The sequence below is a fragment of the Pseudomonas sp. FSL L8-0168 genome, from assembly GCF_037976155.1.
GTDB classification, from domain to species: Bacteria; Pseudomonadota; Gammaproteobacteria; order Pseudomonadales; family Pseudomonadaceae; genus Aquipseudomonas; species Aquipseudomonas paracarnis.
The window spans coordinates 2,144,844-2,202,514 of sequence record NZ_CP150262.1; the positions used below are offsets into that span (position 1 = coordinate 2,144,844).

Annotated in this window: 51 protein-coding genes and 1 pseudogene (2 of these 52 cut by a window edge); 18 read left to right on the plus strand and 34 right to left on the minus strand. The window is 60.3% G+C overall.

The window, feature by feature from the left end:
• A protein-coding gene (gene nhaA, locus MHH62_RS09340; RefSeq protein ID WP_339232851.1) for a Na+/H+ antiporter NhaA crosses the window boundary here: on the plus strand, window positions 1–775 show its 3' portion. It extends 410 nt beyond the left edge of the window; 775 of the gene's 1,185 nt are visible here — the last part of the coding sequence; its start codon lies beyond the left edge, outside the window; its stop codon occupies window positions 773–775.
• A 101-nt stretch (window positions 776–876) separates the two neighbouring features.
• On the opposite strand, the gene MHH62_RS09345 is transcribed toward nhaA, so the two are convergent.
• From MHH62_RS09345 to dinG, 6 genes are all read right to left on the minus strand, one after another.
• On the minus strand, window positions 877–1,341 hold the full coding sequence (locus MHH62_RS09345) for a glycine zipper 2TM domain-containing protein (RefSeq protein ID WP_003189251.1): 465 nt from the start codon (window positions 1,339–1,341) through the stop codon (window positions 877–879).
• Window positions 1,342–1,606: 265 nt separating this feature from the next.
• Complete coding sequence (gene pdxH, locus MHH62_RS09350) at window positions 1,607–2,254, minus strand: pyridoxamine 5'-phosphate oxidase (RefSeq protein WP_019817843.1); 648 nt, start codon at window positions 2,252–2,254, stop codon at window positions 1,607–1,609.
• Window positions 2,255–2,281: 27 nt separating this feature from the next.
• Window positions 2,282–3,433, minus strand: a complete 1,152-nt coding sequence (locus MHH62_RS09355; RefSeq protein WP_336826880.1) for an OmpA family protein — start codon at window positions 3,431–3,433, stop codon at window positions 2,282–2,284.
• Between the two features lie 144 nt (window positions 3,434–3,577).
• The gene (locus tag MHH62_RS09360) at window positions 3,578–4,723 is read right to left on the minus strand and encodes an EstA family serine hydrolase (RefSeq protein ID WP_014717265.1); all 1,146 of its coding nucleotides are present in this window, start codon (window positions 4,721–4,723) and stop codon (window positions 3,578–3,580) included.
• 82 nt (window positions 4,724–4,805) lie between these two features.
• Window positions 4,806–7,103, minus strand: a complete 2,298-nt coding sequence (locus MHH62_RS09365) for a beta-galactosidase (protein WP_339232852.1) — start codon at window positions 7,101–7,103, stop codon at window positions 4,806–4,808.
• A gap of 88 nt (window positions 7,104–7,191) precedes the next feature.
• Complete coding sequence (dinG, locus tag MHH62_RS09370) at window positions 7,192–9,336, minus strand: ATP-dependent DNA helicase DinG (protein WP_014717263.1); 2,145 nt, start codon at window positions 9,334–9,336, stop codon at window positions 7,192–7,194.
• A gap of 99 nt (window positions 9,337–9,435) precedes the next feature.
• On the opposite strand from dinG, the gene MHH62_RS09375 reads away from it, so the two are divergent.
• The gene (locus tag MHH62_RS09375) at window positions 9,436–9,900 is read left to right on the plus strand and encodes a CopD family protein (protein WP_014717262.1); all 465 of its coding nucleotides are present in this window, start codon (window positions 9,436–9,438) and stop codon (window positions 9,898–9,900) included.
• A 103-nt stretch (window positions 9,901–10,003) separates the two neighbouring features.
• Here MHH62_RS09375 and MHH62_RS09380 read toward each other — a convergent pair whose 3' ends face one another.
• Entirely contained in the window at window positions 10,004–10,762 is a 759-nt protein-coding gene (locus tag MHH62_RS09380; protein ID WP_019817848.1) for a collagen-like protein, read from the minus strand.
• 179 nt (window positions 10,763–10,941) lie between these two features.
• Here MHH62_RS09380 and MHH62_RS09385 point away from each other — a divergent pair, with 179 nt between their 5' ends.
• The 5 genes from MHH62_RS09385 to MHH62_RS09405 all read left to right on the plus strand — a co-directional run bounded on the left by MHH62_RS09385 (window position 10,942) and on the right by MHH62_RS09405 (window position 15,338).
• On the plus strand, window positions 10,942–11,439 hold the full coding sequence (locus tag MHH62_RS09385; protein ID WP_014717260.1) for a DUF6231 family protein: 498 nt from the start codon (window positions 10,942–10,944) through the stop codon (window positions 11,437–11,439).
• A 4-nt stretch (window positions 11,440–11,443) separates the two neighbouring features.
• Complete coding sequence (locus MHH62_RS09390; RefSeq protein ID WP_003189238.1) at window positions 11,444–11,914, plus strand: YchJ family protein; 471 nt, start codon at window positions 11,444–11,446, stop codon at window positions 11,912–11,914.
• A gap of 21 nt (window positions 11,915–11,935) precedes the next feature.
• Window positions 11,936–12,418 (plus strand): LEA type 2 family protein, encoded by a 483-nt coding sequence (locus tag MHH62_RS09395; protein WP_032873061.1) that lies wholly within the window; start codon window positions 11,936–11,938, stop codon window positions 12,416–12,418.
• Window positions 12,415–12,621, plus strand: a complete 207-nt coding sequence (locus MHH62_RS09400) for an SEC-C metal-binding domain-containing protein (RefSeq protein ID WP_057975615.1) — start codon at window positions 12,415–12,417, stop codon at window positions 12,619–12,621. The genes MHH62_RS09395 and MHH62_RS09400 overlap by 4 nt, the downstream gene beginning before the upstream one ends.
• Before the next feature lie 275 nt (window positions 12,622–12,896).
• Window positions 12,897–15,338 carry a penicillin acylase family protein gene (locus MHH62_RS09405; RefSeq protein ID WP_339232854.1) on the plus strand — a complete coding sequence of 814 codons (2,442 nt, stop codon included), beginning with the start codon at window positions 12,897–12,899 and terminating at the stop codon, window positions 15,336–15,338.
• A 347-nt stretch (window positions 15,339–15,685) separates the two neighbouring features.
• On the opposite strand, the pseudogene MHH62_RS09410 reads toward MHH62_RS09405, so the two are convergent.
• Window positions 15,686–16,988: pseudogene (locus tag MHH62_RS09410) on the minus strand (IS4 family transposase).
• Between the two features lie 360 nt (window positions 16,989–17,348).
• Here MHH62_RS09410 and MHH62_RS09415 point away from each other — a divergent pair.
• The 9 genes from MHH62_RS09415 (at window position 17,349) to pdeM (ending at window position 27,734) form a co-directional block, all read left to right on the plus strand.
• Window positions 17,349–18,353: a ligase-associated DNA damage response exonuclease gene (locus MHH62_RS09415; RefSeq protein WP_014717257.1), complete on the plus strand. Its 1,005-nt coding sequence runs from the start codon at window positions 17,349–17,351 to the stop codon at window positions 18,351–18,353.
• Window positions 18,350–19,984, plus strand: coding sequence for an ATP-dependent DNA ligase (locus tag MHH62_RS09420; protein ID WP_339232855.1), 1,635 nt, complete (start codon window positions 18,350–18,352; stop codon window positions 19,982–19,984). The genes MHH62_RS09415 and MHH62_RS09420 overlap by 4 nt, the downstream gene beginning before the upstream one ends.
• A 224-nt stretch (window positions 19,985–20,208) precedes the next feature.
• Window positions 20,209–20,988, plus strand: coding sequence for a transporter substrate-binding domain-containing protein (locus tag MHH62_RS09425; RefSeq protein ID WP_014717255.1), 780 nt, complete (start codon window positions 20,209–20,211; stop codon window positions 20,986–20,988).
• 57 nt (window positions 20,989–21,045) lie between these two features.
• On the plus strand, window positions 21,046–21,774 hold the full coding sequence (locus tag MHH62_RS09430; RefSeq protein WP_014717254.1) for an ABC transporter permease: 729 nt from the start codon (window positions 21,046–21,048) through the stop codon (window positions 21,772–21,774).
• Window positions 21,771–22,481, plus strand: coding sequence for an ABC transporter permease (locus MHH62_RS09435; protein WP_003189226.1), 711 nt, complete (start codon window positions 21,771–21,773; stop codon window positions 22,479–22,481). The genes MHH62_RS09430 and MHH62_RS09435 overlap by 4 nt, the downstream gene beginning before the upstream one ends.
• Window positions 22,482–22,490: 9 nt before the next feature.
• The gene (locus tag MHH62_RS09440) at window positions 22,491–23,609 is read left to right on the plus strand and encodes a succinylglutamate desuccinylase/aspartoacylase family protein (protein WP_014717252.1); all 1,119 of its coding nucleotides are present in this window, start codon (window positions 22,491–22,493) and stop codon (window positions 23,607–23,609) included.
• A gap of 13 nt (window positions 23,610–23,622) precedes the next feature.
• Window positions 23,623–24,387 (plus strand): ATP-binding cassette domain-containing protein, encoded by a 765-nt coding sequence (locus MHH62_RS09445; protein ID WP_014717251.1) that lies wholly within the window; start codon window positions 23,623–23,625, stop codon window positions 24,385–24,387.
• Window positions 24,388–24,603: 216 nt separating this feature from the next.
• A complete protein-coding gene (locus tag MHH62_RS09450; protein WP_339232856.1) occupies window positions 24,604–27,084 on the plus strand; it encodes a ligase-associated DNA damage response DEXH box helicase in 2,481 nt (826 codons plus the stop codon).
• The gene (pdeM, locus tag MHH62_RS09455) at window positions 27,084–27,734 is read left to right on the plus strand and encodes a ligase-associated DNA damage response endonuclease PdeM (RefSeq protein ID WP_020300973.1); all 651 of its coding nucleotides are present in this window, start codon (window positions 27,084–27,086) and stop codon (window positions 27,732–27,734) included. Before MHH62_RS09450 ends, pdeM begins: the two co-directional genes overlap by 1 nt.
• Before the next feature lie 21 nt (window positions 27,735–27,755).
• Here the strand turns inward: pdeM and MHH62_RS09460 are convergent, their stop codons facing one another.
• Together MHH62_RS09460 and dcd are read right to left on the minus strand one after the other, a co-directional pair.
• The gene (locus MHH62_RS09460; RefSeq protein ID WP_005785769.1) at window positions 27,756–27,953 is read right to left on the minus strand and encodes a hypothetical protein; all 198 of its coding nucleotides are present in this window, start codon (window positions 27,951–27,953) and stop codon (window positions 27,756–27,758) included.
• A gap of 108 nt (window positions 27,954–28,061) precedes the next feature.
• Window positions 28,062–28,628 carry a dCTP deaminase gene (dcd, locus tag MHH62_RS09465; protein WP_003189215.1) on the minus strand — a complete coding sequence of 189 codons (567 nt, stop codon included), beginning with the start codon at window positions 28,626–28,628 and terminating at the stop codon, window positions 28,062–28,064.
• 388 nt (window positions 28,629–29,016) lie between these two features.
• Between dcd and MHH62_RS09470 the strand changes: the two genes are divergently transcribed.
• Complete coding sequence (locus tag MHH62_RS09470) at window positions 29,017–29,226, plus strand: cold-shock protein (protein WP_002554837.1); 210 nt, start codon at window positions 29,017–29,019, stop codon at window positions 29,224–29,226.
• 156 nt (window positions 29,227–29,382) lie between these two features.
• On the opposite strand, the gene rpoS is transcribed toward MHH62_RS09470, so the two are convergent.
• From rpoS to MHH62_RS09510, 8 genes are all read right to left on the minus strand, one after another.
• Entirely contained in the window at window positions 29,383–30,390 is a 1,008-nt protein-coding gene (gene rpoS / locus MHH62_RS09475) for an RNA polymerase sigma factor RpoS (RefSeq protein ID WP_003189214.1), read from the minus strand.
• Window positions 30,391–30,496: 106 nt separating this feature from the next.
• Entirely contained in the window at window positions 30,497–31,333 is an 837-nt protein-coding gene (locus MHH62_RS09480; protein WP_032893170.1) for a peptidoglycan DD-metalloendopeptidase family protein, read from the minus strand.
• Between the two features lie 209 nt (window positions 31,334–31,542).
• Entirely contained in the window at window positions 31,543–32,178 is a 636-nt protein-coding gene (locus MHH62_RS09485) for a protein-L-isoaspartate(D-aspartate) O-methyltransferase (RefSeq protein WP_169850588.1), read from the minus strand.
• 41 nt (window positions 32,179–32,219) lie between these two features.
• Window positions 32,220–32,969 carry a 5'/3'-nucleotidase SurE gene (gene surE, locus MHH62_RS09490; protein WP_014717247.1) on the minus strand — a complete coding sequence of 250 codons (750 nt, stop codon included), beginning with the start codon at window positions 32,967–32,969 and terminating at the stop codon, window positions 32,220–32,222.
• Window positions 32,957–34,015, minus strand: coding sequence for a tRNA pseudouridine(13) synthase TruD (truD, locus tag MHH62_RS09495; protein WP_032903247.1), 1,059 nt, complete (start codon window positions 34,013–34,015; stop codon window positions 32,957–32,959). The genes surE and truD overlap by 13 nt, the downstream gene beginning before the upstream one ends.
• On the minus strand, window positions 34,012–34,485 hold the full coding sequence (gene ispF / locus MHH62_RS09500) for a 2-C-methyl-D-erythritol 2,4-cyclodiphosphate synthase (RefSeq protein ID WP_003189207.1): 474 nt from the start codon (window positions 34,483–34,485) through the stop codon (window positions 34,012–34,014). The genes truD and ispF overlap by 4 nt, the downstream gene beginning before the upstream one ends.
• A 54-nt stretch (window positions 34,486–34,539) precedes the next feature.
• Window positions 34,540–35,385: an S-formylglutathione hydrolase gene (gene fghA / locus MHH62_RS09505; protein ID WP_014717244.1), complete on the minus strand. Its 846-nt coding sequence runs from the start codon at window positions 35,383–35,385 to the stop codon at window positions 34,540–34,542.
• 8 nt (window positions 35,386–35,393) lie between these two features.
• Window positions 35,394–36,506, minus strand: coding sequence for an S-(hydroxymethyl)glutathione dehydrogenase/class III alcohol dehydrogenase (locus MHH62_RS09510; protein WP_014717243.1), 1,113 nt, complete (start codon window positions 36,504–36,506; stop codon window positions 35,394–35,396).
• 109 nt (window positions 36,507–36,615) lie between these two features.
• Between MHH62_RS09510 and MHH62_RS09515 the strand changes: the two genes are divergently transcribed.
• Window positions 36,616–37,512, plus strand: coding sequence for a LysR substrate-binding domain-containing protein (locus tag MHH62_RS09515; protein WP_019817856.1), 897 nt, complete (start codon window positions 36,616–36,618; stop codon window positions 37,510–37,512).
• A gap of 129 nt (window positions 37,513–37,641) precedes the next feature.
• Here MHH62_RS09515 and ispD read toward each other — a convergent pair whose 3' ends face one another.
• From ispD to rseP, 16 genes are all read right to left on the minus strand, one after another.
• On the minus strand, window positions 37,642–38,349 hold the full coding sequence (gene ispD, locus MHH62_RS09520; protein WP_339232858.1) for a 2-C-methyl-D-erythritol 4-phosphate cytidylyltransferase: 708 nt from the start codon (window positions 38,347–38,349) through the stop codon (window positions 37,642–37,644).
• Complete coding sequence (gene ftsB, locus MHH62_RS09525; protein ID WP_003189195.1) at window positions 38,346–38,624, minus strand: cell division protein FtsB; 279 nt, start codon at window positions 38,622–38,624, stop codon at window positions 38,346–38,348. Before ftsB ends, ispD begins: the two co-directional genes overlap by 4 nt.
• 171 nt (window positions 38,625–38,795) lie before the next feature.
• Window positions 38,796–40,085 carry a phosphopyruvate hydratase gene (gene eno, locus MHH62_RS09530; protein ID WP_003189193.1) on the minus strand — a complete coding sequence of 430 codons (1,290 nt, stop codon included), beginning with the start codon at window positions 40,083–40,085 and terminating at the stop codon, window positions 38,796–38,798.
• 157 nt (window positions 40,086–40,242) lie between these two features.
• The gene (gene kdsA / locus MHH62_RS09535; RefSeq protein ID WP_003189190.1) at window positions 40,243–41,088 is read right to left on the minus strand and encodes a 3-deoxy-8-phosphooctulonate synthase; all 846 of its coding nucleotides are present in this window, start codon (window positions 41,086–41,088) and stop codon (window positions 40,243–40,245) included.
• A gap of 5 nt (window positions 41,089–41,093) precedes the next feature.
• The gene (locus tag MHH62_RS09540; protein WP_003189189.1) at window positions 41,094–42,725 is read right to left on the minus strand and encodes a CTP synthase; all 1,632 of its coding nucleotides are present in this window, start codon (window positions 42,723–42,725) and stop codon (window positions 41,094–41,096) included.
• A gap of 273 nt (window positions 42,726–42,998) precedes the next feature.
• On the minus strand, window positions 42,999–44,318 hold the full coding sequence (gene tilS, locus MHH62_RS09545; protein ID WP_339232859.1) for a tRNA lysidine(34) synthetase TilS: 1,320 nt from the start codon (window positions 44,316–44,318) through the stop codon (window positions 42,999–43,001).
• A 174-nt stretch (window positions 44,319–44,492) separates the two neighbouring features.
• Entirely contained in the window at window positions 44,493–45,440 is a 948-nt protein-coding gene (locus tag MHH62_RS09550; RefSeq protein WP_003189182.1) for an acetyl-CoA carboxylase carboxyltransferase subunit alpha, read from the minus strand.
• Window positions 45,441–45,569: 129 nt separating this feature from the next.
• Window positions 45,570–49,091, minus strand: coding sequence for a DNA polymerase III subunit alpha (gene dnaE / locus MHH62_RS09555; protein WP_236465949.1), 3,522 nt, complete (start codon window positions 49,089–49,091; stop codon window positions 45,570–45,572).
• Between the two features lie 76 nt (window positions 49,092–49,167).
• Window positions 49,168–49,794, minus strand: a complete 627-nt coding sequence (rnhB, locus tag MHH62_RS09560) for a ribonuclease HII (protein ID WP_161793220.1) — start codon at window positions 49,792–49,794, stop codon at window positions 49,168–49,170.
• A gap of 2 nt (window positions 49,795–49,796) precedes the next feature.
• Complete coding sequence (lpxB, locus tag MHH62_RS09565) at window positions 49,797–50,936, minus strand: lipid-A-disaccharide synthase (RefSeq protein ID WP_019817858.1); 1,140 nt, start codon at window positions 50,934–50,936, stop codon at window positions 49,797–49,799.
• A 2-nt stretch (window positions 50,937–50,938) separates the two neighbouring features.
• Window positions 50,939–51,715: an acyl-ACP--UDP-N-acetylglucosamine O-acyltransferase gene (gene lpxA, locus MHH62_RS09570; RefSeq protein ID WP_014717236.1), complete on the minus strand. Its 777-nt coding sequence runs from the start codon at window positions 51,713–51,715 to the stop codon at window positions 50,939–50,941.
• A complete protein-coding gene (gene fabZ, locus MHH62_RS09575) occupies window positions 51,712–52,152 on the minus strand; it encodes a 3-hydroxyacyl-ACP dehydratase FabZ (RefSeq protein ID WP_003172281.1) in 441 nt (146 codons plus the stop codon). Before fabZ ends, lpxA begins: the two co-directional genes overlap by 4 nt.
• A gap of 111 nt (window positions 52,153–52,263) precedes the next feature.
• On the minus strand, window positions 52,264–53,319 hold the full coding sequence (gene lpxD / locus MHH62_RS09580) for a UDP-3-O-(3-hydroxymyristoyl)glucosamine N-acyltransferase (protein ID WP_020300967.1): 1,056 nt from the start codon (window positions 53,317–53,319) through the stop codon (window positions 52,264–52,266).
• A 3-nt stretch (window positions 53,320–53,322) separates the two neighbouring features.
• Complete coding sequence (locus MHH62_RS09585; RefSeq protein WP_003189173.1) at window positions 53,323–53,826, minus strand: OmpH family outer membrane protein; 504 nt, start codon at window positions 53,824–53,826, stop codon at window positions 53,323–53,325.
• 45 nt (window positions 53,827–53,871) lie between these two features.
• On the minus strand, window positions 53,872–56,259 hold the full coding sequence (bamA, locus tag MHH62_RS09590) for an outer membrane protein assembly factor BamA (protein WP_020300966.1): 2,388 nt from the start codon (window positions 56,257–56,259) through the stop codon (window positions 53,872–53,874).
• Window positions 56,260–56,333: 74 nt separating this feature from the next.
• On the minus strand, window positions 56,334–57,671 hold the 3' portion of the coding sequence (rseP, locus tag MHH62_RS09595; protein ID WP_014717233.1) for a sigma E protease regulator RseP. The gene runs 15 nt beyond the window's last position; only the last 1,338 of its 1,353 coding nucleotides appear in the window; its start codon lies off the right edge, out of view; it ends in the stop codon at window positions 56,334–56,336.

The following is a 57,671-nucleotide window of genomic DNA, read 5'->3' on the forward strand; positions in this document are numbered from 1 at the left end:
CTTCGCTCTGGGCGTGCTGGCCCTGCTGGGCAAGCGCGTACCGGTGTCACTGAAACTGTTCCTGATGACCCTGGCGATCATTGATGACCTTGGCGCCATCATCGTCATTGCCTTGTTCTATTCCGCTGACTTGTCCACGGCATCCCTAGCGGGCGCGGGGGCGTGCTTGATTGCGCTGATTGCGATGAACCGCCTGGGCGTGATCAAACTGGGGCCGTATATGATCATCGGCCTGATCCTGTGGGTGTGCGTGCTCAAGAGCGGTGTGCATGCGACCTTGGCGGGTGTAACCCTGGCGTTCTGCATTCCACTGCGCACCAAAAATGCCGAAACCTCACCGCTGCTGAGCCTGGAACACGCCCTGCACCCGTGGGTGGCCTACGCCATCCTGCCGCTGTTCGCGTTTGCCAATGCCGGGGTCTCTCTGACAGGTGTCAACCTGGAGAGCTTCACCCACTCCGTGCCCATGGGCATCGCCGCCGGTCTCTTGATCGGCAAGACCGTCGGTGTGTTCGGCCTCACCTGGCTGGCGATCAAAACCGGCATCGCCTCACTGCCCAGCGGCGCCAACTGGGGTCAGGTAATGGGCGTGGCGATTCTGTGCGGGATCGGCTTCACCATGAGCCTGTTTGTCGGCTCCCTGGCGTTTGTGCCAGGCGCCAGTGAGTTTGCCGGTGAAGATCGCATGGGGATTCTGACCGGGTCGATCCTGGCGGCCTTTATCGGGTATGCGGTGACGGCGATGGCAAGTCGCAAGAAAGCCGTCGTTGCATGATTGAAGTCAGTCAGTTGTAGGAGCGAGCTTGCTCGCTCCTACAAACAAAACCCCCAACCGGTCACCCGGTTGGGGGTTTTTCTTCGCCTGAAGCTTAAGGCTTAGCGAGTAACGCGGCTGGTACCGTCGACGGTCATGATGCGTACGCGGTCGCCAATGCGGAAGATTTCATTTTCCTGCACGGCTTGTACGTAAGCACGCATGCTGCCGTCGTCTTCGCGCACGGTGATTTCCACGCCCTGGGTACGGGTCAGGCCTTCTTCAGTGGCCGAGCCCAGCAGGCCGCCCGCAACTGCGCCGATCACAGCAGTAACGATGCTGCCTCGGCCGCCACCGATGGCGCTGCCGCCAACGCCGCCGATGACTGCGCCCGCGGCGCCGCCGATTGGGGTTTTGGTGCCTTCGATTTTCACCGGACGCAGGGATTCGATGGTGCCCATGCGAACGGTCTGTACACGACGCGCCTCATCACGAGAGTACGAGTCGCCGGTCAGACTCGAGGCGCAGCCACCCAGCAGCAACGACAGGGTGGTAAAGCAGGCAACTAGTAAAACGGACTTACGCATAGCATCAACTCCAAAGGACAGGTATTCATTAAACGCTGTGGCTTGGCGCGTGTCACGGCGCACCAGGCAGAAACTTGCTTTCATTCAGCCTGAGTACAGACTGCCAGCACCAGAGAACTCGACGAACGGTAACCAAGCCAGGGTACGGAACGATGCCATAACCGGCTCGATCAGTGTAGCCGCACAGCCGAAAGCGTCCGAAGTCTCTTGAACAGAGACTTCGACGCAACGGTGTTGATTCAGGTGGGATGACGAAAGGTGACGCTCAGGGCGCCAGGCGCTCGCGGCACCATTGGCCGTCTTGCAAACGGTAGTTGAGGCGATCATGCAGGCGGCTGGCCCGGCCTTGCCAGAACTCGATGCGCTCAGGCAGTAAACGGTACCCTCCCCAATGCTCGGGGCAATCGGGCTGGGTATCGCTGAAACGCTCTTCAGTGGCCTTGAGCAGCGCCTGCAGCTCTTCGCGATCACGAATGACTTTGCTCTGCGGAGAGGCCCAGGCGCCCAGGCGGCTGCCCAATGGGCGCACCTGATAATAAGCATCCGACTCTTCAGGCGTGACCTTGGCCACGCGCCCTTCAATGCGTACCTGGCGCTCCAGGGTTGGCCAGAAGAAGGTCATGGCCGCAAACGGCCGCGCCGCGAGTTGTTCACCCTTGGCGCTCTGATAGTTGGTGAAGAAGGTAAAGCCCTGTGCATCCAGGCCCTTGAGCAGCAGGATGCGGCAGTGCGGGCGACCGTCCTGATCCACCGTCGCCAGCGTCATGGCATTGGCCTCCACTGGCGGCTGTTCAGTTTTCACCGCATCAGCAAACCATTGGTGGAACAACGCAAACGGCTCGTCCGGGGCCTGGGCCTCGCTCAAACCGTCCCGTGTGTAGTCACGGCGCATATCGGCCAGTGCCTGGGTCATGCGGCTTTATCCTTGTGGTTCAACAGCTCAGTTTTTCGCCTGGTCGTTCGAAGCGGGTGCCGCCTTGGCTTTTGCAGTAGCCGGCTTCTTGGCAGCCGGCTTGGCCGCAGCCTTTTTAGCCGCTGGCTTGGCCGCCGCTTTCTTGGTCGTGGCCTTTTTGGCAGGCGCTTTTGCCGCCGGTGCTGGTGCAGGCACATTCTGCACCGCGACCATTTCGGCTACGGGCGGGGTCTTGCCGGAGTTGTACTTACTCAGCAGTGCCAACATCGTTGTACGCTGAGTGAACATGATTTCCATGCGACGGTTCAGCGCACGCCCCTGATTGCTGTCGTTGGCGGCACGCGGCATAAGGTCGCCCATGCCACGCAGCATCAAGCGATCCTGTTTCAGACCACTCAGGCTGAAAATCGAGGCGATGGACTGCGCACGCTCCTTGCTCAACGCCTGGCTGGCGGGAGCACTGCCAGTGGCATCAACGTGGCCCAGCACCAGTACGGCGGTCTTCGGGTCAGCTTCAACAGCCTTGGCCACCCGCGTGAACGGGCCCAGGGTCACCGGCAGTAACATGGCCGGGCGCTTCGGGTTGTAGGAACCGTCTACCGGAGCAATCACTACCAGGGTGTTGTCACGGCGCTCCAGTTGCAGGTTGCTGTCCTTGATGGCCGCACGCAGGCGTGGTTCGTATTCGTCCAGCCAGGCTTGGGTGACTTTCGGGTCAGGCATTTGTACGTTGGTCACATCGACCTTGGCCAAAGGCTTTGGCTTGCTTTCGAACGGCCACCACCAGCGCGGCTCGCTGTCGGTCTTGGCGACGACAGGCGCTGCGTCCGAGGCCGGCGTTGCCGCCTTAAGGTCGGCTTTCAGGTCAGCCTTGGCGTCGGCGGCTTTTTCTTCGGCGGTCTTGGTGGAAAACGGCCACCAGCTGTAACCGGTGTCGGCTTTGGCGGCCGGGGCAGCGGCAGCAGCGGTGACAGGTTCAACAGGCTTGGCACCGGCGGCCGGCTTGGCGTCGGGTTTGGCATCCGGCTTGGCGTCGGTCTGGGCCACTGGATCCTTGGTTGCAGCTTTGTCAGATCCAAATGACCACCAATGCCCACCTTCGGCATCATTTTGTGGAGTTTGTGCACAACCCGTAATAGTGAGGCACAGCGCCAGTGCCAAAGACTTGTTCGATAACATGAGATATCCACAAAATGAGAAAAAACCAGGGGGGTCGCGGGACCCGTTAAACAGACGCTAAAAGAACATTCAAGTTACAACATGTCGTTCAGCATCTTTTTTATACTTGCCTTTGTAACAAAAAATTGTGAAACAGCAAGGGGTTTATAGACAACCGGCCAATATTCCGACCAACTTCTGGGCCCGCGGGTCCATAAGTACGTAAGGCCCCAGGGTATTAGTCACGAAACCGAAGGCTACATCATGTTCAGGGTCGGCAAACCCGACTGATCCCCCTGCCCCGGGATGCCCGAATGCACGTGGCCCAAGGCCGAACGTGGCATTGGGCAACTGCGGTTGATCCAACATGCAGCCCAGGCCGAAACGGGTTTGGGTCAATAAGGTTTTATCCAGCCCGATACTGTGCTCGCGGGTCAATTGTTCGAGCATGTCGCTTTCCAGCAAACTACCGTCCAACAAACCACTATAAAACCCGGCCAGGCTGCGCGCATTACCGTGGCCATTCGCCGCAGGCTGCTGCATGCGTCGCCATTCGGGCTTATTAGTGCTGGTCAGAATAGACGGTGGGTTGGCAAATGCACGGGTAGTCATCGCCGCAGGCTCGCGCATCATTACTTGAAGTAACCGTTGCGCGGCTTCATCACCGATAGTGCCTTTGCTGCGTGCGATATGGGCGACGCGATAAAACTCTTCATCCGCCAGGCCCACATGGAAGTCCAGCCCCAAGGGGCGTGCCACCCGCGCCACGATCGACTCCCCCGGCCCGCGCCCATCGGCGCGGCGCAACAGTTCGCCAACCAGCCAGCCATAGGTGATCGCTTCATAGCCATGGCCTTGGCCCGGTGTCCACCACGGGGCCTCGGCCGCCAGGGTATCGACCATCAATTGCCAGTCGTACAGGGCCTCGGTGGGCAGCATTTCGCGGATGGCGGGCAGCCCGGCCTGGTGGCAGAGCAACTGGCGCAGCGTGATCGCGTCCTTGCCAGCAGCGGCAAACTCCGGCCAGTACTCGGCCACTGGCGCATCAAGCTTGAGCTTGCCTTCGGCCACCAGTTGCAGGGCAGTCACTGCCGTGAAGGTCTTGGTGCAGGAGAACAGGTTGACGATGGTATCGCTGTGCCAGGCCTCGGCACCGTCCTTGTCGGCAGTACCGGCCCACAGGTCGACGACGGTTTGCCCGCCAATCTGGATGCACAGCCCGGCACCACGCTCCTGAGGATCATCGAACAGGGCGGCGAAGGCTTCGCGCACCGCTTCGAACTGCAGCTCGTAATGACCCTGAATCTGCACCTAAGTCCCCTCGGAAAACACCATGAAAATTGGTCGCCATTCTTTCAGCCATTGTGGGTTTTGTGAACCCGTCAACGATGAATCAATGCCCATTCCCAGCATGCCCGCCAGGGTGCCCGGCGCCCTGCCCCGCGCCTTTGCCGTCACGCCCAGGTTTGGCGGCGTCACTCTCACGCGTCGCTTGGGTGGCCTTGGCTTTTTGCGCCTCACGGCCCAGTTGGTCGAGCGCGGCCAGGTTGCTCTTGCGTACCGTCTCGACAAAACCCTGGAAGGGTACATCGGTGATGCCGACCAGGCCGAAATGGCCGTTTTCACCATCCAGCAGACGCCCGGTGACCGGCTGGTCCAGGTACTGGAACCAGTGCACCCCGACAATCGACGGCTCGGCCACCGCCTGTTTGAGGAAGGTGGAGTACGCCGCGCCGCGGTCTTCTTCGCGGGCCAGTTGCGTCACGCCGCCCCAGAACGGGCCACGGTCGGCGGAGCCAAAGTTGAATTCGGTGATCAGTACCGGTTTGTCCAGCGCACGCAGGGCGGCGAAGTCATACCCGTCCTGGGGTTTCAAGGTGTACATGTTGAAGCTCAGCACATCGCAATACTGCGCGCACGAAGCGACCGCTTCCGGCGTGCTCACCGCAAAACGGCCGCCCAGCAACAGCTGGTTGGGCGCGTGCCACTTCAACGAGTCGGAAATGGTCTTGAAGTAAGCATCGGCGAAGGTCTTCTGGAAATACTTGAAGTCGGCTTCGATCTCCGGGTGTTCAGGGCTGGGCATCGGCGGCTCAAAGCCGGGATCTTCCATCAGCTCCCAACCGGCCAGTTGAATGCCCCAGGCTTTGGAAAGGCCCTCTTCATTGCGGTATTTATCGCGCAGTTGCTTGAGGAAGGCGCGCTTGGCCGGCACGTCGGTGGTCATGCGCAGGGTGCCGTAGGCCAGGGCGTAACGGGATTTTGCATCCTCGCCGGGGCCGGCCCAGGCCAATTCGTTGTCGGCAAAAAAACCGATCAACCACGGGTCGTCACGATGATCGCGGGCCGCGATGGCCACGGCGCGTTCGGTGGCCATGGCAAAACGCGGGTCGAACGGGTCGGGCATACCGCCCCACCAGTCGGTGCCGGTACTGATGCTGGCATAGTCACCGACAATCGACAGCGGCAAGGTGTACGGCACGCGGTCGGCAGTGGCCAGGTCCGGATCGCTCCAGTTGCCGACGGTGTTAAAGCCCCAGGCTTGCAGGCGATCGAGGGTATGGGTCACCCAGCGTGGCTGGTCCAACGCGTCACCGCCGTAAGTGCGTTGCAGGTTGGCGCCGTAGAAATCGTACCAACGCCCTGAGCCAAAGCCGCGACCTTCGCCGGCGCCGTTGCCGGTGCGGCTGTCGTCGCTGCCGTAGTACTTGTCAAAGGGTTCGCCGGCCTTGGGCAGCGCCGCGAACATCCACTCGCGCCCCGCCACGTAGGTCTGGCTGTTGTCCGGCGCCACGGTGTTCACACCCAGGGAGTAGAACGGATGCCCGTCCGGCGTCACCAGGTACCAGCGGCCGTCGCGCTTCTGGGTGCGGAAAAAGCCGCTGGCGTCGAAGGCCGGGCCCTTCTTCCAGCCACCGTATTGATCCAGGGAGGACTTGTCCCGCTCGGCCAGCCAGGTCTTGAGCTGCTGTTGTTCCTTGGCGGCCGATGCCTTGAGTTGCTCGTCGTTGCTGACCTTCTCCGGCCAGCGCGCGCGGTTGGATTGGCCATAGGCATCCACTAGTTCAGTGTAGGCAGCCTTCAATACTGGCTCGCTGTCCTGCACGCCAAAGCGCTCGAGCAGGATACTTTGAGCGGCAATGGGCTTGAGCATTGACAGGGTCACCGAGACGACCTGGCTGCGGTCGATTTCTCCGGCGCTGGCGGCCAGCAACACCCGCTGGCCATCCACGGTCATCGGCATCGGCGGGCCGGCCTTCATGCCTTGGCTCAGCGGTGAGTTGGCTTGCAGCGGGACGAGCAGCGTCTGGGCCGGGCCGGCCGGCAGGTCGATGCGGCTGACGAGCGTCTTGCCGTCGGCGCTCTGCACCTTGACGTAAAGGGTCAGCGCCCAGTTCATCGCGCTCTGGATACGCAGGCTCATGGCGCTCGATTGCGACCAATCCCACGTCCCCGTCTGCGGGCTGAGCACCAGGCTCGGCTCGGCCGCTGGGTTGAAGGTGATGCGGCGCAGCACCTCGCCTTCGGGGGTTTGTTCGGCGTTGTATTGCGGCAGGCTGGCGTCCTGGGTCGCCACCTTGACCACATCGGCAGGCCGGACGAAGTTGAACAGCGTTTGTTGCCCCTCGGGCGCCGCCATCAACGGCGCAGCGAACAGCAGGGCAAAAAGAGCGGGCAGCGTGCGAATCATACGAACAAGGTTCTCCCAAACGGCCGATGACTGGCCTGATGATAGTGATGAGATAGACCACAGAGTGGGCGAATCCGCCCACGGTGGCTTAAGAAATTTCGCGCCTGAACGGCGGCAAGGCATTGAGGATCGCCTTGCCATAGCGCTGGGTAACCAGGCGACGGTCGAGCAAGGTGATGGTGCCGCGGTCTTCTTCGGTACGCAGCAGACGCCCGCAGGCCTGCACCAGCTTCAGTGAAGCATCCGGCACCGAAATTTCCATGAACGGGTTGCCGCCCCGGGCTTCGATCCATTCGGCCAGTGCGGCCTCGACCGGGTCATCCGGCACCGAGAATGGGATCTTGGCTATCACCACGTGTTCGCAGTAGGCACCGGGCAAGTCCACGCCTTCGGCAAAGCTGGCCAGGCCAAACAACACGCTGGAATCCCCACCGTCGACCCGCGCCTTGTGCTTGTTCAGGGTTTCCTGCTTGGACAGGTTGCCCTGGATAAACACCTGCTTGCGCCAGTCGCGGTCGAGGCCGTCGAACACGTCCTGCATCTGTTTGCGCGACGAGAACAGCACCAGGGTGCCGCGGGAGCCTTCCACCAGAGACGGCAAATCGCGAATGATCGCCGCCGTGTGCGCCGCCGCGTCCCGTGGGTCGGCCTTGAGGTCTGGCACCCGCAGCACGCCGGCGTCAGCGTGATGAAACGGGCTGGGCACCACGGCGGTGACGGCTTTTTTCGGCAGGCCGGCGCGCATGCGGAAGCGGTCAAAGGTGCCCAGGGCCGTCAGCGTGGCCGAGGTTACCAGGCAGCCGTAGGCGACGTTCCACAGGTTGCGGCGCAGCATTTCAGCGGCGAGGATCGGGCTGGCGTTGACCTCGATATCGAACAACGCACCGCTTTCCGACAACGTCAGCCAGCGGGCCATGGGCGGGTTGTCTTCCGGGTCTTCGACGGTAAAGGCGGTCCACAGCTCCCAATTGCCTTGGGAACGAGACAGCAAACTGCCGAACAAGGGATACCACTCTTCGGCCTGGTTGCTGGCGATGCCGATATTGACCTCGCCATCCATGCCTTCCTTGAGCAAATCCGTCAGGCGGGTGAACAGGTCGGTCAGGCGTGAAAAGCCTTTCTTCAGCTCGATGCCCATTTCGCGCATGTGCTCGGGAATCATCCCGCCGACAAAACGGTGGCGCGGGCGCTCTCGGCCTTCGACGTCTTCACCGGGCTTGAAGTCCGCCACCTGCTCGCAGGCGCTGAACATGAATTGCTGCTGGGTCTTGATCTCGCGCGCCAGCTCCGGCACTTGCTCGATCAACTTGCCCAGGTCGCCGGGTAACGGGTGCTGGGCCAGCAACTTGGTGAGATTCTTGGCAGTGGTTTCCAGCCAGTCGGCCGTGGAACGCAAACGGGTGTAGTGGGCGAAATGGCCAATGGCCTTGTCTGGCAGGTGGTGGCCTTCGTCGAAGACGTAGAGGGTGTCGCGGGGGTCGGGCAGTACCGCACCGCCGCCCAGGGCGAGGTCAGCCAATACCATGTCGTGGTTGGTGACGATGACGTCCACTTTGCCCATGCCTTCGCGCGCCTTGTAGAACGCGCACTGGCCGAAGTTGGGGCAATGGCGGTTGGTGCATTGGCTATGGTCGGTGGTCAGGCGCGCCCAGTCGGAGTCTTCTAGGGCAGTGGGCCAGCTGTCGCGGTCGCCGTCCCATTTGTTGCCGGCCAGCTTCTCGATCATGCTGGTAAACAGCTTCTGGCTGGCCTCATCCACCTCGATCTTGAAGCCTTCTTCTTCGAACAAGGAGGCGGTGGCGGTTTGGGCGTGGCCTTCCTGCAGCAATACGTCGAGCTTGGACAGGCACATGTAGCGGCCACGGCCCTTGGCCAGGGCGAAGGTAAAGCTCAAGCCGCTGTTGCGCATCAGGTCGGGCAAGTCTTTGTAGACGATCTGCTCTTGCAGCGCGACGGTAGCGGTGGCGATCACCAGGCGCTTGCCAGCAGCCTTGGCCGTAGGGATCGCAGCCAGGCTGTAGGCCACGGTCTTGCCGGTACCGGTACCGGCCTCGACGGCCACTACCGCAGGCTCACCCTCGCGGCGGCCTTCGTCGTCGGTGTCGATATCCCCGAGGACTTTTGCCACTTCGGCGATCATCAGGCGTTGGCCGTAGCGCGGTTTCAAGCTCTTGGCTTCGAGAAAACGCGAATAGGCGCCCTGGATCGTGGTTTTGAGTTCAGTGCTGATCATGGATAGTCGGGCGCAAAAAACGCTGGATAAATTTTCAGTGGTTCGGATCGGCCGCTATCATACCCCGCTAATTAATCCCGCGCAGAACGGAGTACCACAATGACCGCGTTTAGCCTTGCTTATACCCTGCATGTACTGGCCGCCTTGATCTGGGTCGGCGGCATGTTTTTCGCCTGGATGATCCTGCGCCCCGCCGCCATGGCGGCGCTTGAGGGCCCTGCCCGGCTCAAGCTATGGGCAAATGTGTTTCAACGTTTTTTTGTATGGGTATGGGTGGCGGTGGTGCTTTTGCCGATCAGCGGCATTGGTTTGCTGCAACTGCGTTTCAGTGGTTTTGAGACCGCGCCGCGTTATGTGCAGGTAATGATGGGGTTGTATCTGGTGATGACGGCGTTGTTTATCCGCATCCAGGCGTTGAAGTTCCCGGAGCTGAAGGCCGCGGTGGCGGCTGAGAATTGGCCGGCGGGCGCGGCTGCGCTGGGGCAGATTCGCAGGTTGGTGGGGATTAATTTGATCGTGGGGTTGGTGGTGGTGGCGGTGGCTTCGGCTCGGCCGATGTTCTGAGGCGAGCCTTACACCGCTATCGCGGGCAAGCCCGGCTCCCACACTGGAATGCATTCCAAATGTGGGAGCCGGGCTTGCCCGCAATAGCGTCAGGCCAGGCGACTCAGAGCCGCTGGATAGTCACAGACCCCGCAGGCCCAGCCGGCCCCGGTTGCCCTTCCAACCCTGGCCGGCCCTTTTCGCCGCCGTCCGCGCGGTACACCAGGCAGCCCTTGGATTGCCCGCCCTTGCCGGGTTTACCCGCCACCCCAGCCAGGCCGCCCGGCCCGCCATCGACCCAGACCTTGATCTGTTCAGCCGGGAACGCCTGCGGCAACTCCAGGCGTACCTGGGCGCCCGCCGCCCCTGGCCGGCCATCGCCGCCGTTATCGCCATTAAAGCCGCGCCCGGCTGAGCCCCAGGTGCAACCCGGGTCCACGCCGTTGGCACCGTCCAGGCCCGCATATCCTTGGGCGCCAGCGCCGCCACGGGCATCCACCGACAGCGCTTGGGCAGTCAGCGAGTTAATGCGCAAGGTCAGGTCACGCCCAGCTTTGGCGGGTTTTTCGTGGGTGCCGGGGGCGCCCCGTGAGGTGATCTGGCTACCGTGCTCCAACTGCGCCTCGCGCACTTGCATTTGCAAGGCGGTATTGCCGGGCACAATGGTGATGCGTGCGTCGCGCCCCAAGTGCAGCTCATCCACCGTGACCTGGCTGATAGTGGCCGGAATCAGCAAGGTGCCGTAGTCCGCTACGTCCAGGCGTTCAAGCTGCAACACGCTGGTGCTGCTGGGCAGGCGCATCAAGGAATTGGTTTCGACACTGACGCTCTGGGCCAGGGCAACGGGGCTGACCAACAGGGCCAGCAGAAAAACCTTACGCATCATGGGGCTCCTGAGTGTTTTCAAATTTTTCTTTGAGCGCACAGTAACGACTTCTACCGGCGATTTGCCAGTGAAGGATCAAAAAACTTCAGTTCTGCCTCGGTGGGTATCGACCGTCGCGCTCTAGGCCCACGCGCCTAGCCGCGCTAGTCTCTACGGTCTTGATGCGAGGATCTGCAATGACCGCTGGAATTTCTGCCCGTACGCCCCAACACGCCTTGGCGGCCCTGCTGGACCTTCACAGGCCAAAACGCCTGCTGTTAGTGGGCGCCAGCCAATTTCCGGCGCTGGATGCCTTCAAAGCTGCGCACCCGGACACCGAGGTGTTCTATGCCGCGCCAGGGCCGTTGTCGGAAGACCTCGCGGTGCAGCGTTTTGACCTCGCGCTGGTGGTCGACTGCCTGGAGCACCTGCCCAAACCCCAAGGCCTGACCTTGCTCGGTGGCATTCGTAACCTCAACGCCAGCCGCATTGCGGTGCTGGTCGACCTGAGTGCCTGCGACTGGAAGGACACCGACTTTTTCTCCCTGGCCCTGCAAGCCGGTGAACGCTTCCAACGCGATGATCAGGTACTCACGCTGTTTACCTATGATCTGCTTGACTATAAACAGGTGCCGGACTGGCTCAACGCCCGCTTCTGGGCCAACCCGGAAAACTTCGGAAAGTATTGGTGGTAACCCGATGAGTACATCCATTTGCCCGTGTGGCAGCGGCAATCTGCTGGATGCCTGCTGCGGCCATTATCACGCCGGTCACCCGGCCCCCTGTGCCAGCGCGTTGATGCGCTCGCGCTACAGCGCCTATGTGCTGGGCCTGGTCGATTACCTGGTCGCCACTACGCTGCCTGCGCAACAGGCCGGCCTGGACCGCGACGCCATTGCCGCCTGGAGTGCCCAGAGCACCTGGCTGGGGCTGGAAGTTGAAAGCTCCGAGGTGTTCGGCGGCCAGCCGGAACACGCCTTTGTCACCTTTACCGCGCGCTGGCATGACGCTACCGGTGAACATAGTCACCGCGAGCAGTCTTCTTTCGTACAGAATGAAGGGCGCTGGTACTTCATCGACCCTACGGTAGAAGTGAAGGCCGGACGTAACGATGCCTGTTTGTGTGGCAGTGGGCAGAAATTCAAGAAGTGCTGTTCCAGCTACTTCTAATGACTCGACGGGGATAACGCCATGCTTCGGATGTATAGCTTGATACTGGCGTTGACCCTGGGCCTGACCGGCTGCGCGTCCTGGTTCGAAGACGACGCGCCGCCACCCCACGTTTCCCTGGTCAAGGTCGAAGTGGTACGGGCCAAGCTGCTGGAACAGAAATTCAAGCTGTACTTTCGCGTGGACAACCGCGACGACGCCGACCTGACCGTGCGCGGCCTGGTCTACAAGGTCAGCCTGGGCAACCTGGTATTGACCGAAGGCGAGTCCAACGAGTGGCTGACCGTACCGCCACGCAGTCATAAATTCTTCAAGGTCTCGGTGCGCACCAACCTCTGGCCGCAGGTGCGCGAGGTGGTGCAGATGTTGAAAAATCCCGACGAGCCCGTGCCTTATCGCCTGGAAGGCGAACTGAAAACCGGATTATTCATCGGTAATGACGTGCAGGTGGCACACAATGGCGAGATAATCCCCGGCGATTTTATTCCGGAGCAACATCGATGACACAGCAACCCCATGTCCATGGTCCTGACTGCAACCACGATCACGACCACCATGATCATGATCACGACCACGGCCATGTCCACGGCCCGAACTGCGGCCACGCTCATCAAGAGCCGGTGCGCAATGCGTTGAAGGACGTCGGTCGCAACGATCCTTGCCCGTGCGGCAGCGAGAAGAAATTCAAGAAGTGCCACGGCGCTTAAACCGTACTGAAGATCAAAATGCCGGCGGCCCCCCGCCCCAGCCTTGATCCAAGGTTGCAGGCGATCAAATGTGGCAGCGGGCTTGCTCGCGAACGCGTTCCGTCAGTTGATACAGACACTGACTGATACACTGTTTTTGCGAGCAAGCCCGCTCCCACACAGGTCTGCGCCTGACTCAAGTTCTAATGCTTAACCCAAAACTCCCGCTTGCGTCGTTTCGCCGCGCTCACTAACGTAGCGCCTTTACTGACGCTACCCCCCGCAGGAGCTTTGCCATGGCCTCGCCAGCCCTCTTACATTTTCTTCCCCGGTTCGGCGTTGCCGCGGCAGTGGTCAGTGCCTTGGGCCTGGCCGGTTGCCAGCTCCAGAACACCCAGGACACCCTGCCGCCCGTTGCTGGCGTGCAGCCAATCAAGGGCCTGGCACAGAATGTGTCGGTGCGCCGCAATGCCCAAGGCATGCCGCTGATCGAAAGCAACACCTTCCACGACGCACTGTTCAGCCTCGGTTACGTGCACGCCAGCGACCGCATCACCCAGATGGTCACGCTGCGCCTGCTGGCCCAGGGCCGTCTGGCGGAAATGTCGGGGCCGCAAGTGCTGGACGTCGACCGTTTCATGCGGGCGGTCAACCTCAAGAAAAACGCTGGCGAGTTGTACAACGCCTCGTCGCCGCGCCTCAAACGCTTCTTTGAAGTGTATGCCCGAGGCGTCAACGCCTACCTGTTCCGTTATCGCGACAAGTTGCCGACGGACCTGGCCCAGAGCGGCTACAAGCCCGAGTACTGGAAGCCGGAAGATTCGGCGCTGCTGTTCTGCCTGCTCAATTTCAGCCAGTCGAGCAACTTGCAGGAGGAGCTTTCGGCCCTGGTGCTGGCGCAAAAGGTCGGCGTCGACAAACTCGCCTGGCTCACCCCAAGCGCACCGGACGAACCCGTCCCGCTGGCCGAAGCCGACAAGCTCAAAGGCGTCAACCTGAGCCAGATCACCGGCCTCGCCGGGCTAGAGACGGTGGGCCAGCAATTGCGCAGCCTTAATGCCCTGGGCGTCACCACCTCAAGCAACTGGGCCATTGGCCCGCAACGCAGCCGCAGCGGCAGGAGCCTGTTGGCCAACGACATCGCCGCGCAGCCACAAGCACCGTCGCCGTGGAACTACGTGCAGATTCGTGCGCCCAAATACCAGGCTGTCGGTGCTTCGATTGCCGGCCTGCCGACCCTGCTGTCGGGTTTCAACGGCAAGGTCGCGTGGAGCATGAGCGCAGTCAAGGGCGACACCCAGGACCTGTTCCTCGAGAAGGTCAAACGCCAGGGCAACGCGCTTTACTACGAGAACAACGGCAAATGGCTGCCGGCCGGCGTGCGCAACGAAACCTTCTTCATCAAGGGCCAGCGCTCGATTCGCGAAGTGGTGTACGAAACCCGCCACGGCGCCCTGCTCAACAGCAGCCAGGCGCTCACCAGCGGTCTAGGCCTGGCTTTGCAAACCGCCGACTTCAAGGACGACAAGAGCCTGGATGCGTTCTTCGACCTGTCCCGCGCACAAAACGCCGGCAAGGCCTCGGATGCTACCCGCGAGATTCGCGCCATCGCCCTGAACATGATCTTCGCCGACGCCAGCAACATCGGCTGGCAGGTTACCGGCCGCTTCCCCAACCGCCGCGAAGGCGAAGGCCTGCTGCCATCGCCGGGCTGGGACACGCGCTTTGACTGGGACGGCTACGCCGACGCGATGCTGCACCCGTACGACCAGGACCCGGCCCAAGGCTGGATCGGCACCGCCAACCAGCGCACCGCGCCGCGTGGCTACGGTATGCAACTGTCCAACGCCTGGGATGCACCGGAGCGCAACGAGCGCCTGGCGCAACTGGCCAACGCCGGCAAGCATGACAGCCGCAGCCTGATTGCCATGCAATACGACCAGACCACCCTCTTCGCCGCCAAGCTCAAGGGCATGTTCCAGGCACCCGGCATGGCCCAGCCCCTCAAGCAGGCCATCGAGGCCCTGCCGATAGCGGAACGTGCCAAGGCCCGCGAAGCACTGGAGCGCCTGATGGCCTTCGATGGGCGGCTGGCGACCACCTCGGCTGACGCGGCGATCTATGAATTGTTCCTGCAGGAAAGCGCCCGGCAGATCTTCCTCGACAAACTCGGCCCGGAAAACAGCGCCAGTTGGAAAGCCTTCGTCAGCAACGCCAGCCTGTCCTACTCGGCCATCGCCGACCACCTGCTGGGCCGTGAAGACAGCCCGTTCTGGGATGACACGCGTACACCGCAAAAAGAAGACAAACCCGCGATCCTGGCCCGTACCCTGGCCGCCGCCATCGCTACTGGCGACAGCCAATTGGGCGCCGACCACAAGGCCTGGCAGTGGGGCAAACTGCACAGCACCACATGGAAAAACACCAGCGGCCAGGTCATCCGCGGCCCCTTTGCCAGCGGTGGCGACCACAACACCTTGAACCCGGCGCCCTATAGCTGGGGCCAGGACTTCAACGCGACCCAGGTGTCGGCGCTGCGCATGATCATCGACTTCGGCCAGGCGGAACCGATGATGGGCCAGGGCGGCATCGGCCAATCCGGCAACCCGGCCAGCCCGAACTATGTCAGCGGCATCGACCCGTCGTTGAAGGCGCAATACCTGAGCTTTCCGATGCAGCCGCAGAACTTTGAAAAGGTGTATGGCAAGACAAGGTTGACCCTGACGCCCGGTAAGTAACCGGGCTTCCTTGACGAAACCGGATAACGCTGTGTGGCTTGCTGCGATAGCAGCCGACGGTAACCACGATGCGAAGCGAGTCGCTCTTGATCTGCTTTTGATTTTGATCTTAAGCGCCCCGTCAAACCACGCTGGCCGGAATTCGACAGGGATTTGGGGGGTAAACCGGCAGGGATGCCGGTTTAGCCGCCCCGCGCCATGGATGGCGCGTGGCGGCGGCCCCCCAAATCACTGGCGGATTACGGGCACACCGAGCCCAAGCGAGGTGCCGAGTGGTGGGGCAAGAGCCCTTTTGGTTACTTTTGGGGCTCTTTTCCAAAAGTGACCCGCTGTAAAAGCCAGCCCTTTCAAGGTCTTTTCGTCTTGGCAGCCTTGATTATCCGGTCCGTTGAAACATGCGCATTCACCGCGGTGCCTTTAACCCATGTTTTGGGCTTGGGTACCTTGGGGCCACGGGGGCTTTTCGCAACTTGTTTAGGTTGGATATTTCTGGCAAGCGCCAATAAGTGCTGAGCCAGTTTTTCCAACGGAATGACAGGAAGATGTTCCGAGGGCAGCGCAATCTGCATTCCCTCATATCCACTCCTGACCTGAACCGCTAAATGGTAAATCGAGGCTTCCCATCCTTCAGGCTGGGTATCCCGATGAGCTTGTTCAACACTGCGTTTGAGAACAGCCAGGACGTTGTAAGCCAATACCGCCGTTGCAAACCCCAGTAAGGCAGCCTTTGGGCTGCCAAGGGTTTCGATCTCACTTTCCAGGATCGCTTCCAGTCGCTGGAACATACCTTCAATGCTCCAGCGGCGGCGATACAGTTCGGCGATCTGTTGCGCACTGACGCTCTCAGGCAGGTTGCTCCAGAACATCAAGCTGCTGTCGCCGGAGTCCGTTGGCGAATGAAGCGTCAGTTCGACACGCCGACATTGGTAACCGCCTTTGACCTGGATGATCTGCTCACGCACAGTGCCAGTTTCCACAGGTACTGGCTCTTGCCACTCACCCTCTTGAATCAAGCGTGGATGCTTGGCTTGCTGACGAATGACAAAGCAAGTTTGGGACTTGCTCACAAGCCTCCATAACCGGGAGCGTGCAATAAAGCCGGTCAGCCAGCCACACTTGGCCTGGCTCGGCATTGGCCAATAAAGGCAGCACACAAACGCGCTCGCTTGCGTAGGCATCCTCACACGCCTGAAGGTCGACGACCTGATCCAGATCGGGATCGTATGCAACAACCGAAAAACCGGGACGAGCGGCGCCGCGCTCGTTGCGTAAAGCTCCCAGACGTTTTTCAGTGGATGCCAGGTGATTACCGTCCACTACCCGAACCTGCCAACCCGGCAGCATCGCCGTGCAGCCCAGCTCCCGGATGGTTGGAGCCAGGCGCTGTGCACAGCCCGTAATCAGGGCGCGCAACAGAGCAGGCTCGGTACGACTGATCTTGTCGTAGAGAGCCGCCAGGCTGACCGGAAGGTCCTCCAGTTGTCGCGCGGCGGCGTGCAGAGATGGCTTCAAGCCCAATGAAACAAGGGACATTAGCTTGATGATGGTCGAGAACAATAGCTCACGAGAATACTGCCGTTGCCGGTGTTCTTCGAAAACCTGATCAATCCACTCGGGGGCAATAGCCTGCTGCAGCGCCAGTTTGGCCATGACACTGGCAGGTGCTTTTTTCTCGAAACGCGCTAGAACTTCCGCCCACATCGTTTAGGTACCCCCTGAATGAATTTCAGGGGATTTTACAGAAGACCTTGAAAGGGCTGGCTGTAAAAGCGGAACCGTAAGTGGCCGTTACCGCAGAAATGGATATGTACACGGATAACAGCTTCGGCTGTCAGGCCGTCATCGCAGGCAAGCCAGCTCCCACAGTTGGATCGTCAGGTGTCAGGTAGATAGGTGTCGGCTTCTAGGCCAACATCGAAGGCAAGCCCACCTTTGCAACCTGCATTCAGATAGAACTTCTGCACCCAGCCCCGCCTCATAACTAACAAGCCCACCGCCCCGGCACCCCCCATGGACCTTGTCATCGCCCGCCCCGAAGGCCTCTACTGCCCTGCCGGTGATTTTTACATCGACCCCTGGCGCCCAGTAGAACGTGCAGTCATCACCCACGCCCACGGCGACCACGCCCGCACCGGCAATCAACACTACCTGGCCGCCGCCCCCGGCGAAGGTATCCTGCGCTGGCGCCTGGGCCAGGACATCAACCTGCAAACCCTGGCCTACGGCGAACGGTTGGTGCATCACGGCGTGACCTTGAGTTTTCATCCAGCCGGGCATGTTCTGGGCTCGGCCCAGGTGCGCCTGGAATACCAGGGCGAGGTCTGGGTGGCGTCCGGCGACTATAAGGTCGAGCCCGATGGCACCTGCGCACCCTTCGAACCGGTGCGCTGCCACACCTTTATCACCGAATCCACATTCGGGCTGCCGATTTACCGCTGGCAGCCTCAGGCGCAGATTTTTGCCGGGATCAATGACTGGTGGAAGGCCAATATCGCCAGCGGCAAAGCCAGCGTGTTGTTCTGTTATTCCTTCGGCAAGGCCCAACGCATTCTCCATGGGCTGGACGCCAGCATCGGCCCGATCCTCAGCCACGGCGCGGTCGAGCCGTTGAACCGGGTGTACCGCGAAGCGGGCATCTACATCCCCGAGACCCTGTATGCCGGCGACTTCAAAAAGACCGACCCACTGCTGCGCCAAGCCCTGATCATCGCCCCGCCCTCCGCCGGAGGCAGTACCTGGATGCGCCGCTTTGGCGACTACAGCGACGCCTTCGCCAGCGGCTGGATGCGCTTGCGTGGTACCAGACGGCGACGCGGTGTGGACCGTGGCTTCGTGCTCTCGGACCACGCCGATTGGCCCGGCTTGTTGTGGGCCATCGAACAAACCGGCGCACAACGGGTAATGGTCACCCATGGTTCGGTCGGTGTGTTGGTGCGTCACCTGCGGGAAAAGGGCTTGGATGCCCAAGGCTTCAGCACCGAATACGGCGATGACGAAGAAGAGGCCACTGCATGAAAGCCTTCGCCGAGCTGTACGCCAACCTCGACGCCACCACTTCCAGCAATGCCAAGCTTGCGGCTCTGCAAGCCTACTTCCTGCAGGCGCCGCCAGCCGATGCGGCCTGGGCGGTGTACTTTCTCAGCGGCGGGAGGCCACGGCAACTGGTGCCGACGCGCCTGCTACGGGACATGGCCACCGAAGCGGCCGGCATCGAACCCTGGCTGTTCGAAGAGAGCTACCAGTCCGTAGGTGACCTGGCCGAGACGATCTCACTGCTCCTGCCAGAATCCACCTACACATCCGAAGACGGCCTGGCCGTGTGGCTGGAAGAAAAACTGCTGCCCCTGCGCGGTCTGCCACCCTTGGACCTTGCAGACCGGCTGCCGGCGCTGTGGGCGCAACTGGACCAACCGAGCCTGATGGTGTGCATCAAGTTGATCACCGGCAGCTTTCGGGTGGGCGTATCCAAACTGCTGGTGACCCGCGCCCTCGCTGCCATGGCCGACCTCGACAGCAAGCGCGTGGCGCAGCGGTTGGTGGGCTACACCGATTTGTCGAACCGTCCCACAGCCGAAGGCTACCTCAAGCTGATTGCCGCCGAATCATCCGACGAGCACGCGCAACGTGGCGGGCAACCCTATCCGTTTTTTCTGGCTCACGGGCTGGCGCAACCGGTGGAGCAATTCGACACCCTGCTCGGTTCACCCGCCGATTGGCAGGTGGAATGGAAGTTTGATGGCATTCGCGCACAACTGGTCAAGCGCGAGGGCCGCCTGTGGGTCTGGTCTCGCGGGGAAGAGTTGCTGACTGAACGTTTCCCTGAACTCCACAGCCTGGTCAGTGGCCTGCCCGATGGTACGGTGATTGATGGCGAAATCGTGGTGTGGAAAGACTCGGTGCAACCCTTCGCGCTGCTGCAACAGCGCATTGGCCGTAAAACCTTGAGTAAAAAAGTCCTTGAGGATGCGCCAGTGGCGGTGCTCGCGTACGACCTGCTGGAGTATCAGGGCGACGACTGGCGCAACCACGCCCAAGCCGAACGCCGTACCCAATTGGAACAGGTCATCGCTGCGTGCAACCAACCGGTGTTATTGCCCTCGCCCTTGCTGGAAGGCAAGACCTGGGCAGCCTTGGCCGAACAGCGCGAAGCCTCTCGCAGCCTGGGCGTGGAAGGCATGATGCTCAAGGATCGCAACGGCCTCTACGGCGTGGGCCGCACCAAGGACATGGGCCTGTGGTGGAAGTGGAAGGTCGACCCCTTCAGCGTCGACGCCGTGTTGATCTACGCCCAGCGCGGCCATGGCCGGCGCGCCAGCCTCTACAGCGACTACACCTTTGCGGTATGGGACGGCCCGCCAGGCAGCGAGCGCACTCTGGTGCCGTTCGCCAAGGCGTATTCCGGGCTGACCGACGAGGAAATGCGCAAGGTCGACGCCATTGTGCGCAAAACCACAGTGGAGAAGTTCGGCCCGGTCAGCAGCGTGACGCCGAGCATGGTGTTTGAGCTGGGTTTTGAAGGGATTGCTCTGTCCAAGCGGCACAAGAGCGGAATTGCGGTGCGGTTTCCGCGGATGCTGCGCTGGCGCCAGGACAAGGCGGTGGAGGAAGCGGACAACCTGGCCACGCTACAAGACCTGTTGGCCTGATCCACCTCCCACCTTCTTGATAAATGAAAGATCCAGAATGGTGCACTGGAAATTCCATGCCCATTTTTGGGCACCGCCTACACTTGGAACTGCCTTACCCCACCGTTTAAAAAGCCCATCCGGAACTATGGTGCAGAAATTGCTACTTGTGGTGGGTCTGACACCGTTCAGTAACAGTCCTAATCGCGCCACAAGCGCTTATCTTGGTTTCCAGGGATTACCTAATGAAAAAAGCATTGCTGACCCTTTCTGCACTGGCTCTGTGCATGGCTGCTGGTGTTGCTACAGCCAAGGAATACAAGGAATTGCGTTTTGGTGTCGACCCTTCCTACGCACCGTTCGAATCCAAGGCCGCCGACGGCAGCCTGGTGGGCTTCGATATCGACCTGGGCAATGCGATCTGCGCAGAGCTGAAGGTCAAGTGCAAGTGGGTCGAAAGTGACTTCGACGGCATGATCCCGGGCCTGAAAGCCAATAAATTCGATGGCGTGATTTCGTCGATGACCGTGACTCCAGTGCGCGAGAAGGCCATCGACTTCTCCTCCGAGCTGTTCTCCGGCCCGACTTCGCTGGTGTTCAAGAAAGGCGCTGGCTATTCGACGCCAGAATCTCTCAAGGGCAAATCCGTGGGTTATGAGCAAGGCACCATCCAGGAAGCCTACGCCAAGGCCGTACTGGATAAAGCCGGGGTGACCACCAAGGCTTACGCCAACCAGGACCAGGTGTACGCCGACCTGACCTCCGGGCGCCTCGACGCTTCCGTGCAGGACATGCTGCAAGCCGAACTGGGCTTTCTCAAGTCGCCCGCCGGTGCTGGCTATGAAGTGAGCGCCGCTATCGACGACCCGCTGCTGCCGTCGAAAACCGCCATCGGTATCAAAAAAGGTAACACTGAACTCAAGGCGCTTTTGGATAAAGGTATCAAAGCGTTACACGATGATGGCACCTACGCCACTATCCAGAAGAAACACTTTGGCGATCTGAACCTGTACAGCGGCAAATAATGCCTGGGGCGCCCTGCTTCGGGTGGGGCGCTTTTTTATCGCCATAGGTCCTGATTTATGTTCGAAGATCTGTTGCAAACCCTCGGGCTGAGCGCATTCAGCCTGAAGGGTTTCGGCCCGCTGTTGCTGCAAGGCACCTGGATGACCATCAAGTTGTCGGTGCTGTCCCTGGCCGTCAGCGTAGTGCTGGGCCTGCTCGGCGCCAGCGCCAAATTGTCCAGCCTGGCCATTGTGCGTATCCCCGCCCAGCTCTACACCACCCTGATTCGCGGGGTACCGGACCTGGTGCTGATGCTGTTGATTTTCTACAGCCTGCAAACCTGGCTCAGTGGCTTTACCGACTTTATGGAATGGGAATACATCGAGATCGACCCGTTCAGCGCCGGGGTGATCACCCTGGGCTTTATCTACGGTGCGTATTTCACCGAAACCTTTCGCGGTGCGATCCTCGCCGTGCCCCGTGGCCAACTCGAAGCCGCCACCGCTTACGGGCTCAAGCGCGGACAGCGGTTTCGCTATGTGACCTTCCCGCAGATGATGCGCTTTGCGCTGCCGGGCATCGGCAATAACTGGATGGTGATGCTCAAGGCCACCGCACTGGTGTCGATCATCGGCCTGGCAGACTTGGTAAAAGCCGCCCAGGACGCTGGCAAGAGCACCTATCAATTGTTTTATTTCCTGGTGCTGGCGGCGCTGATCTACCTGTTGATCACCAGCGCGTCCAACTTTGTCTTGCGCCGACTTGAACGTCGCTACTCCGCAGGCGCCCGGGAGGCCGTGCGATGATCGAGCTATTGCAGGAATACTGGCGCCCCTTTCTTTATAGCGACGGCCAGCACATCACCGGTCTGGCCATGACCTTGTGGCTGCTCAGCGCCTCACTGGTCATCGGCTTTCTGGTGTCGATCCCGCTGTCCATCGCCCGCGTTTCGCGCAAGCGCCTGGTGCGTTGGCCCGTGCAGTTCTACACCTACCTGTTTCGTGGCACGCCGCTCTATATCCAACTGCTGATCTGCTACACCGGCATCTACAGCCTTGCCGCTGTACGAGCACAACCGGTGCTGGATGCGTTCTTTCGCGATGCGATGAACTGCACCCTCCTCGCCTTCGCCCTCAACACTTGCGCCTACACCACGGAGATTTTCGCCGGGGCAATCCGCAGCATGGCCCACGGCGAAGTCGAGGCGGCCAAGGCTTACGGCCTCAGTGGCTGGAAGCTGTACGCCTACGTGATCATGCCTTCTGCGTTGCGACGCTCGTTGCCCTACTACAGCAACGAGGTGATCCTGATGCTGCACTCGACCACCGTGGCCTTTACCGCGACGATCCCGGATATCCTCAAAGTGGCCCGGGATGCCAACTCCGCCACCTTCATGACCTTCCAGTCATTTGGCATTGCCGCACTGATCTATCTGACGGTGACCTTTGCCCTGGTCGGCCTGTTTCGCCTGGCGGAACGCCGTTGGCTGGCCTTTCTCGGGCCGAGCCACTAAGGAGTTTGCATGCACCATCAGCTACATGACTTGATCGCGCCGGTGCCCGGCACGGCGCGGCAGATCCACAGTTTTCACTTCGGCCCGCAGCAGCCCGAAGGCAAGGTGTACATCCAGTCCTCCCTGCATGCCGATGAATTGCCGGGCATGCTGGTGGCCTGGCATCTGAAGGCGCGCCTGGCAGAACTTGAAACGGCCGGGCGCTTGCGTAGCGAAATCGTGCTGGTTCCCGTCGCCAACCCGGTGGGCCTGGAACAGGTATTGATGGATATCCCCTTGGGCCGCTACGAACTGGAAAGCGGGCAGAACTTCAATCGCCTGTTCGTCGATCTCAGCGAAGACGTCGGTAACCAGGTCGAAGACCTGCTGGGCGATGATCCCCAGCGCAATGCCCAATTGATCCGCAGCGCACTGTCCCACGCCCTGGCCGCGCACACCGCCCAGACCCAGTTGCACTCCCAACGCCTGGTGCTGCAACGCCTGGCCTGTGATGCCGACGTGGTGCTGGACCTGCATTGCGACTTCGAAGCCGTGACGCACCTGTACACCACGCCCGAAGCCTGGCCACAGGTAGAGCCGTTGGCGCGCTACCTGGGTTCGCAGGCCAACCTGTTGGCCACCGATTCCGGCGGGCAGTCTTTTGATGAGTGTTTCACCCTGGTGTGGTGGCAGTTGCAGCAACGCTTCGGCGAACGCTACCCGATCCCCATGGGCAGCTTGTCGGTGACCGTCGAGCTGCGTGGCCAGGGCGATGTCAACCACGGCCTCGCCGCGCTGGACTGCCAGGCCATCATTGATTATTTGATCCACTTCGGCGCCATTCGCGGCAATGCAGCCCCCTTGCCTGCCCTGGCCTACCCGGCTACGCCGTTGGCGGCGGTGGAGCCGGTGACCACGGCGGTGGGTGGCTTGCTGGTATTCAACGCCCTGCCAGGCCAATACCTGGAGGCCGGGCAATGGGTCGCCGACATCATCGACCCCATTACAGACCGCGTAACGCCTGTGCACTGCCAGCACGCCGGGCTGCTTTACGCCCGTTCGCTACGCCGCATGGCCACGGCCGGCATGGTGATCTGCCATGTCGCCGGCACACAGGCCTACCGCAGCGGTTATCTACTTTCGCCTTGAGGATGCATGCCCCATGTACAAACTGACCGTTGAAGGCCTGCACAAAAGCTATGGCGACAATCAAGTGCTCAAAGGTGTGTCGCTCAAGGCCAAGACCGGTGATGTGATCAGCCTGATCGGCGCCAGTGGCTCAGGCAAGAGTACCTTCCTGCGCTGTATCAACTTTTTGGAAACCCCCAACGATGGCGCCATGACCCTGGACGGCCAAGCGATCCGCATGGTCAGCGATCGCCAGGGCATGAGGGTGGCTGACGACGCCGAGCTGCAACGCTTGCGCACACGGCTGGCGATGGTGTTCCAGCACTTCAACTTGTGGAGCCACATGAGCGTGCTGGAAAACATCACCATGGCCCCCCGCCGCGTGCTGGGTTGCAGCAAGAAGGACGCCGAAGACCGTGCCCGCCGCTACCTGGACAAAGTCGGGCTGCCGGCGCGGGTGGCTGATCAATACCCGGCATTCCTCTCCGGCGGCCAGCAGCAGCGTGTCGCCATCGCCCGCGCCCTGGCCATGGAGCCGGAGGTGATGCTGTTCGATGAACCCACGTCGGCGCTGGACCCGGAGTTGGTGGGCGAAGTGTTGAAGGTGATCCAGGGCCTGGCCGAAGAAGGCCGCACCATGATCATGGTGACCCACGAGATGAGCTTTGCGCGCAAGGTTTCAAGCCAGGTGCTGTTCCTGCACCAGGGTCTGGTGGAGGAGCAGGGCTTGCCGGAGGATGTGCTGGGCAATCCGAAAAGCGAACGCCTGCAGCAGTTTCTGAGTGGCAATTTGAAGTAGGCGCGAGCTTGCTGTGGCGAGGGAGCTTGCTCCCGCTAGGGCGCGAAGCGGCCCCGCTCTTTGTTCAAAAAGACGGAGACTGCTACGCAGTCCAGCGGGAGCAAGCTCCCTCGCCACAGGGCAGCGCTTCTGCTTGACTGAATGGCATTAGGCAGTTGAACGTCGGCGCTGCCTCAGGGGTCTTTGAACTAACCCCTCCAGAGCGTCCGCTGCCGCATGGCAAAAACCCACGACTTCGCCAAGCAATGGTTTGCCACCCAAGGCTGGAAGCCATTCGCCTTTCAGAAAGAGGTATGGGCCGCGGTCAAGGCCGGCCAGTCGGGGTTACTGCATGCCAGCACCGGGGCGGGTAAAACCTATGCCTTGTGGTTTGCCGCACTCAACCGTTTCGCCATTACCCGCCCGCCCGCTACAAGCAAGCGCAAACCGCCTGCCCAGCCGCTGACCGTCCTGTGGATCACGCCGATGCGCGCCCTGGCCGCCGACTCCGCACGCGCCCTGCAAGCACCGCTGGAGGCCCTGCACATTCCCTGGAGCGTGGGCCTGCGCACCGGCGATACCAGCAGCAGCGAACGCGCACGCCAGACCCGCCGCCAGCCCACCGCCCTGGTCACCACCCCGGAAAGCCTGACCCTGATGCTGGCCCGTGCCGACAGTGAAACCAGCCTGGCGCACCTGCGCATGGTCATCGTGGATGAATGGCACGAACTGATCGGCAATAAGCGTGGCGTGCAGTTGCAACTGGCACTGGCACGCTTGCGGCGCTGGCATCCTGAGTTGATGGTGTGGGGTATTTCCGCGACGCTGGGTAATCAGGCCCACGCCTTGGAGGTACTGGCCCCACAGGGCGGCGGCATCAATGTACAGGGGCAAACGGCCAAGGCACTGAAGGTCGACACCTTGCTGCCGCCCGTCACCGAGCGCTTTCCCTGGGCCGGGCATATCGGCTTGAAGATGTTGCCGCAAGTGGTCGCCGAGGTAGAGGCCAGCAGCAGTTGCCTGGTGTTTACCAACACCCGCGCGCAATCCGAGATCTGGTACCAGGCGATTCTGGGCGCTCGTCCGGACTGGGCCGGCTTGATTGCCCTGCACCACGGTTCGTTATCGCGAGAGACCCGGGACTGGGTGGAGCGAGCGTTGAAGGATGGACAGCTCAAGGCAGTGGTGTGCACTTCCAGCCTCGACCTGGGCGTTGACTTCCTGCCGGTGGAACGGGTGCTGCAAATCGGCTCCGCCAAGGGCGTAGCGCGGCTGATGCAACGCGCCGGGCGCTCCGGCCACGCACCAGGGCGGCCCTCACGGGTAACGCTGGTGCCCACCCACAGCCTGGAGCTGGTTGAAGCCGCAGCCGCCCAGGATGCGATCGCCCAACGGCGCATCGAAGCGCGGGAATCACCGTACAAGCCGCTGGATGTGCTGGTCCAACACTTGGTCAGCATGGCCTTGGGTGGCGGGTTTACTCCGGCGGCACTGTTGGACGAAGTGCGCGGCGCCTGGGCCTATCGCGACCTCTCCGAAGCGGACTGGGCCTGGGCCCTGGGGTTTGTGCGCCATGGTGGCCTGTCACTCACCGCTTATCCGGATTACCGCCGGGTGGAGCCCGATGAGCACGGCATCTGGCGCGTTCCGGATGCCCGCCTGGCACGCCGCCACCGCATGAGCGTGGGCACCATCGTCAGTGACGCCAGCATCCAGCTCAAGTTCTGGAGCAAAGGCGGCGGCGGCAAGAACCTGGGCAGTGTCGAGGAAGGCTTTATTGCAAGGCTCAAGCCGGGGGATGGTTTTTTGTTCGCGGGGCGGTTGCTGGAATTGGTGCGCGTGGAAAACATGACCGCTTACGTACGCCGCAGCAACGCGAAAAAAGCCGCCGTGCCACGCTGGAATGGCGGGCGCATGCCCCTTTCCAACGAACTGGCCCAGGCGGTGGTCGAGCGTTTTGATGCCGCCGCGCATGGGCACTTCGACGGCCCAGAGATGAAGGCGGTGCAACCGTTGCTGCATACCCAATTGCGCTGGTCCGGGCTGCCGACCCGCGAGCATCTGCTGGCTGAAACCCTGCGGTCGCGAGAGGGCTGGCACCTGTTTCTGTACCCATTCGCTGGCCGCCAGGTACACCTGGGCATAGCCAGTTTGCTGGCATGGCGGGTCAGCCAGCAGCAGCCGCTGACCTTTTCGATTGCGGTGAATGATTATGGCCTGGAGCTGTTGAGCGCCACCGAGGTGCAGTGGCCCCAGTTGTTGAATACAAGGTTGCTGAGCCCCCAAGGCCTGCTGGCGGATGTGGTCGCCAGCCTCAATGCCGGCGAACTGGCCCTGCGCCGCTTTCGCGAGATTGCGCGAATCGCCGGGCTGGTATTTGCCGGGTATCCCGGCGCGCCAAAAAGCACGCGACAAGTGCAGGCTTCCAGTGGTTTGTTCTTTGAAGTGTTCAAGCAATATGACCCACAAAATCTGCTGCTGGCCCAGGCAGGAGAAGAAGTTCTGCGGGACGAGCTGGATATTCGCCGACTGGAACAGACGCTGAATCATCTGTCGACGCTGAAGCTGGACCTGCACAGGATCCAGCGGCCCACGCCCCTGGCCTTTCCGCTGCTGGTAGAACGGATGCGCGAAAGCATGAGCTCGGAAAAACTCTCGGAGCGCATCGCGCGGATGGTCAAGGACCTGGAAAAAGTCGCCGACAAAGGGCAAGGCTGATGCATTACCCACTGACACTGGAAGGTGAAGAGCTATGGCTATTGCCGCAGAAAGCTGTGTACTGGCCCGCGCGTAAATGTTTGCTGATCGCCGACGCGCATTTTGGCAAGGCGTCGGCCTATCGCAGCCTGGGGCAGCCGGTGCCACAGGGCACGACTACGGCCAACCTGGAAGGCCTGGACAGGCTGTTATCGGCCCTACCCTGCGAACAGTTGATCTTTCTCGGCGATTTCCTGCACGGCCCCGGCTCTCACGCCAGCGGCACCCTGAACGCAATCCGGGCCTGGCGTGAGCGCAATCGCACACTGGCCTTGATCTTGATTCGCGGCAATCACGACAAACGTGCCGGCGACCCACCACTGGACTTGCGCATCGACGTGGTCGCGGAGCCTCTGCTGATGGGCCCTTTCGCCTTGCAACATGAGCCCGACGCCCATGCCAGCCATCATGTACTGGCGGGGCATGTGCATCCTGTGTACCACCTGCGCGGTAAAGGGCGCCAACGGCTACGCCTGCCGTGCTTCCAGGTCGGCGGGAGGGTAAGCCTGCTGCCAGCCTTTGGCGCGTTTACAGGGGGCTATGCCGTGGAGCAGGCCCCAGACCGCCGAATCTATGTGATCGGCGATCACCAGGTCTGGCCGATTCAATAATCGATAAGGCCTGCTCAGGGATCAGGCAACGGGCGCGGGTGGCGGCTCGTCCGGTAAGGTCGGCTCACCCGGTTCGGTAGGCTGTGGGTAATCAGGTTCGGGTTGACCAGGGATGCCCCCCGCGTGCGCGGGGTTGGCCATCAAGGACCAGGCCAGAACACCAATCTGGTTGGGTTCAAGCCGGGCGAGTTCTGCGCTGATTCGCGGGTCGATCTTCATAAGGTACTCCTCAAGTATGGCCCGGCGCGTTTCACACGCGCCGAAGCAGTACACCTAGATAGAGTCACTTTCTGCAGACAAATTCCCTTTACCCGTAGGCGCTTTCGATCAAGCGCGTGGGAGAGTGACGCCGCGTTGGCCCTGATACTTGCCCGCACGGTCCTTGTAAGACACTTCACAAGCCTCATCGGACTGCAGGAACAGCATCTGTGCCACGCCTTCGTTGGCGTAGATTTTCGCCGGCAAGGTGGTAGTGTTGGAGAATTCCAGGGTCACGTGGCCTTCCCACTCCGGCTCGAGCGGTGTGACGTTGACGATAATGCCGCAGCGGGCATAGGTGCTTTTACCCAGGCAGATGGTCAACACGTCGCGCGGAATACGGAAGAATTCCACGGTGCGCGCCAGGGCGAAAGAGTTGGGCGGGATGATGCACACGTCGCTCTTGACGTCGACGAAGCTCTTTTCGTCGAAGTTCTTTGGATCGACGATCGCCGAATTGATGTTGGTGAACACCTTGAATTCATCGGCGCAACGCACGTCGTAGCCATAGCTGGAAACACCGTACGAAATCACGCGCTCGTCGCCTTCGCCACGAATCTGACGTTCGACGAACGGCTCGATCATGCCGTGTTCCTGCGCCATGCGGCGAATCCACTTGTCCGATTTGATGCTCATGGCGGTGTCCTGAATAGCGAGGCGAAAAAAATCTGTGGGCCATCTTACCGGGGCCGGCGTTGGGGTTCAAAGGCCGTACGGGTTTTCTTGATCAATGCACGGCCGGTTATAAGCTATAGCGAGCGTGGCCGGGACCCGGACGGCAGGCGCCAATGACTGTAAATACCACCGCCAGTCACGAAAATAGAGAAACCTTCGGAAATACCATTGGCACGTTCCGGAAAAAGGGTTAAGGTGGCGCCACTGTGCTGCTTGTGTCACTGAGAATCTCTACACGATATGTTGAATTTCGATCCAACCATCTCCAAGAATTTTTCCTGCTCTTTGCACTCAGTCTCGGCCAGGGCTTTTCCTGAGTCGCAGTTAACTTTGTCCAAGGAGATACACCATGTCTAATCGCCAAACTGGTACCGTTAAGTGGTTCAACGATGAAAAAGGCTTCGGCTTCATCACTCCACAATCCGGTGACGACCTGTTCGTTCACTTCAAAGCTATCCAATCCGACGGCTTCAAAAGCCTGAAAGAAGGCCAACAGGTTTCTTTCATCGCTACCCGCGGTCAGAAAGGCATGCAAGCTGAAGAAGTTCAAGTTATCTAACTTGTACTGACTTAGTCGAAAAAACCCCGCCCTTAAAAGCGGGGTTTTTTTATGCCTGATCGTTCCCGCGCTCTGCGTGGGAACGATCAGGGCACAGCAAAACGCCCGGTGCATTCACATGCATCGGGCGTTTTGTCATCGCTGCCCTACCAATCGTTATTGGAACAACGACTCACTCGACAAGCCATTCTTCTCCAGGATCTCGCGCAAGCGCTTGAGGCCCTCTACCTGGATCTGCCGCACCCGCTCACGGGTCAGACCAATCTCCAGACCTACATCCTCCAGGGTGCTGCTCTCATGACCGCGCAGGCCGAAGCGGCGAATCACCACTTCACGCTGCTTGTCCGTGAGCTCTGACAGCCACTGGTCAATACTTTGGGAAAGATCATCGTCCTGCAACAGCTCGCAAGGGTCCGTCGGACGATCATCGGTCAGGGTGTCCAGCAGGGTCTTATCCGAGTCCGGCCCCAGCGAGACATCGACCGAAGAGACACGCTCGTTAAGGCCGAGCATGCGCTTGACCTCCCCTACCGGTTTTTCCAGCAGGTTGGCGATCTCTTCAGGCGAAGGTTCATGATCGAGTTTTTGCGTCAGCTCACGCGCCGCCCGCAGGTAGACGTTGAGCTCCTTGACCACATGGATCGGCAACCGGATCGTGCGGGTCTGATTCATGATCGCCCGTTCGATGGTCTGGCGAATCCACCAGGTGGCATAGGTGGAGAAACGGAAGCCCCGCTCAGGGTCGAATTTTTCCACAGCCCGGATCAAGCCCAGGTTGCCCTCCTCGATCAGGTCCAACAGGGACAGCCCACGATTGACGTAGCGTCGGGCGATTTTCACCACCAGGCGCAGGTTGCTTTCAATCATGCGCTTACGCCCAGCCGGATCGCCCTTTTGCGACAGACGCGCAAAATGGACTTCTTCTTCGGGGGTCAACAGAGGGGAAAAGCCGATTTCATTGAGGTACAACTGGGTCGCGTCGAGCGCCCGCGTATAGTCAACGTACTTGTGCTGCTTCAACGCGGCAGCATTCTTGGATTTGGTGCGAACTGAAGGTGGTGATACCCCTTCATTATCTGACATCGTTTCCAAATCGATACCGGCCTCCATAAGGAGAACCTCATCGTCGATGTCAAACTCCGGCACTTCTTTACTGAGAGCCATTGTTATAGTCCTTTGGTGAGTTCGACCTCAAGCTCAAGCGACGCCTCTATCCTTGGCAACGCTGGAGCCTGTTCCTTCTACGTGAGGGAACAGGCTGTGCAACACATCAACGACGGGGCAGGAATTGCAGCGGATCTACAGGCTTCCCTTGGCGGCGAATCTCAAAGTGCAGTTTCACCCGGTCTGTGCCCGTTGACCCCATTTCGGCAATCGTCTGTCCGACCTTGACCTGCTGCCCCTCCCGAACCAACAACCTGCGGTTATGACCGTAGGCACTGACGTAGGTATCGCTGTGTTTGATGATGACCAGCTCGCCGTAGCCCCGCAAACCACTCCCGGCGTACACCACTGTCCCATCAGACGCAGCTAAAACAGGCTGTCCCAAATCCCCGGCGATATCAATGCCTTTATTCAAACTACCGTTTGAAGAGAATTTTCCAATCAACACTCCGTTTGAAGGCCATCCCCAACCGGTCGGCGCAGGCCCGGCGGGTGGCAACGGCGCGGGTGCCGGCTTGCTCGCAACCGTAGGCGCGGCGCTGCCTGCAGGCCGGGTAATGATGGTGGTCTTGCTCGAGGACGATGGCGAAGATCCCGACTTTGTCACAACTGCCGTAGGTGCAGAACCTGAGCGACCATCGAAACGAATGGTCTGCCCCGGATGGATCGTATACGGCACAGGAATGTTGTTACGGGCGGCCAGCGCCTTGTAGTCCCAGCCATAACGAAAGGCAATCGAGAACAGGGTGTCGCCTTTGCGCACCACGTATTGGCCAGTGGTGACCGTAGGTCTCTGGGGGGTTGCGTTGGTACGGTCAACGACCCGCGCACCGCCGGATGGCGTGCTCGAGCAGGCTGCCAATAAGGAACTCAAGACAAGGCCAAGCACCAGTCGCTGAAAGCTTGTTTTACTCATTCGCTGCGCAGGACCTGTGAGACTCACCCGCCGCTCCCTTTGTGGTGGCTGAACGTTAACGCCTGTATCAGGCTTGAAATATGACGCAAGTATAACTGGGCATTGGCTTTTTACTGGCACCTGACTGAAAGGAAAAATTCACCATGTTTAATCGTGGCTGCCAGGCATGTTGATTCAATAGACCCCGCCGTAAGACACATCCCCGCTTACAGAATTCACTGCCCGCGAATAAATGATCAGGCCAGCGGGCCGTTGAGCAAGGGGACGAAACGCACGGCACCGAGTACATGCCGGGAAAAACCTTCGTCCTCACGGATAATAAGCATCAACTGTTGCACTTCGCCGGAGCCCACCGGGATGACCAGCCGCCCGCCAGGTGCCAATTGATCCAGCAAGGCTTGCGGCACATCGGTGGCCACGGCGGTGACGATGATACCGTTGTAGGGCGCCAGTGCCGGCCAGCCCTCCCAGCCATCGCCCCAGCGGAATACCACGTTGCGCAGGTTCAGCTCCACCAGACGCTCTTTGGCCCGGTCCTGCAGCACCTTGATGCGCTCGACCGAAAACACCCGCTCTACCAATTGCGACAGCACGGCCGTCTGGTAGCCGGAGCCGGTACCAATCTCCAGCACCTTGTCCAACGGCCCCGCCGCCAGCAATAGCTCGCTCATACGCGCAACCATATAGGGCTGAGAGATGGTCTGGTTGTGGCCGATTGGCAACGCTGTGTCTTCATAGGCGCGATGCGCCAGCGCCTCATCGACAAACAGGTGCCGCGGCGTGCGCCGGATCACTTCCAGCACCTGCGCGTTGGACAAGCCTTCTTCATACAGACGCTGGATCAACCGCTCCCGGGTGCGCTGGGAGGTCATCCCAATCCCACGGCGCAACAGGTCGTCTTGTTCACGAGCCATCAACGCAGTCCCTCCAGCCAGCCATCAAGGCCACTGAAGGCATCACTGAAGGTGCGATCAAACAGCAACGGGGTAACGGAGACATAGCCTTGCATCACCGCATGAAAGTCCGTGCCCTCGCCGCCATCTTCGGCGTCACCGGCCGCGGCGATCCAGTATCCTTCCTTGCCGCGTGGGTCGACCACCTTCAAGGGCGCCGCAGCACGGGCGCGATGGCCCAGGCGCGTGAGTTGGATACCGCGAATATGGTCGAGGGGCAAGTTGGGGATATTGACGTTGAGCACCGTACGCGGCGGCAGGTCCAGGGAGCCATGGGCCTCCACCAGCTTGCGCGCGTAATACGCCGCCGTCGCCAGATTATCCAATTGCCGCGAGGCAAAGGAAAAGGCAAAGCCGGTGCGGCCCAGGAAGCGCCCTTCAAGGGCGGCCGCCACGGTACCGGAATACAGCACGTCATCACCCAGGTTGGCGCCCAGGTTGATCCCCGAGACCACCAGGTCTGGCTGGTGCTCCAGCAGACTGTTGATCGCCAGGTGCACGCAGTCGGTGGGGGTGCCGTTAACGCTGATAAAGCCATTGGCCAGGACCCGCGGGTGCAGCGGACGGTCGAGCGTCAGCGAACTGCTGGCGCCGCTCTTGTCCTGGTCGGGGGCAACCACCACGCACTCGGCGTAATCCTGCAGCGCAGCATGGAGCGCGGCAAGACCGGGTGCGGTGGCACCGTCATCGTTTGATATCAGAATACGCATGGGCTGTCCGTCTGCCCCACCGGCACCAGATCAACAAGCTCGCGCACCAAGACAGTGGCGAAGCATCCGGCCGGCAGGACGAATTCCAATTGCAGAATGTCAGGCCCGGGATAATGCCACGTCAACCCGCCAATGGGCAGTCGCAGAATGCGACGTTCCTGGCTCATTCCCGCCTTCACCAGCCAATCACGTAGGTCAGCTTCGCCAGCGGCGACAGATTGTTCCAGCTCGTATGTAAGACCTTTCGCCGGCGAATCGCCCTCGCCCCACTGTGGGCCGGTGGGATGCAGGTCCAGGATCGCCAGGCGCGGGTCACTGCACTCAGCTTCCCCGGCCGGAAAAAAACTGCGACTGTCGGTAAACGCCAGCAGATCGCCAACTTGGGCTCGCTGCCATGAACCGTCGGCGACACGAGCCGCCAACACTTGGTTGAACAGGTAACTGCGAGCGGTGGACAGCAAGCGCGAGCGCACGTTGCGCTGCTCGGGCAGGGCCTTGCGGGCGGCCCACTCGCGAGCATCCACCACGTTGCCGCCGTTGTGGCCAAAACGCTGGGAGCCGAAATAATTGGGGATGCCGTGCCGGGCAATCAACTGCAGACGTGCGTCGATGGCAGCGGTGTCGCCGACCAGTTGGGTCAGGCGCAAGGTGAAGCCGTTGGCCGAATGAGCCCCACGCTGCAACTTGCGTTTGTGACGGGCGGTTTTCAGGATCTTGAGGGTGTCGTTTTCTGCGCCGCTCATGTCCGGGTCGGCCTTGCCGGGCAATTGCACGCTGAACCACTGGCGGGTCAGGGCCTGACGGTCCTTGAGCCCGGCATAGCTGACGGTGCGCAATGGCACCCCAGCAGCCTTGGCGATACGCCGTGCCGCTTCCTCAGTGTTCAAGCCGCGCTTTTCCACCCACAGCCACAGGTGCTCGCCGTCGCCGGTCAGCGGGATGTCCAGCACCTCATCAACCTGGAAGTCTTCGGCTGTGGCCTTGAGTACCGCGCTGCCCAGGGCCTCGCCATAGGCCCTCGGGCCCAGCAGTTGCAGGTCGTTCATGCGCGCAGCAACAAGGCTACGGAGTGCACCGCGATGCCCTCTTCACGACCGGTAAACCCGAGCTTTTCGGTGGTGGTGGCTTTCACGTTGACTTGATCCAATTCAATTTGCAGGTCTGCGGCGATCGCTGTGCGCATCGCTTCGATATGGGGGGCCATTTTCGGCGCCTGGGCGACGATGGTGTTATCGACGTTGCCAACCTTCCAGCCCTTGGCATGGATCAGGCCGACCACATGGCGCAGCAACACACGGCTGTCCGCGCCCTTGAAGGTGGGATCGGTGTCCGGGAAGTGCTTGCCGATATCGCCCAATGCAGCCGCGCCGAGCAAGGCATCGCTCAAGGCGTGCAAGACCACGTCGCCGTCAGAATGAGCCAGCAACCCATGGTGGTGTGCAATACGCACGCCGCCCAGGGTGATGAAATCGCCTTCAGCGAAACGGTGCACATCGTAGCCGTGGCCAATACGCATAAAAAAACGCCCCGATTTAATTCAGGGCGTGATTCTACCTACTTTTGCCTCAGATTAACCGAGCAAAGCACGACCATGATGCCGCAAATGGTCTTCGATGAAGCTGGCGATGAAGAAGTAGCTGTGGTCGTAGCCAGGCTGCAGGCGCAGTTCCAGCGGATGGTTGGCTGCCTTGGCTGCTTGCAGCAGGGCTTCGGGCTTGAGCTGAACGGCGAGGAAATCGTCGCGATCGCCCTGGTCCACTAACAGCGGCAACTTTTCCGAGGCTTCGCTGATCAGCACGCAGGCATCCCATTCACGCCACTTCGAGCGCTCTTCCCCCAAATAACGGGAAAAGGCCTTCTGGCCCCACGGACAGTCCATCGGATTGTTGATCGGCGAAAATGCCGACACCGACAGGTAACGTCCAGGGTTGCGCAGCGCACAGACCAGCGCACCGTGACCGCCCATGGAGTGGCCGCTGATGCCGCGTTTATCCGACGCAGGGAAATGCACCTCCACCAGTGCCGGCAATTCCTGCACCACGTAGTCATGCATCCGATAGTGCTTGGCCCAGGGTTCCTGGGTGGCATTGAGGTAGAAGCCGGCGCCGAGGCCGAAGTCCCAGGCATTGTCCGGGTCGCCCGGCACGCCGGGGCCACGGGGGCTGGTGTCCGGCGCGACGATAATCAAGCCCAACTCGGCGGCCATGCGCTGGGCGCCGGCCTTCTGCATGAAGTTTTCGTCAGTACAGGTCAAACCGGACAGCCAATACAACACCGGCAGCTTGCCGCCCTGCTCCGCTTGCGGAGGCAGGTAGACGGCAAAGGTCATGTCGCAACCGAGCACATCGGAATGATGCTTGTAGCGTTTATGCCAGCCGCCGAAGCTCTTCTGGCATGACAGGTTTTCCAGACTCATGGCCGACCTCAGAAGTGAATGACGGTACGAATGCTCTTGCCTTCATGCATCAGGTCAAACGCTTTGTTGATATCTTCCAGGCCCATGGTGTGGGTGATGAAGGTATCCAGCGGAATTTCACCGGACTGAGCCATTTCCACGTAGCTTGGCAATTCGGTACGACCGCGCACGCCACCAAACGCCGAACCACGCCAGACGCGACCGGTGACCAGCTGGAATGGGCGAGTGGCAATTTCCTGGCCAGCACCGGCCACGCCGATGATCACTGACTCGCCCCAGCCTTTGTGGCAGCACTCAAGGGCCGCACGCATCAGTTGCACATTGCCGATGCACTCGAAAGAGAAGTCCACGCCGCCGTCAGTCAGGTCGACAATCACGTCCTGGATTGGGCGGTCGTAGTCTTTCGGGTTGATGCAATCGGTGGCACCCAGTTGCTTGGCGATTTCGAACTTGGCCGGGTTGATATCAATAGCAATGATGCGACCGGCCTTGGCCTTGACTGCACCGATAATCGCCGACAGGCCAATACCGCCCAGGCCGAAGACGGCCACGGTGTCGCCCGGCTTGACCTTGGCGGTGTTGATCACCGCACCGATGCCGGTGGTGACACCACAACCGAGCAGGCAGACTTTTTCCAACGGCGCTTCTTTAGGAATCTTGGCCACGGAGATTTCCGGCAGCACGGTGTACTCGGAGAACGTCGAGGTGCCCATGTAGTGGAAAATCGGCTGGCCCTTGTAGGAGAAACGCGTGGTGCCATCCGGCATCAAGCCCTTGCCCTGCGTGGCGCGAATGGCCTGGCACAGGTTGGTCTTGCCACTCAGACAGAACTTGCACTTGCCGCATTCCGGGGTATACAGCGGGATCACGTGATCGCCCACAGCCACCGAAGTTACGCCCTCGCCGATGGCTTCCACCACTGCGCCGCCTTCATGGCCGAGGATCGACGGGAAGATGCCTTCCGGGTCAGCCCCCGACAAGGTGTAGGCGTCGGTGTGGCACACGCCGGACGCGACCACCCGCAGCAGCACCTCGCCAGCCTTGGGCATGGCGACATCCACTTCAACAATCTCAAGGGGCTTCTTGGCCTCGAAGGCTACGGCGGCACGGGACTTGATCATCCGGGTTTCTCCATCGGGTTAAAAACTGAGACGGTGAGTGTAAATCATCACCTATTGATGAATAATTCGGACTAAAGCAAAACATTATTGCTGTACAGGGACAATCACCATGCTGGAGAACCGCTGGGAAGGCATTGACGAGTTTGTCGCGGTGGCCGAATGCAGCCAGTTCACGGCGGCGGCCGAACGGTTGGGGGTGTCTTCATCCCATGTCAGCCGGCAAGTGGCGCGCCTTGAAGAACGCCTGCAAACCCGATTGCTGTACCGCAGTACGCGCAAGGTGACTTTGACCGAAGCCGGTCAGACCTTCCTGCAGCACTGCCAACGCCTGCAGGACGGTCGCGAGGAAGCGTTGCGGGCGGTGGGCGACCTGACCAGCGAACCCAAGGGCATGTTGCGCATGACCTGCGCCGTGGCCTATGGCGAACGCTTTATCGTGCCGCTGGTGACACGATTCATGGCGCACTATCCGCAACTGCGCGTGGACATCGAGTTGACCAACCGCTCGCTGGACCTGGTGCATGAAGGCCTCGACCTGGCCATCCGCCTGGGACGCCTGCAAGACTCGCGCATGGTTGCCAGCCGCCTGGCACCTCGACGCATGTACCTGTGCGCGTCGCCCTCCTACCTCGAACGGTACGGTCGGCCACACAGTTTGTCGGAGTTGAGCCGGCATAACTGCCTGATTGGCAGCTCGGATATCTGGCAAATGGCCCAGGATGGGCGGGAATTTTCCCAGCGCGTGCAAGGCAATTGGCGCTGCAACAGCGGGCAAGCGGTGCTGGATGCGGCGTTACAAGGCATGGGCTTGTGCCAGTTGCCGGATTACTACGTGCTGGAGCATCTGCACAGCGGGGCGTTGGTGTCGTTGCTGGAGGCTCATCAACCGCCAAATACTGCGGTGTGGGCGTTGTATCCGCAGCAGCGGCATTTGTCGCCGAAGGTGAGGAAGCTGGTGGACTTTTTGAAGGTGGGGTTGGCGCAGAGGCCGGAGTACAAGCATTGAATTGAGGTGGTCTGCACCGGCCTCATCGCGGGCAAGCCCGGCTCCCACAGTTGGACGTGTTGTTTGATGTGGCAGCGATCAAATGTGGGAGCTGGCTTGCCTGCGATGAAGCAGACCCGGCCTGACAGGTTACCGCCGGTTAGCCCAGCGCAACTTCAACCACTCCAGGTCTTCCGGCCGAGTCACCTTGATATTGTCCGAACGCCCTTCGATCAGGCGCGGCGCCTGCCCGGACCATTCCATGGCCGACGCTTCATCGGTGATCACCGCATCGGCCACCAGGCTGTCGGCCAAGGCGCGATGCAAGGCGCCCAGGCGGAACATCTGCGGCGTGTAAGCCTGCCAGATCAGGCTGCGATCAACGGTATCCACCACACGGCCATGCTTGTCGACACGCTTGAGGGTGTCGCGCGCCGGCACCGCCAGCAGGCCACCTACCGGATCGTCAGCCAGTTCCGCCAACAATTTGTCGAGGTCATCACGGCTCAGGTTAGGCCGCGCAGCGTCGTGCACCAACACCCAGTCGTCATCACTGGCGCCCAGGGCGTTGAGTTGCAGCAGCGCATTGAGCACCGAGCCGGAACGTTCCGAGCCCCCGTCGGCACGCTGGATACGCGGGTCAGTGGCGCATGCCAAGGTGGGCCAATAAGGATCGTCAATTGCAAGACTGATCACCAGGCCCTTGAGGCGTGGGTGGTCGAGAAAACAGCCGAGGCTGTGTTCGAGAATAGTGCGCCCGCCCAGTTGCAGGTACTGCTTGGGACGGTCTGCGGCCATACGGGCACCGACGCCCGCGGCAGGAATCACGGCCCAGAAGGCCGGTAAATCGTGGCTCATTGGGCCAACTGGTAGAGGGTCTCGCCCTCCTTGACCATGCCCAACTCATGACGAGCCCGCTCTTCAACGGTCTCCGTGCCTTTTTTCAGCTCAAGCACTTCAGCGTCCAGGACACGGTTGCGCTCCAGCAGGCGTTCGTTTTCGGCACGCTGGTCGGCAATTTGCTGGGTCAGTTCTTCCACCTGCGCAAAGCTGCCATTACCGACCCATAGGCGGTACTGCAGGCCAGCCAGCAACAAGAGCAAGACGAGGAACAACCAATTGGGACTGCGCATCGAAATCCGGGTATCCAGTTAAAAAAGACAGTCATGCAAACCTTTTGCAGCAACTGATAGCACAAAGCCTGGAAAAACCAGGCTTGCGCTTGTCAGTCAGCAGATTAGCGCCGAAATTCACACTGACGTGAGATTTCTGACGCAATCCGCCGACTTTTTACCATTTACTGCTTAGCCGCGAAACTCGCCGCGACCGTTGTACTTGGCTTTACCTGCCAACTGCTCTTCGATGCGCAGCAATTGGTTGTACTTGGACACGCGATCGGAACGGCACAGGGAACCGGTCTTGATCTGGCCCGCCGAAGTACCCACGGCCAGGTCGGCAATGGTGGAATCTTCGGTTTCGCCGGAGCGATGGGAGATCACGGCGGTGTAGCCCGCGGCCTTGGCCATCTGGATGGCTTCCAGGGTTTCGGTCAGGGTGCCGATCTGGTTGAACTTGATCAGGATCGAGTTGGCGATCTTCTTGTCGATGCCTTCTTTCAGGATCTTGGTGTTGGTCACGAACAGGTCGTCACCCACCAGCTGGATTTTTTCGCCGATCTTGTCGGTGAGGATTTTCCAGCCATCCCAGTCGGACTCGTCCAGGCCGTCTTCGATCGAGATGATCGGGTAGCGCTGGGTCAGGCCTTTGAGGTATTCAGCGAAGCCTTCGGAGTTGAACACCTGGCCTTCGCCGGACAGGTTGTACTTGCCGTCTTCATAGAATTCGCTGGCGGCGCAGTCCAGGGCCAGGGTCACGTCGGTGCCCAGCTTGTAGCCAGCGTTGGCCACGGCTTCGGAGATGACTTTCAGTGCGTCTTCGTTGGAGGCCAGGTTCGGCGCGAAACCGCCTTCGTCACCCACGGCAGTGCTCAGGCCACGAGCCTTCAGTACAGCCTTGAGGTGATGGAAAATCTCGGTACCCATGCGCAGGCCTTCGGAGAAGGACTTGGCGCCAACCGGCTGTACCATGAATTCCTGGATGTCGACGTTGTTATCTGCGTGCTCGCCACCGTTGATGATGTTCATCATCGGCACCGGCATCGAGTAGACGCCCGGGGTGCCATTCAGATTGGCAATGTGTGCGTACAACGGCAGGTCCTGGTCCTGCGCAGCCGCCTTGGCAGCTGCCAGGGACACCGCGAGAATGGCGTTGGCGCCGAGGCTGCCTTTGTTTTCAGTGCCGTCGAGCTTGATCATCGCGTGGTCCAGGGCTTTCTGGTCCAGCGGGTCCTTGCCCAGCAACAGGTCACGAATCGGACCGTTGATGTTGGCTACAGCCTTGAGTACACCCTTGCCCAGGTAACGGCTCTTGTCGCCATCACGCAGTTCCAGCGCTTCGCGCGAACCGGTGGAAGCACCGGACGGCGCGCAGGCGCTGCCGATGATGCCGTTATCGAGAAGCACGTCGGCTTCGACGGTGGGGTTGCCACGGGAGTCGAGAACTTCACGACCTTTGATGTCGACGATTTTTGCCATTGTTGTAAACACTCCAAAGTTGACGAAAACGACGCAGCTGAAGGAAATCTTTTGACCGACCGCAAGGGTGGAACAACGGGGCAGGCTTGCAGACGACAAGGCTCAGGCCCGGGGGCCTGAGCGTAAAGCGTGGGAAATTCTACCGGAGAAATGCCAGTTACGCGGTCTCTACCGTCGGAAAACTCTTGACCAGCTCGTCCAACTGCTTGAGTTGGGCCAGGAATGGCTCCAGCTTGTCCAGGCGCAGGGCGCATGGGCCATCACATTTGGCGTTGTCCGGGTCCGGGTGAGCTTCAAGGAACAGGCCCGCCAGGGACTGGCTCATGCCCGCCTTGGCCAGGTCCGTCACCTGGGCACGTCGCCCGCCAGCGGAGTCCGAACGACCACCGGGCATTTGCAGCGCGTGGGTCACGTCGAAGAACACGGGGTATTCGAACTGTTTCATGATGCCGAAACCGAGCATGTCCACCACGAGGTTGTTGTAGCCGAAGCTCGAACCCCGCTCGCAGAGGATCAACTGGTCGTTACCCGCTTCCACGCATTTGCTCAGGATGTGTTTCATCTCCTGAGGAGCGAGGAATTGGGCTTTCTTGATGTTGATCACCGCGCCGGTCTTGGCCATGGCGACTACGAGGTCGGTCTGGCGCGACAGGAAGGCCGGCAACTGGATGATGTCGCACACCTCGGCGACCACGGCAGCCTGCTCAGGCTCGTGGACGTCGGTGATGATCGGCACGCCGAAGGCTTGCTTGATGTCCTGGAAGATCCGCATGCCTTCTTCAAGGCCCGGGCCGCGATAGGAGGTCACGGACGAACGGTTGGCCTTGTCGAAGCTGGCCTTGAAGACGTAAGGGATACCCAGTTTCTGGGTGACCCGCACGTACTCCTCACACACCTGCATCGCCATGTCGCGGCTTTCCAGCACGTTCATGCCGCCGAACAGCACCATGGGCTTGTCGTTGGCAATCTCGATGTCGCCTACGCGAATGATCTTCTGGGCCATCAGGTTTACGCCTTCTTCTGATGTTGCGTCAGTGCTGCTTTGACGAAACCACTGAACAACGGGTGACCGTCGCGCGGCGTCGAGGTGAACTCCGGGTGGAACTGACACGCCACGAACCACGGATGATCCGGTGCCTCGACCACTTCAACCAGCTTGCCATCACCGGAGCGGCCGGAGATTTTCAGGCCAGCTTCTTTGATCTGCGGCAGCAGGTTGTTGTTCACTTCATAGCGGTGGCGGTGACGCTCGACGATCACGTCCTTGCCGTAGCAGTCGTGTACCAGCGAGCCAGCTTCCAGCAGGCAATCCTGTGCACCCAGGCGCATGGTGCCGCCCAGGTCGGACGTTTCGGTACGGGTTTCAACCGCGCCAGTGGCGTCTTCCCACTCGGTGATCAGACCCACGACCGGATGGCCGCTGCTGTGATCGAACTCGGTAGAGTTGGCGTCTTTCCAGCCCAGCACGTTACGGGCGAACTCGATAACGGCCACTTGCATGCCCAGGCAGATACCCAGGTACGGCACCTTGTTTTCACGGGCGTACTGCACGGCAGTGATCTTGCCTTCCACACCACGCAGGCCGAAACCGCCGGGAACGAGGATAGCGTCAACACCTTCGAGCAGCGCAGTGCCCTGGTTCTCGATGTCTTCGGAGTCGATGTAGCGCAGGTTGACCTTGGTACGGTTGCTGATACCGGCGTGGCTCATGGCTTCGATCAGCGACTTGTACGCGTCCAGCAGTTCCATGTATTTGCCGACCATGGCGATGGTGACTTCATGCTCTGGGTTGAGCTTGGCGTCGACAACCGCTTCCCACTCGGACAGGTCTGCACCGCCGCACTGCAAGCCGAAACGCTCGACCACAAAATCATCCAGGCCTTGCGAATGCAGAATGCCCGGGATCTTGTAGATGGTGTCGGCGTCTTCCAGGGCAATCACCGCACGTTCTTCAACGTTGGTGAACTGCGCAATCTTGCGGCGCGAGGAAATGTCGATCGGGTGATCGGAGCGGCATACCAGCACATCCGGCTGCAGGCCGATGGAACGCAGTTCCTTGACCGAGTGCTGGGTAGGCTTGGTTTTGGTTTCGCCGGCAGTGGCGATGTACGGCACCAATGTCAGGTGCATCAGCATCGCGCGCTTGGCGCCGACTTCGAAACGCAACTGGCGGATGGCCTCGAGGAACGGTTGGGACTCGATGTCACCCACGGTGCCACCGATCTCGACCATGGCCACGTCAGCATCGCCTGCACCCTTGATGATGCGGCGCTTGATTTCGTCGGTGATGTGCGGGATCACCTGGATGGTTGCACCCAGGTAGTCACCACGGCGCTCTTTGCGCAACACGTGCTCGTAGACACGGCCGGTGGTGAAGTTGTTGTTCTGGGTCATGGTCGTGCGGATGAACCGCTCGTAGTGGCCCAGGTCCAGGTCGGTCTCGGCGCCGTCGTGGGTGACGAACACTTCACCGTGCTGGAACGGGCTCATGGTGCCCGGGTCGACGTTGATGTACGGGTCCAGCTTGAGCATGGTGACCTTAAGTCCCCGCGCCTCCAGGATGGCCGCCAATGAAGCGGAGGCAATGCCTTTCCCCAATGAAGAAACAACACCGCCCGTGACGAATATGTAGCGCGTCATGAAAAACCCTAGAAGTCTGCGTTAAAGCGGTCCGAGCCGCCGGGGAAAGCGAAGGAAGGCCGAAGCCCCCGATCACCTGCATTAATCACAGTGCACCTTTCAAAAAAACCGCCGCGTTGTGACAGACCAGCAATGAAACACCGGTACGTTGATCGCTACACATTTTTTGGAATCGCCCAGCAAAGACTGCTTGGTAATCGGCAACGACTGCGATTCAGGCGAATCCACAGAAGTTGTATCAAGAAGGGAGCGTAGTCTACCGGAAAGGCGCTATCAGCTCAAACCTTGATCGCAGGTCTGTGGCAACCAATCCAATTGCACCTCACCCATCGACCGGGCCCATGCCCCCGCAACGCTTGGCACAGCCAGCAATTGCTCGCCCCGATAGACCAGCGGCAATCTGCCACGGACGAAGCCCGGCATGCCGCTTTCATTCAGCAGACGCTTGAGATCGCGCCGGCCTCGGCCCGGTACGTCGATGATTTCGCCACCCTGGCGATAATGCACCTGCAGCGGGCCTTCGGGGGCCTTGCCGATAAATCTCAGTTGACCATTGCCCGTTAACTCTAGTGGATTTTGCGGATCGGGCCAGCTCACCGATGCGTCGGAAAACTCCGACCATGTTGTGGGCAACCACCAGATGCGTTCACCGCTACGCTGCATTTGGCCGTCGGCCAGGCGCCACAGAGGCTGTGCGTCACGCTTGGCATCGCGCAGGGCATGCCAACCGGCCCAGTGATCGCTGTCGGGTAAACGGGTCAGTGGCATGAGCCAATGCCGCAGGGCGTTACGCTGGCGGGCATCGGACAATTCACGCAATGGTTCAAGCGCCAGGGACTGCAGAGGCAACCAGGGAAACGCAGAAGGCTGATCGGCGCGCTGCAGGTCCATCAGCGCCAATTCGTCGAGCAGCCCCTGAGCCTCAGCCATGTGTTCAGCCGTGCGAGCCAGGTGGGTGATGGCCTGGGGCCAGCGCTCCGTCACGGCAGGGAGTACACGGTGACGCAAGTAATTGCGGGAAAACCGGGAATCAACGTTGGAGGGGTCTTCGATCCACTGCAACTGATGCTGATGGGCGTAGGCTTCCAGCTCGCTACGGGTGCACGCCAGCAACGGCCGCACCAAGCGGCCTTGGGCCAACGGGCGATGCTCAGGCATAGCCGCCAACCCTCGCACACCAGCGCCACGCAGCAGGCGAAACAGCAGGGTTTCGGCTTGATCGTCGCGATGCTGGCCAGTGAAAAGCACCTCCCCTGCCCCCATGATTTGCATGAACGCTTGGTAGCGCGCATCGCGCGCCGCACGTTCAAGGCTCGCGCCGGGCCTCACCTGCACACGCATGACGCGCAAGGGTACGCCCAGGCTGTCGCAGACCGATTGGCAATGAGCAGGCCACGCCTCGGCAGCAGCTTGCAGGCCATGGTGGACATGGACGGCGCTGACAGGAGGCAGATTTTCGATGTTGGCCAGTGAGACCAGGAGGTGCAGCAGGACGGTGGAGTCGAGACCGCCGGAGAACGCGATATGCCAGGCCGGGGCGTTGCGCCAGGGGGCCAGGGTGTGCAGGAGTGTGGCCGACAGGGTTGGTTTCATCACACGTCACCGCCGCAAAGCTTGAATACGTTCGTCAGCATACACAAAGCAAATGTGGGAGCCGGGCTTGCCCGCGATGCAGGCACCTCGGTGTATCAGTGATACCAAGGTGATGCTATCGCAGGCAAGCCAGCTCCCACACAAGCCGGCTACTACATTGGGTACAGCGTCGGCTTAGAGGCCGTAGCTCATCAGGCGCTCATAACGACGAGCCAACAGCGCTTCGTTATCCAGCTTCTTGAGCATCGCCAGTTGCGACCCCAACTCGGCACGGATGGTCGCAGCAGCGGCAGCCGGATCACGGTGAGCGCCGCCCAGTGGCTCGGCGATGACCTTGTCCACGATACCCAGGCCTTTGAGGCGATCGGCGGTGATGCCCATGGCTTCGGCAGCGTCCGGCGCCTTTTCGGCGGTTTTCCACAGGATCGAGGCACAACCTTCCGGCGAGATCACCGCGTAGGTCGAGTACTGCAACATGTTCAATTGGTCGCAGACACCAATGGCCAGGGCACCGCCGGAACCACCTTCACCGATCACGGTGGCAATGATCGGGGTTTTCAGGCGCGCCATGACGCGCAGGTTCCAGGCAATCGCTTCGCTCTGGTTGCGCTCTTCGGCGTCGATACCCGGGTAGGCACCCGGCGTGTCGATGAAGGTCAGGATCGGCATCTTGAAGCGCTCGGCCATTTCCATCAGGCGGCACGCCTTGCGATAGCCTTCCGGGCGCGGCATGCCGAAGTTGCGGCGTACTTTCTCGCGCACTTCACGGCCTTTCTGATGACCGATCACCATCACCGGCTGATCGTCCAGGCGAGCGATACCGCCCACAATGGCCGCGTCGTCGGAGAAGTGACGGTCGCCGTGCAACTCGTCGAACTCGGTGAAGATGTGTTCGATGTAGTCCAGGGTGTAGGGACGGCGCGGGTGGCGAGCCAGGCGCGCGATCTGCCAGCTGGTCAGCTTGCCGAAGATGTCTTCGGTGAGCGTGCTGCTCTTGTCTTGCAGGCGAGCGATTTCATCACCGATGTTCAGCGAATTGTCATTGCCGACCAGGCGCAGCTCTTCGATCTTGGCTTGCAGGTCAGCGATCGGCTGTTCGAAATCAAGAAAATTCGGGTTCATAAGCGTCCGTCTTGGGTCGACGGCCAAGGGGTGCCTGGCCAGCCGGTTGTCTATTCGCGCCCTACCTTAAGGGAGAGGCGCGTTTAGGTCGAGATTAAATGTTTAGTCGAGATCAGATCTATCTGACCGTCAACGGTATTGGAGGAAGACGTTGTCTCGCCCGAACTGGTCACGCAAAGCTTGAATCAAGCCATCAGCGGGATCAATTCGCCACGTCTCACCAAACTGCAACATGGCCTTGGCATCGCTGCCGGTGTACTCCATGGTCACCGGGCATGCGCCACGATGGCGTTTTAGCAGGTCACCCAACCAGCGTAGCTGATCGCCTTTAAGCGCTTCGGTTTTGACCTTCAGGCGCAGGCTTTCGGCCAGGTTGGTGCGGGCGTCCTCCATGCTCATCACGCGCTTGATGCGCAGGCGCAGGCCACCGGAGAAGTCATCATTGCTGACCTCCCCTTCCACCACCACCATGGCGTCGGTCTGCAACAGCGATTGGGCGGAGTGAAACGCGTCGGCAAACAATGACGCTTCGATGCGGCCCGAGCGGTCATCGAGGGTGATGAAGCCCATCTTGTCGCCCTTCTTATTTTTCATCACCCGCAGGGCGATGATCATACCGGCGACGGTCTGGGTATCCCGCGCCGGTTTGAGGTCGATGATGCGCTGACGGGCAAAACGGCGGATTTCGCCTTCGTACTCGTCAATCGGGTGACCGGTGAGGTACAGGCCCAAGGTGTCTTTTTCACCCTTGAGGCGTTCCTTCAGAGTCAGCTCCTTGGCCTTGCGGTGATTCGCGTAGACATCCGCATCCTCTTCGACGAACAGCCCGCCAAACAGGTCGGCGTGGCCGCTGTCATGGGTACGAGCGGTCTGCTCGGCGGCCTTGATCGCCTCTTCCATGGCGGTCAGCAGCACCGCCCGGTTACGATCGATATTGGCCTGGTAAGCCTTGGGCTCATCATGAAAATACGGGCCAAGACGGTCGAGTGCGCCGCTGCGGATCAGGCCATCGAGGGTACGTTTGTTGATGCGCTTGAGATCCACCCGCGCGCAGAAATCGAACAGGTCCTTGAACGGCCCGTCCTGACGCGCTTCGGTAATGGCCTCCACCGGACCTTCGCCCACGCCTTTGATCGCGCCGAGGCCATAGATGATGCGGCCTTCGTCGTTCACCGTGAACTTGAACTCCGAAGCGTTCACGTCCGGCGCGTCGAGGCGCAGCTTCATGGTGCGCACTTCCTCGATCAAGGTCACGACCTTGTCGGTGTTGTGCATATCCGCCGAGAGTACCGCCGCCATGAACGGTGCCGGGTAGTGGGCTTTCAACCAGGCGGTCTGGTACGACACCAGGCCATAGGCGGCGGAGTGGGATTTGTTGAAGCCATAACCGGCGAATTTTTCTACCAGGTCGAAGATGTTACCGGCCAGGTCGGCATCGATGTTGTTGGTGGCGCAACCTTCAATGAAACCGCCGCGCTGCTTGGCCATTTCCTCGGGCTTTTTCTTACCCATGGCGCGACGCAGCATGTCCGCACCGCCGAGGGTGTAGCCGGCCATCACCTGGGCGATCTGCATCACCTGTTCCTGGTACAGGATGATGCCGTAGGTCGGCGCCAGTACGGGCTTGAGGCCCTCGTACTGGTAGTCGGAGTGCGGGTAAGCCAGCTCGGCGCGGCCGTGTTTACGGTTGATGAAGTCATCCACCATGCCCGATTGCAGCGGGCCCGGACGGAACAGGGCCACCAGTGCGATCAAGTCTTCCAGGCAGTCGGGCTTGAGCTTTTTGATCAGCTCCTTCATGCCCCGGGATTCAAGCTGGAACACCGCCGTGGTTTCGGCTTTTTGCAGCAGGCTATAGGTCGGTTTGTCGTCCAGCGGGATAAACGCGATATCCAGCGGTTCTTCGCCGACCTTGGCACGGTCGCGGTTGATGGTCTTGAGTGCCCAGTCGATGATCGTCAGGGTCCGCAGGCCGAGGAAGTCGAACTTCACCAGGCCGGCGGCCTCCACGTCGTCCTTGTCGAACTGGGTGACCAGGCCGTCGCCTTCTTCATCGCAATAGATCGGCGAAAAGTCGGTGAGCTTGGTCGGCGCAATAACCACGCCACCAGCGTGTTTACCGACGTTACGCACCACGCCTTCGAGCTTGCGCGCCATGTCCCAGATTTCGGCGGCTTCTTCATCGACCTTGATGAAGTCGCGCAGGATTTCTTCCTGCTCGTAGGCTTTTTCCAGGGTCATGCCGACTTCGAACGGGATCATCTTCGACAGGCGGTCGGCCAAACCGTAGGACTTGCCCTGCACCCGCGCCACGTCGCGAATTACCGCTTTGGCGGCCATGGAACCGAAGGTGATGATCTGACTTACTGCGTTGCGGCCGTATTTCTCGGCCACGTATTCAATCACGCGGTCACGACCATCCATGCAGAAGTCGACGTCGAAGTCGGGCATGGATACCCGTTCCGGGTTCAGGAACCGTTCGAACAGCAGGTCATATTCAAGCGGGTCAAGGTCGGTGATCTTCTGTACGTAGGCCACCAGCGAGCCAGCACCTGACCCCCGGCCCGGACCTACCGGCACGCCGTTGTTTTTCGCCCACTGGATAAAGTCCATTACGATCAGGAAGTAGCCGGGGAACCCCATCTGGATGATGATATCCAGCTCGAAATTCAACCGATCGACATACACCTGGCGCTTGGCTTCGTAGTCCTCGGTGGTGTCCTTGGGCAGCAGGACGCTGAGGCGTTCCTCCAGGCCATCGAACGACACTTTGCGAAAGTATTCGTCGATGGTCATGCCATCGGGAATCGGGAAGTTGGGCAAAAAGTGCTTGCCCAGCTTTACTTCGATGTTGCAGCGCTTGGCGATCTCGACGGAGTTTTCCAGGGCCTCGGGCAAGTCGCTGAACAGCTGCGCCATTTCCTCGGCGCTTTTGAGGTACTGCTCTTCGCTGTAGTTCTTCGAGCGGCGCGGGTCATCCAGGGCCCGGCCTTCACCGATGCACACACGGGTTTCGTGGGCTTCGAAGTCTTCTTTCTTGATAAAGCGCACATCGTTGGTCGCCACCAGCGGCGCACCCAGCTTATCGGCCAGGGCGACGGCAGCGTGCAGATGCTCTTCATCGTTGGGACGGTTGGTGCGCTGGACTTCCAGGTAGAACCGGCCTGGGAACACCTGCATCCACTCACGCGCCAGCACTTCGGCTTCCTGAGGGTTGCCGCCCAGCAGCGCGATACCGATTTCGCCCTCTTTGGCCGCCGAGAGCATGATCAGGCCTTCGCTGGCTTCGGCCACCCACTCGCGCTCGATGATGATCGAGCCGTTACGCTGGCCATCGATAAAGCCACGGGAGATCAGTTCGGTGAGGTTGCGATAACCCACGCCGTTCATCGCCAGCAGGCTGATGCGGCTCAGGGGGTTATCCGGGTCTTTGTTGGACAGCCAGAGGTCGGCGCCGCAGATCGGCTTGATGCCGGCGCCCATGGCGTTCTTGTAGAACTTGACCAGGGAACACATGTTGTTCTGGTCGGTAACCGCGACCGCAGGCATGTTCATGCCCACCAGGGTTTTGACCAGCGGTTTGATCCGTACCAGGCCGTCGACCAGGGAGTACTCAGTGTGCAGGCGTAGATGAACGAATGAAGCCGGCATAGTGATCCTGTCTTGATACATGAAAACAACAAGGCCCGGATTGTACCGGGCCTGGGTAAAAACATCAGCCTTGCTGCTAAACCTCGATCAGACTTTCACGGGCCTCATAAGCCTGGCGCACCGGGGCAAACGAGCGGCGATGGATCGGGGTGGGGCCGAGCCGAGCCAGAGCTTCCAGATGAACGGGGGTCGGGTAGCCTTTATGGCCACCAATGCCGTAGCCGGGATAGATCAATTCGAACGCGGCCATTTCACGGTCGCGGCTGACCTTGGCCAGGATCGAGGCAGCCGCAATGGCCGGAACCTTGCTATCGCCCTTGACCACCGCTTCGGACGGCATTGTCAGTTTAGGGCAGCGGTTACCGTCGATCATCGCCATTTTCGGGGTGATGTGCAGCCCTTCCACAGCACGCTGCATCGCCAGCATGGTGGCGTGCAGGATATTCAGCTCGTCGATTTCTTCGACTTCAGCCCGGGCGATATGCCAGCTCAGGGCTTTTTCACAGATTTCGTCATAGAGTTTTTCGCGACGGGCTTCGGTGAGCTTCTTCGAATCGTTGAGCCCCAGGATCGGGCGGTTCGGATCAAGGATCACCGCCGCCGTAACCACTGCGCCACAGAGCGGACCGCGCCCGACTTCGTCAACACCCGCCACCAGTTCGTGGGCCTGGGCAACGAGGCTGAAATCCAGGCCCATTTGCATGGTCATAAGGCTTCCTGTTTATGGCCGATCAAGGTCAACACGGCGTCGGCCGCCTGGTTCGAGGCGTCACGGCGTAACGTGCGGTGAATATCGTCGAAACCACGGGTCTGCTCTTCGCCGCCGTCGATCAAGGGTAGTAGGGTTTGCGCAAGCGCGTCGGGCGTTGCATCGTCCTGCAACAACTCCGGCACCAGCAGGCGCTGGGCCAACAGGTTGGGCAAGGAAATGTAAGGGCTCTTGACCATGCGCTTGAGAATCCAGAAGGTCAGTGGCGCCAGGCGATAGGCCACGACCATCGGCCGCTTGTACAGCAAGGCCTCAAGCGTGGCGGTGCCCGAGGCGATCAACACCGCATCGCAGGCTGCCAGGGCCAGGTGGGACTGGCCATCGAGCAGCGTCAACGGCAGGCTGCGACCTTCCAGCAGGGTTTCGATCTGGGCACGGCGTTGTGGGCTGGCACAGGGCAGTACAAAGCGGATCCCCGGCTTTTGCGCCTGGAGACGTTCGGCGGCATCAAAAAACAGCGCTCCCAAACGTCCTACCTCGCCGCCACGGCTCCCTGGCATCAACGCAACCAAGGGGCCATCGCGCAAGCCCAGCTCGGCACGCGCAGCCGCACGATCAGCTTGCAAGGGAATGGCGTCAGCCAGGGTGTGGCCGACAAACCGCACCGGCACGCCCTTCTCTTCGTAGAACCGGGCTTCGAATGGCAGCAAGGTCAGCATCAGGTCGCAGCCTTCGCGGATTTTCAACACACGCTTCTGGCGCCACGCCCACACGGATGGGCTGACGTAATGCACGGTCTTGATACCGGCCTGGCGCAACTTGAGTTCGATATTGAGCGTGAAGTCCGGCGCATCGATGCCGATAAAGACGTCAGGCTTTTCTTCGATCAGTGTCTTGATCAACAGCTTGCGGCGAGCCAGCAGCTCACGCAGGCGCCCCAAGACTTCCACCAGCCCCATGACCGACAGGCGCTCCATGGGGAAGTAGGAGGTCAGGCCTTCGGCCTGCATCAACGGGCCACCGACCCCGATAAATTCCACCGCCGGATGCTGGGCCTTGAGCGCCCGCATCAAGCCGGCACCCAGGATATCGCCGGAAGCTTCACCGGCCACGAGCGCAATACGCAGAGTGGCCATGATCAGCGAGTGATGCCGCGAGTCGAGGTCTGGATGGAGTCACGGAACACCGCGACTTCCGAGAACTGCGTGGCAGGCTCGGCCAACTCGGCCAAGGCCTGTTCCACGGTCAACCCTTGGCGGTAAACCGTCTTGTAGGCACGGCGCAGGGCGTGGATGGCGTCTTCGCTGAAACCGCGACGACGCATGCCCTCGAAGTTCATGCTACGGGCTTCGGCAGGGTTGCCGAACACCGTCACGAACGCCGGGACATCCTTGCCGATGGCGGTGCCCATGCCGGAAAAGCTGTGGGCGCCGATGTGGCAGTATTGATGCACCAGGGTAAAACCGGAGAGGATCGCCCAGTCATCAACGTGCACATGGCCTGCCAACGCAGTGTTGTTGACCAGAATACAATGGTTGCCGATCACGCTGTCATGGCCGATGTGCGCATAGGCCATGACCAGATTGTGATCACCCAAGGTGGTTTCGGCGCGATCCTGCACGGTGCCGCGGTGAATGGTGACGCCTTCACGAATGATGTTGTGGTCACCGATGACCAGGCGTGTTTCTTCACCCTTGTACTTCATGTCCGGGGTGTCTTCACCTACCGAGGAAAACTGGTAGATACGATTGTGTTTGCCAATTCGGGTGGGACCCTTGAGGATCACGTGCGGCCCGATGACAGTCCCCTCGCCGATTTCCACACCTGCGCCGACGATCGACCAAGGGCCGACCTCAACGTCGGCGGCCAGTACGGCCGACGGATCGATGATTGCGCGAGGGTCAATCAAACTCATAGTTTGCGTTCCGCACAGATGATCTCGGCAGAGCACACCGGCTTGCCATCTACCGAGGCCTGGCATTCAAACTTCCAGATCTGGCGTTTGCAACTGATGAACTTGGCTTCCAGGATCAACTGGTCACCCGGGGTGACCGGGTTGCGAAAACGCAGCTTGTCCGAACCCACGAAATAGTAAAGCGTGCCGTCGGCAGGCTTGAGGTCGAGCATTTTGAAACCAAGGATACCGGCAGCCTGGGCCATGGCTTCGATGATCAACACACCTGGCATGATTGGATGCGCAGGAAAGTGACCATTGAAGAATGGTTCGTTGATGCTGACATTCTTGTAGGCACGAATGCGCTTTTCCTCGACGTTGAGGTCCACTACGCGGTCCACCAGCAGGAACGGGTAACGGTGAGGCAGGTATTCGCGAATCTCGTTGATGTCCATCATTTCGGGGGGAAGCCTGTAATAAAGATTGGGGGCGGGCGCACCAGGCGCACGCCCCGCTAGCAAATCAAGGAGGCCGTCTAGCGGCCGCGCACACTTGATATGGAAATGGTATCAGCCTTCTGATGAAGCATTACCGCCAGGGGTCACGTCCCCGACACGCTTTTCAAGCTGTTTGATACGTCGTGCCATGTCGTCGATCTTCCTCAAACGCGCGGCACTCTTGCGCCATTCGGCCGCAGGTTGCATCGCGGTACCGGACGAGTAGGCCCCTGGCTCTGTGATCGAGTGGGTCACCATGGTCATGCCGGTGATGAAGACGTTGTCGCAAATGTCGATATGCCCCACCAGCCCTACGCCACCGGCGAGCATGCAATGCTTGCCGATCTTGGTGCTGCCGGAAATACCTACGCAGGCGGCCATGGCGGTGTGATCGCCAATCTGTACGTTGTGGGCGATCTGGATCTGGTTATCGAGCTTTACACCGTTACCGATCACAGTATCGGCCAGGGCCCCGCGATCCACGGCGGTGTTCACGCCGATCTCCACATCATCGCCGATCAATACGCCACCGACCTGGGCAATCTTGTGCCAGACACCTTTGGAGTTGGCAAAGCCAAAGCCTTCGCCGCCGATAACAGCACCGGACTGTATGACCACACGTTGACCAATACGCACATCGTGGTAGAGAGTCACGCGGGGGGCTAGCCAACCATCGGCACCAATTTCACAGCGTGCACCGATAAAGCAGTGGGCACCCACGGTGACACCAGCACCAATACGCACCCCGCTCTCGATCACGGCAAACGCACCGATGCTGGCGGCAGGGTCAACCTGGGCATCCTCGGCGATCACGGCAGACGGGTGAATACCGCCAGCCGCCTTCGGCTTGGGATCGAACAGGTGCGACGCCTTGGCGTACGACAGGTACGGGTCGGCCACCACCAGCGCATCCCCGGTAAACCCTTCGGCGTCAGCGGCCTTCAGCAACACGGCTGCGGCCTGGCAGTCGACCAGGTATTTACGGTATTGAGGATTTGCGAGGAAGCTCAACTGAGCTGGGCCAGCCTCCTGCAAGGTGGCTAGCCCAGTGATTTCTTTCTCCTTGGAGCCACGTAAGGTGGCCCCCAGGAACTCGGCCAACTCGCCGAGCTTGATAGTCGCTGTCATGGTTTACTTCAGCTGGTTCATGCGCTCGATCACCTGGCGGGTGATGTCGTATTGAGGCTTGACGTCGATCACGGCGCCACGCTCGAACACCAGGTCAAAGGCACCCTTCTTGATGACTTCTTCCACAGCGCTGTCCAATTTAGGCTTGAGCTGCTTGAGCATTTCGCGGTCGGCCACAGCCTTGGCTTCGTTCAGCTCCTTGGATTGGAACTGGTAGTCACGGGCCTTTTGCTTGAATTCAAGCTCCAGACGCTCGCGCTCGCCTTGCTGCATTTTGTCGCCACCGGCTACCAGGCGGTCCTGGATACCCTTGGCGCTGCTTTCCAGCGTCTTGAGTTTGGTCAGTTGCGGACCGAATTTCTTCTCGGCATCCACGGCATATCGCTTGGCCGCATCGGATTCCAGCAGGGCCATCTGATAGTTCAGGACCGCGATTTTCATTTCGGCGAAGGCCGGGGTGGTGACCAGCACAGTGGCCAGCAAGACCAATTGAGTCAACTTACGCACGATGTACTCCTACAGAATCCGTTGTCGTTATCTTAGGTCAGACGCTTAGAACGTCTGGCCGAGGGAGAATTGGAAAATCTGGGTTTCAGCGTTATCCGGTTTCTTGATCGGCATGGCCAGAGCAAAGCTCAACGGGCCCAGCGCAGTCACCCAGGTCACACCCACGCCCACGGAGCTCGCCAGGTTGCTGAGGCTTACGTCGTTGCATTGAGTGTTGGACTTCACGCCACTTGGGTTGGTGATCTGATCGCACTTGGAGTCGAACACGTTACCCACGTCCCAGAAGACCGAAGTACGCAGGGAACGCTGATCTTTTACGAATGGCAGCGGGAACAGAATTTCGGCACCACCCTGGATCAGCACGTTACCACCAAAAGGAAGCGGGTCGTTGTCGGAGTCCACTTGCGTCCCCTGGTTACCTGTAAAGGCCTGGCCACGGCTCGGCGTGCCACGCGGCCCCAGGGTACTGTCCTTGAAGCCACGTACCGAGTTGAAGCCACCTGCATAGTAGTTTTCATAGAACGGCAAGCCATTGGTCGAACCATAGCCGTCGCCATAGCCCAGCTCTGTGTGCAGGCGCATGGTGTAGTTATCGCTCAACGGCTGGAACAACTGGCCACGGTAGTCGAGCTTGAAGAACGACAGGTCGCTGCCCGGCGTGGTGACTTCCGCAGTCAGGCTCTGGGAGTGGCCGCGGGTTGCCAGTACGCCTTTGTTCAGGGTCGACTCGGACCAACCGGCAGACGCCTTGAAGTTCAGGAACTTGTCGCCTTCACGACGGGTGAAGTCGAAGATTTCGTCCACGGTGTACACACCGGTCTTGATCTCATCCTGCTGGGCGGTAAGGCCAAAGGTCAGGCGCGAGGTTTCGCTGATCGGGTAACCCACGTTGACACCAGCACCCAGGCTGTCGATCGCATAGCTTGCAACGTCAACATCGAGGTCTTTGTAGTCGGTGGTGCGGTAGAAGGCGTTGTAGCCCAGGCTCACACCGTCTGCGGTCCAGTAGGGGTCGGTGTAGCCGAAGTTGTATCGGCTCTGGTATTCGCTGCGGGTCAGGCCGATGGACACACGGTTACCGGTACCCAGGAAGTTGTTCTGCGTGATGGAACCACCCAGGATCAAACCGGCGCTCTGGGCGAAACCGACACTGGCAGTGATCGAACCCGAGGCTTGTTCTTCAACGGCGTAGTTCACGTCAACCTGGTCATCCACACCCGGTACGGCCGGGGTTTCGACGTTGACTTCCTTGAAGAAGCCCAGGCGCTCAAGACGGGTCTTGGATTGGTCGATCAGGTAGGTCGAAGCCCAGCCACCTTCCATCTGACGCATTTCACGACGCAGCACTTCGTCCGCAGACTTGGTGTTGCCTCGGAAGTTGATGCGGTTGACGTAGGCACGCTTGCCCGGATCGACGACGAAGGTGATGTCCACGGTGTGGTCTTCATCATTCGGGGTCGGCACGCCGTTGACGTTGGCGAAGGTATAGCCTTCGTTACCCAGGCGGCGGGTGATCAGCTCAGAGGTAGTGGTCATCAGCTTGCGCGAGAACACCTGGTCCTTCTGCACCAGCAACAGGGACTTGACCTGGTCTTCAGGCACTTTCAGGTCACCGCTGAGCTTGACGTCACGAACCTTGTACTTCTCACCTTCGTTGACGTTGACGGTAATGTAGACGTGCTTCTTGTCCGGGGTGATGGACACCTGGGTCGAAGCGATGTCCATGTTGATGTAGCCACGGTCCAGGTAGTAGGAGCGCAGGCGTTCCAGGTCACCGGAGAGTTTTTCACGGGCGTACTTGTCATCGTTCTTGAAGAACGACAACCAGTTGGTGGTCTTGAGTTCGAACAGGTCGACCAGGTCTTCATCAGGGAACTTGGTGTTGCCCACGACGTTGATGTGCTGGATGGCGGCCACGGTGCCTTCGTTGATGTTGACCTTCAGGCCCACACGGTTACGAGGCTGGGGGATCACTTCGGTTTCCACGGTCGCGGAGTAGCGGCCCTGGGCGACGTACTGGCGTTGCAACTCGTTACGCACACCCTCAAGGGTTGCGCGCTGGAAGATCTCGCCCTCGGCCAGGCCCGATTGCTTCAGGCCCTTCATCAGGTCTTCAGTGGAGATGGCCTTGTTACCTTCGATCGCGATACTCGCGACGGAAGGTCGCTCGACGACCGTGATGACCAGGACGTTACCTTCGCGACCCAGTTGGATATCTTGAAAGAACCCCGTTTTGAACAGCGCACGAGTGGATTCCACCAGGCGACGATCATCCGCCTGTTCCCCGACGTTCAACGGCAAGGCACCAAAGACGCTACCCGCGGAAACCCGCTGGAGGCCGTTGACGCGAATATCGGAGATGGTGAAGGACTCGGCGTGAACTTCGGCGATCATCAATACGGTGAGAACCGCAGTTAGCAGCAGACGTTTCATGAAGTCCTTTCTTATTCCAACTGGCAATAAACAAACTGCCGCAAAATGCGGCAGATTCGCAATTCAGCGAAGCGTTACAGACGTCCCAGATCGTTGACCAGGGCTAACAACATCACCCCGACCACCAAACTGATACCAATCTGTATCCCCCAACCCTGCACCCGATCCGACAAGGGGCGACCACGCACCCACTCGACCAGATAAAACAGCAGATGCCCCCCATCCAATACTGGAATGGGCAGCAAATTCAGAACCCCAAGGCTAATACTCAGATAAGCCAGGAAATTCAGGAAATCCGCGACACCCGACTGGGCAGAAGCGCCCGCCACTTTAGCAATGGTTATCGGTCCACTCAAGTTTTTTACCGAGAGCTCACCGAACAACATTTTCTTGAGGGATTCGAGGGTCAGCACGCTCATGGTCCAGGTGCGTTTCGCACCCTCGCCAATCGCGGCCAAAGGCCCGAAGCTGACCTCTCGCACCATCGATGGCGGCCATTCGACACCTTTGACCCCGGCACCCAGGTATCCCCCGGCCGCCTTGGCTTCGCCTCGCACCGACAAGGTCACGGGGACGTCGATTTGAGCACCCTCGCGCTCAACCTTCAGCACAATTTTGGTATCAGGGCGCACACGCACCAGGTCGACCACCTGCTGCCAGTCACCCAGCGCCTGACCATCAAGGGCCAACAGGCGATCACCGGTTTTCAGGCCAGCAGCCTGGGCCGGCCCCTTTGGATCGAGTTCGGCCAGCACCGGCGGCAAGGCCGGACGCCAAGGGCGGATCCCCAGGGATTTGATCGGATCGGGCTCATCGGCGCCCTTGAGCCAATGGTCCAGCGCCAATGCCCGCGGGGTTTCGGCGCTGGAGTCCTGGTCACGCACCACCACGTTGACGGTGCCGCTTTCACCCAGGCGACGCACCAACTGCAAATTGACCGCGCCCCACCCTGTGGTGGGTTCGCCATCAATCGATACAATTTCCTGCCCTGCCGTCAGGCCCGCCTTGGCCGCGATGCTGTCGGCTTCGACCGCGCCAATGACCGGGCGCACCTGCTGGCTGCCCAGCATGGCCAAAACCCAGAAGAACACCATCGCCAACAGGAAGTTGGCAATCGGCCCCGCCGCGACAATCGCGATACGCTGACGAACGGTCTTGCGATTGAAGGATTGGTCCAGTTGGTCTGCAGGCACTTCGCCTTCGCGCTCATCGAGCATCTTGACGTAGCCGCCCAACGGGATAGCAGCAATGACAAACTCAGTGCCGCGGCGATCATGCCAGCGCAACAACGGCATGCCGAAACCGACGGAAAAGCGCAATACCTTGACGCCGCAACGACGCGCCACCCAGAAGTGGCCGAATTCGTGGAAGGTCACCAACACACCCAGAGCAACCAGGGTGCCGACAATCAT

Bases quoted from the DNA above. Each gene is read 5' to 3' on its own strand.
- MHH62_RS09345 (WP_003189251.1), bottom strand. From the start codon at position 1,341: ATGCGTAAGTCCGTTTTACTAGTTGCCTGCTTTACCACCCTGTCGTTG.
- pdxH (WP_019817843.1), bottom strand. From the start codon at position 2,254: ATGACCCAGGCACTGGCCGATATGCGCCGTGACTACACACGGGACGGT.
- MHH62_RS09355 (WP_336826880.1), bottom strand. From the start codon at position 3,433: ATGTTATCGAACAAGTCTTTGGCACTGGCGCTGTGCCTCACTATTACG.
- MHH62_RS09365 (WP_339232852.1), bottom strand. From the start codon at position 7,103: ATGATTCGCACGCTGCCCGCTCTTTTTGCCCTGCTGTTCGCTGCGCCG.
- dinG (WP_014717263.1), bottom strand. From the start codon at position 9,336: ATGATCAGCACTGAACTCAAAACCACGATCCAGGGCGCCTATTCGCGT.
- MHH62_RS09375 (WP_014717262.1), top strand. From the start codon at position 9,436: ATGACCGCGTTTAGCCTTGCTTATACCCTGCATGTACTGGCCGCCTTG.
- MHH62_RS09380 (WP_019817848.1), bottom strand. From the start codon at position 10,762: ATGCGTAAGGTTTTTCTGCTGGCCCTGTTGGTCAGCCCCGTTGCCCTG.
- MHH62_RS09385 (WP_014717260.1), top strand. From the start codon at position 10,942: ATGACCGCTGGAATTTCTGCCCGTACGCCCCAACACGCCTTGGCGGCC.
- MHH62_RS09390 (WP_003189238.1), top strand. From the start codon at position 11,444: ATGAGTACATCCATTTGCCCGTGTGGCAGCGGCAATCTGCTGGATGCC.
- MHH62_RS09395 (WP_032873061.1), top strand. From the start codon at position 11,936: ATGCTTCGGATGTATAGCTTGATACTGGCGTTGACCCTGGGCCTGACC.
- MHH62_RS09400 (WP_057975615.1), top strand. From the start codon at position 12,415: ATGACACAGCAACCCCATGTCCATGGTCCTGACTGCAACCACGATCAC.
- MHH62_RS09405 (WP_339232854.1), top strand. From the start codon at position 12,897: ATGGCCTCGCCAGCCCTCTTACATTTTCTTCCCCGGTTCGGCGTTGCC.
- MHH62_RS09415 (WP_014717257.1), top strand. From the start codon at position 17,349: ATGGACCTTGTCATCGCCCGCCCCGAAGGCCTCTACTGCCCTGCCGGT.
- MHH62_RS09420 (WP_339232855.1), top strand. From the start codon at position 18,350: ATGAAAGCCTTCGCCGAGCTGTACGCCAACCTCGACGCCACCACTTCC.
- MHH62_RS09425 (WP_014717255.1), top strand. From the start codon at position 20,209: ATGAAAAAAGCATTGCTGACCCTTTCTGCACTGGCTCTGTGCATGGCT.
- MHH62_RS09430 (WP_014717254.1), top strand. From the start codon at position 21,046: ATGTTCGAAGATCTGTTGCAAACCCTCGGGCTGAGCGCATTCAGCCTG.
- MHH62_RS09435 (WP_003189226.1), top strand. From the start codon at position 21,771: ATGATCGAGCTATTGCAGGAATACTGGCGCCCCTTTCTTTATAGCGAC.
- MHH62_RS09440 (WP_014717252.1), top strand. From the start codon at position 22,491: ATGCACCATCAGCTACATGACTTGATCGCGCCGGTGCCCGGCACGGCG.
- MHH62_RS09445 (WP_014717251.1), top strand. From the start codon at position 23,623: ATGTACAAACTGACCGTTGAAGGCCTGCACAAAAGCTATGGCGACAAT.
- MHH62_RS09450 (WP_339232856.1), top strand. From the start codon at position 24,604: ATGGCAAAAACCCACGACTTCGCCAAGCAATGGTTTGCCACCCAAGGC.
- pdeM (WP_020300973.1), top strand. From the start codon at position 27,084: ATGCATTACCCACTGACACTGGAAGGTGAAGAGCTATGGCTATTGCCG.
- MHH62_RS09460 (WP_005785769.1), bottom strand. From the start codon at position 27,953: ATGAAGATCGACCCGCGAATCAGCGCAGAACTCGCCCGGCTTGAACCC.
- dcd (WP_003189215.1), bottom strand. From the start codon at position 28,628: ATGAGCATCAAATCGGACAAGTGGATTCGCCGCATGGCGCAGGAACAC.
- MHH62_RS09470 (WP_002554837.1), top strand. From the start codon at position 29,017: ATGTCTAATCGCCAAACTGGTACCGTTAAGTGGTTCAACGATGAAAAA.
- rpoS (WP_003189214.1), bottom strand. From the start codon at position 30,390: ATGGCTCTCAGTAAAGAAGTGCCGGAGTTTGACATCGACGATGAGGTT.
- MHH62_RS09485 (WP_169850588.1), bottom strand. From the start codon at position 32,178: ATGACCTCCCAGCGCACCCGGGAGCGGTTGATCCAGCGTCTGTATGAA.
- surE (WP_014717247.1), bottom strand. From the start codon at position 32,969: ATGCGTATTCTGATATCAAACGATGACGGTGCCACCGCACCCGGTCTT.
- truD (WP_032903247.1), bottom strand. From the start codon at position 34,015: ATGAACGACCTGCAACTGCTGGGCCCGAGGGCCTATGGCGAGGCCCTG.
- ispF (WP_003189207.1), bottom strand. From the start codon at position 34,485: ATGCGTATTGGCCACGGCTACGATGTGCACCGTTTCGCTGAAGGCGAT.
- fghA (WP_014717244.1), bottom strand. From the start codon at position 35,385: ATGAGTCTGGAAAACCTGTCATGCCAGAAGAGCTTCGGCGGCTGGCAT.
- MHH62_RS09510 (WP_014717243.1), bottom strand. From the start codon at position 36,506: ATGATCAAGTCCCGTGCCGCCGTAGCCTTCGAGGCCAAGAAGCCCCTT.
- MHH62_RS09515 (WP_019817856.1), top strand. From the start codon at position 36,616: ATGCTGGAGAACCGCTGGGAAGGCATTGACGAGTTTGTCGCGGTGGCC.
- ispD (WP_339232858.1), bottom strand. From the start codon at position 38,349: ATGAGCCACGATTTACCGGCCTTCTGGGCCGTGATTCCTGCCGCGGGC.
- ftsB (WP_003189195.1), bottom strand. From the start codon at position 38,624: ATGCGCAGTCCCAATTGGTTGTTCCTCGTCTTGCTCTTGTTGCTGGCT.
- eno (WP_003189193.1), bottom strand. From the start codon at position 40,085: ATGGCAAAAATCGTCGACATCAAAGGTCGTGAAGTTCTCGACTCCCGT.
- kdsA (WP_003189190.1), bottom strand. From the start codon at position 41,088: ATGGCCCAGAAGATCATTCGCGTAGGCGACATCGAGATTGCCAACGAC.
- MHH62_RS09540 (WP_003189189.1), bottom strand. From the start codon at position 42,725: ATGACGCGCTACATATTCGTCACGGGCGGTGTTGTTTCTTCATTGGGG.
- tilS (WP_339232859.1), bottom strand. From the start codon at position 44,318: ATGAAACCAACCCTGTCGGCCACACTCCTGCACACCCTGGCCCCCTGG.
- MHH62_RS09550 (WP_003189182.1), bottom strand. From the start codon at position 45,440: ATGAACCCGAATTTTCTTGATTTCGAACAGCCGATCGCTGACCTGCAA.
- dnaE (WP_236465949.1), bottom strand. From the start codon at position 49,091: ATGCCGGCTTCATTCGTTCATCTACGCCTGCACACTGAGTACTCCCTG.
- rnhB (WP_161793220.1), bottom strand. From the start codon at position 49,794: ATGCAAATGGGCCTGGATTTCAGCCTCGTTGCCCAGGCCCACGAACTG.
- lpxB (WP_019817858.1), bottom strand. From the start codon at position 50,936: ATGGCCACTCTGCGTATTGCGCTCGTGGCCGGTGAAGCTTCCGGCGAT.
- lpxA (WP_014717236.1), bottom strand. From the start codon at position 51,715: ATGAGTTTGATTGACCCTCGCGCAATCATCGATCCGTCGGCCGTACTG.
- fabZ (WP_003172281.1), bottom strand. From the start codon at position 52,152: ATGATGGACATCAACGAGATTCGCGAATACCTGCCTCACCGTTACCCG.
- lpxD (WP_020300967.1), bottom strand. From the start codon at position 53,319: ATGACAGCGACTATCAAGCTCGGCGAGTTGGCCGAGTTCCTGGGGGCC.
- bamA (WP_020300966.1), bottom strand. From the start codon at position 56,259: ATGAAACGTCTGCTGCTAACTGCGGTTCTCACCGTATTGATGATCGCC.